The organism is Allobosea thiooxidans (assembly GCF_900168195.1).
GTDB lineage: Bacteria > Pseudomonadota > Alphaproteobacteria > Rhizobiales > Beijerinckiaceae > Allobosea > Allobosea thiooxidans.
The window spans coordinates 443,064-496,113 of the sequence record NZ_FUYX01000001.1 but is presented as its reverse complement, the minus strand read 5'-3'; the positions used below and the strand labels follow the sequence as shown (position 1 = coordinate 496,113).

Sequence of the window (53,050 nt, the reverse complement as noted above, 5' to 3'; positions counted from 1 at the left end):
GGCCAGGCGGCGCAGGCGGGCCGGCTCCGTGCAGTCCGGTACCAGCACGGCGAATTCGTCGCCGCCGATACGGCAGGCGAGGCAGCCGGCGAGCGCCGCGCCCAGCCGGCCGCCGATCTCGGCGATCAGCGCATCCCCGGCGGCATGGCCCAGCGTGTCGTTGACCGTCTTGAGATAATCGATGTCGATCAGCATCAGGCCGTAGCGGCGCGTGGCCGCGCTCATCGTGGCGATCGCGGCGTTGAACTGCGCCCGGTTCGGCAGCCCGGTCAGCGTGTCGAAATAGGCGAGGCGGTGATTGCGCGCGCGCACCTCGTCCTGCTCGATCGCGATGGCGCAGAGATGGACGCAGGTCGCGACGATCCGGCGTTCGAGTTCGCGCGGCGGCCGTGCCTTGCGGAAATAGAAGGCGAAGGCGCCGACGACGCGGCCGTCGCGCGCCTTGATCGGGACGGACCAGCAGGCTCGCAGTCCGAGCGGCAGCGCCAGTTCCGTGAAATCCTGCCAGAGCGGATCGGCCGCGATATCGGTCACCTCCACGGCCTCGGCCCTGTGGATCGCCGTGCCGCAGGAGCCGATGGACGGGCCGACGGGAGCGCCGGCTATCGCTTCGATGTAATGCTGCGGCAGGCTGGGACAGGCGAGGGGTCGCAGGCAGCCCTGATCGTCGACCGTCACGACGGAACAGATCGCGCCCGGCGAGATCGCCTCGGCGCGGTGGCAGAGCCGTTCCATGCAGGCGGCGAGCGGCTCCCCGCGTGCGATATCTTCGAGAATATCGTTCTGCAGGGCCTGCAGTCGGCCCGAGGGTCTGATCACGCGGAGCCCCGACCGGAATGCCGAAGAGCGTGAATCCTAGCGTCGACGCCTTAAGGGCCGATTAGAACCCTGATTCAAACTTTATCCGCCTCAGGCCGCGACGAGGCCGAGCCGCTCGTCGCGGCGGCGCAGGAGGATCATCAGCGGCAGCGCGAACAGCACCATCCAGGCCTTGCCGATGATCTGGCCGGCGAGGAAGTCGAGATTGCCGAAGGCGAGGTGCAGGAAGACGACGCTGTCGACCACGAGCCCGACGACGCCCGAGGCGAAGACCGCCGTCAGGAAACGGCGGCGCTGCAAGGGCGTGTAGACGGCGAAATCCGCAAGCTCGGACAGCAGGAAGGCCGCGGCCGAGGCGGTCACGATGGCGGCCGGGGCAAGCAGGGCGGAAATCAGCGTACCGACCGCGATCGCGCCCAGGCCCGCCAGGGCGCCGAGGCGACGCTGGACGATGTCGCGCAGCACCAGCGCGAGGCCGACCATCAGGACGCCGCTTGGCGCGACGATGCCCGGCCAGACCGGGACGATGCAGGGCCCGTTCGGCACGCAGGCGGTGCCGACATTGCCGATCATCCAGTTGGCGACCGGAATGGTGAGGCCGAACAGTGCGAGCGCGATGGCGCCCTCGGTCAGGCGCTGCCGGTCAGGTGTCATAGGAAGGTCCGCTGTCGTCGGGTGTCGCCAGATAGGCCGCATAGCCTTTTGCGCGCAAATCGCAGGCCGGGCAACGGCCGCAGCCGAACCCCCAGCCATGCCGCGTCGTCCTGTCGCCGAGATAGCAGCTATGGCTCTCTTCGAGGACGAGGTCGAGCAGGGCCTGCCCGCCGAGCCGGCGCGCCAGCGCGAAGGTCTGGGCCTTGTCGCGCCACATCAGCGGCGTGTGGAGGACGAGGCGGCGGTCGAGGCCGAGACCGAGCGCCACCTGCATCGCCTTGATCGTGTCGTCGCGGCAGTCGGGGTAGCCGGAGTAATCGGTCTCGCAGACGCCGAGCACGATGTGTCGGAGGTCGCGGCGATAGGCCAGGGCGGCGGCGAAGGTCAGGAAGATCAGGTTCCGGCCGGGGACGAAGCTGGTCGGCAGACCGGTCTCGGCGAAGACGATCTCCGTCTCGCGCGTCAGCGCCGTCTCCGAGATCGCGCCCAGGGCCGCCAGGTCGACGACATGGTCGGGGCCGAGCCGCTCCGCATAGCGCGCGGAGAGGGCGGGCAGCTTGTCGCGGATGGCGAGGCGGCAATCCATCTCGACGCGGTGGCGCTGGCCATAGTCGAAGCCGACCGTCTCGACCGCGTCGAAGCGGTCGAGCGCCCAGGCGAGCGCGGTGGTCGAGTCCTGCCCGCCGGAAAAGAGGACGAGGGCGCGGGAGGCGCTCATGGCCGCCCCCGACGTCTCAGCCCTCATCCTGAGGAGCGGGCGTGAGCCCGCGTCTCGAAGGATGTTCCAGAGAGCGCTGGAGCATCCTTCGAGACGCCGCTTCGCGGCTCCTCAGGATGAGGGCTGGGAGGGACAAGGCTGGCTTCTCAGTCGAACAGGCTGGAGACGCTGGTCTCGCTCGCGGTGCGCTCGATCGCCTCGCCCATCAGCCCGGCGATGGAGATGACGCGGATGTTGCGCGCGACCTTCACCGCCTCGGTCGGCATGATCGAGTCGGTGATGACGAGTTCCTTGAGCTTCGAGGAGGCGATGCGCGCCACGGCGCCGCCCGAAAGCACGCCATGGGTGATGTAGGCATAGACCTCCTTGGCGCCCTGCTCGAGCAGCGCCTCGGCCGCGTTGCAGAGGGTGCCGCCGGAATCGACGATGTCGTCGAGCAGGATGCAGGAGCGGCCCTCGACCGAGCCGATGATGTTCATCACCTCGGATTCGCCCGGCCGGTCCCGGCGCTTGTCGACGATGGCGAGCGGGGCGTCGATGCGCTTGGCCAGCGCCCGCGCCCGGACCACGCCGCCGACGTCCGGCGAGACGACCATGGCGTTCTTCCAGTCGAGCCGGTCCTTGATGTCGCGCGCCATCAGCGGGGCGCCGAACAGGTTGTCGGTCGGGATGTCGAAGAAGCCCTGGATCTGGCCGGCATGCAGGTCGAGCGTCAGCACGCGGTCGACGCCGGCATTGGTGATCAGATTGGCGACCAGTTTGGCCGAGATCGGCGTGCGGCCGGAGGCGCGCCGGTCCTGCCTGGCGTAGCCGAAATAGGGGATCACCGCCGTGATGCGGCGCGCCGAGGAGCGGCGCAGCGCGTCGACGATGATGAGCAGCTCCATCAGGTGGTCGTTGGTCGGGAAGGAGGTGGACTGGATGATGAAGACATCCTGTCCGCGCACATTCTCCTGGATCTCGACGAAGACTTCCATGTCGGCGAAGCGCCGGACCGAAGCCTTGGCGAGAGGAATGCTCAGATGATTGCAGATCGCTTCGGCGAGCGGCCGGTTGGAATTGCCGGCGACGACTTTGAAATGAGAGGCCATGCCGTGGCGTACCGTTGCAGAAGGCGGGGCAGGAGCCGGCGGGGCCGGCTCAATTCGAACGGCTCTTAACAGCGTGATGACATGGAGTCGACCGCTGCGCTGCAATATAACTGGTCAGAACGGTGTCGGATGCCCGGCGTGGCACGGAATCCACTGACGCAGCGTCGCTTGCGCTGCGTCCGGAGCCCAAATCAGCTCTTCTTTTCGGCGGTGGCGGCCACCTTGGTGCGCGTCTTCGTGGGCTTGCCGGCCTTGCCGCCCTTGTCGTCCCCGCCCGGCGTCTCGACGGCGGGGGTGGTGACGAGGAAGCTCGCGATCGCGTCCATCGAGTCGGACGCCGCCTTGGCGACGATGGTCTGGTCGATGCCGACCCAGGGATCCGAGCCGCCGCTGCGCTTGCCGATGCTCTCGCCCTGGACACGCTGCGCCCGCTGCTTGGTCGAATCATAGACGTCCCAGACGAAGGCGAGCGCGGTCTGGCCGTCCTCGGTCGGCTGGGCGGTGAGATAGCCTTTGACGCGGAAGCGCGCCGGCTTGTTGCCGGGCACGATCTCCATCTTGCGCTCGGCCGCGGCCTCGCCGAGCAGGCCGGCGAAGCTGGCGGTGACGTCCTCGGGGGCGCCGGAGATGCTCTGGACCGAGACCGGCACACCGGGGGCATCGACGCGCGGCCGCGCGGTCTGGGCGGTTTCCTGGCAGCCGGCGAGCGCCAGCGCGAAAAACGGCCCCAGTGCGAGGCCGCTCAAACGGTTGATCATGACGCCTCCCGCCCTTTGGGCTGTGGACTGCTTCGAGATTCCCTGTGCCCCTTTTCTAGGCTCAACGAATGGCGAGGTCCAGATCGGGCAGGTTGAGCGCCTCGGCGCCGCCGGTTCCGACGAGGTAGGTCCGGCCCAGGCACATCGCGGTTTCGCTGTCCGAATCCATCAGGATCATATGGGCGAACATCACCATGCCGGGCACGATCTCCCAGTCATTGGCCTCATAGAACATCGGCCAGTCCATCCAGGACGGGGTGAACTTGGCACCGAGCGAGTAGCCGCAGGCATTGAGCCGGTGCTGCGAGAGCCCGTGCTCGTCGAGGATGCGGGCATGGGCCGCGAAGACATCGCCGGCGGTGCGGCCGGGCCGCAGTTCCGCCTCGCAGGCGAGCAGCGCGTCGCGGGCGGCGGCGTGGTAGGGGCGGTGCAGCGGGCGCGGCTCCCCGACTATGACGGTGCGCATCGCGGCGACATGATAGTGCCGGTCGACCCCGGCGAATTCGAGCGTGATCTGGTCGTTCGGATCGAGCTTTCGGCGGCCTGCCTTGTAGCGGCAGAGCAGGGCGTCGCGGCCCGAGCCGATGATGAATTCGTTGGCCGGATAGTCGCCGCCGCCGGAAAAGATCGCATCGTGCTGGGCGGCGAGGATCTCGCCCTCGTCGGCGCCGGCCCGGATCGCGTCGAGCGCCGCGCGGTCGGCAGCGTCGGCCAGCACGGCGGCGCGGCGCACATAGGCGATCTCCTCCGTCGATTTCACGGCGCGCAGGCGCGTGACGATCGTGGAGGCGTCGACGAGATCGGCCTCATCGGCGAAGGCGGCCTCCAGCCGGCGATAGTTGGAGGCGACGAGGCCATAGGATTCGAACTCGACGCCGATGCGCCGCCGCGACAGGCCGAGCTCCCGCGCCAGCCCGCGCAGATCGGCGGCCGGATTCGCGTCCCGGCCGTCCTTCCAGATGCGGATATCCGCCAGATTCGAGGTGTGCTGTGCCTGCCGCAGGTCGGCGGAGCGGGTCAGCAGCGCCATGGTGCCGTCGGCCCGGAGGACGAGGCACTGGAAGAAGCAGAAGCCGAAGCTGTCGTAGCCGGTCAGCCAGAACATCGATTCCTGCTGGAACAGGAAGAGCGCGTCGAGCCTGTCGGCCTGCATCGCCGCGAGGAGCGCATCGCGGCGGCGGGCAAACTCGGCGGATGTGAAATGCAGGGCCATGGCATGTCTCCTCCGGGCAGATGGCCATGTGATCGCGCCGCCGGCCTGCGGGCAAGCCGGACCTCCGGACGCAATTGCGGCGGCCGTCCGCGCTGCCTATAGGCTGTCGGCAGAGTGTTTCGCCCCGATGGGAGAGAGCCATGGTGAACCCCGGCAACCGCATCCTCGACGACATCGCCCGCCTCGCCACCGATGCGGCCGGAGCCGCGCAGGGGGTGCGCCGCGAGGTCGAGACCGTCGTGAAGACGCAGATCGAACGCCTGCTGCGCGATCTCGACGTGGTCACCCGCGAGGAGTTCGAGGCGGTGCGCGAGATGGCGCTGATCGCCCGCGAGGAGAACGACAAGCTCGCGGCGCGCCTGGCCGCGCTCGAGCAGAAGCTGGGCAAGTCCTGACCGCCCTGACCTGACGCGATGGCGCCCATGCCGCCGCGTCATGTCCACAGCCATGTGCTGTGGACAGCCCCCGGGAGGGATTGAGCCCACCGGGCGAATCCGCGGAGCTTCGCGCTGTGTTGGGAGCGTCACAGCGCCTGCGCTATCGTCGGTGGAAAGAATTGATTCGTCGGGGATTCCGTGCCCCCGGCGGACGGGAACGAGCCTCTCCCGAGGTCGTTCCGGAGGTGGGTTGCGTTCCTTCGGCTTTCCAGTCGCCGTGTTCCTCTTCTCGAACGCGCCGGGGCGCCCGCCCCGGAAGGTGGACCCTTGGGCATGATGGACCTCGATTTGGATGCCGAGCTGGATCGGCCTTCCAACCCCCTAGACCTGTTCGAGCGCCTCGCCGCCCTCAATGACTGGACCTTCGACCGCGACAGCGAAGACGAGCTGTCGGTCTCCGTGACGGGCGGCTGGTCGGAATATCACATCGCGATCACCTGGCTCACCGAGGTCGAGGCGCTGCACATCGCCTGCGCCTTCGATCTCAAGGTGCCCGAGCGGCGGCGCAGCGAGGTGCTGCAGCTCGTCGGTCTGGTCAACGAGCAGCTCTGGCTCGGCCATTTCGATCTGTGGAGCAGCGAAGGCGTGGTGATGTACCGACACGCGCTCCTGCTCTCGGGCGGGGCGGAGCCGACGGAGGAGCAGGCGGCGGCGCTGGTGAAGAGCGCCGTCGAGGCCTGCGAGCGCTACTATCAGGCCTTCCAGTTCGTCGTCTGGGCCGGCAAGACGGCGAAAGAGGGAATGGAGGGCGCGATCCTGGAGACCGCAGGGGAGGCCTGAGGCGTCACACCGCCGCCACGGCCGGGCTTGACCCGGCCGTCCCTTGCAGGCTCTGGTCCTGAGATGCCTGGCGCAAACCGGGCATGACGCTCCGTTCCCAAGCGATGAGAACCGCCATGTCCGACTCCCTTCCTCAATCGCTCGTCCTGATCGGCGCCGGCAAGATGGGCGGGGCGATGCTGGAGGGCTGGCTGCGCATTGGCATCGACCCGAAGGGCGTCAGCCTGATCGACCCCAAGCTGTCGGACGAGATGGTCGAGCTCGCCAACCAAAAGGGCATGCGGCTCAACCCTTCCGCCAAGGAGATTCCCGCCGCCGACGTCGTCGTGCTGGCGACAAAGCCGCAGATGCTGGACACGGCCGCGCCGGCGGTGCAGGCCTTCATCCACCCCCGCACGCTGCTGATCTCGATTCTCGCCGGCAAGACGCTGGGCGATCTCGCCGCGCGCCTGCCCAATGCCGGCGCGATCATCCGGGCGATGCCGAATCTGCCGGCCTCGGTGCAGCGCGGCGTGACCGCCGCGGCGCCGGGCAAGGGCGTGAGCGCGGCGCAGCGCGCCACGGCCGACGCGCTGCTCGGCAGCATCGGCAGGGTCGAGTGGCTTGACGATGAGGGGCTGATCGATGCCGTCACGGCGGTCTCCGGCTCGGGGCCGGCCTATGTCTTCCATCTGGTCGAGTGCCTTGCCGCCGCCGGTGCCGCGGCGGGCCTGCCCGCCGATGTCGCGGAGCGGCTGGCACGGGCGACGGTGGAGGGGGCCGGCGAACTGCTGTTCCAGTCGCCGCTGCCGCCCGGAACGCTGCGCCAGAACGTGACCTCGCCCGGCGGCACCACGGCGGCGGCGCTCGAAGTCCTGATGGCGGAAGACGGCCTGAAGCCGCTGATGGTCAAGGCCGTCGCTGCTGCGAAACGTCGCGCCGGCGAGCTTTCCGGCTGAACGGCCTTCCACCCGCCATCATGGCGGCCTAACCTGCTCTCGTCGCGAAGCGAGAGGAGCTGCCCCATGGCCCGCAAACCCGTTTCCACCCCGCAGGCGGGCGCAGAGCCCGCCGCCAAGCCGGCCGATCTGCGCAAGCGCGCCGTCGATGCGCTGATGAAGCTCGCCGCGGAGCGGCCCTGGGACCAGATCGAGCTGCCGGACATCGCGACGGAAGCGGGGCTGACCCTGACGCAGCTGCGCGGCCTCTTTCCCTCCAAGCTCGCCATGCTGGGCGGGCTGACGCGGATCGTCGACGACGCGGTGCTGGCCGGCGGCGCCGACGATCTGATGGGCGAGCCCGTCAAGGAGCGCATGTTCGACCTCGTCATGCGGCGGCTCGACACGATGGCGCCCTACAAGAGCGCCCTGCGCAAGATCGCGCCGGTGATCCGGCGCGACCCGCTGGCGCTGACGGCGCTCAATCGCGGCGCCGTCAATTCCTGGCGCTACATGCTGGCCTCCGTCGGCATCCCGACCGAGGATTCGCTCGGCCATTTGCGGGTCCAGGGCGCGGTGCTGCTGATGGCGCGGGTGTCCGAAACCTGGCTGCACGACGACGAGCCGGAGCTGTCGAAGACGATGGCGCGGCTCGACCGGGAGCTGAAGACTGCCGGCTGCGTGATGGCCCGGATCGAGGATTTCCACCGGCTGACATCGCCGTTGCGCGGGCTCGCGCGGGCGATCTGCTCCGGCCGGCCGCTGAGAGCGCGCCGTCGCGAACGCGCCTCCGACCGGGGCGAAGATAACGAGGACTACGCGCCGGCGATCTGAGTGCCGGCGGCGATTTTTCCGCCGGTTCGGCACAATGTGGCCGAAATGCGTCAATGTTAAGCGCGCTTTAGTCAATTTGCGCGAGTGAGGGCGATCCTCACTCGCGCAGGACACGCGTATGTCGTTGACCAAGAAGCTTGCGACCCTGTCGATCAGCCGCTCCTTCGCCCTGATCGCGGCTCTTGCCGTTCTGATCGCCGTCGGCGCGGTCGGCTATTCCCTGAATGCCGCCCGCAACGAGATGCTCGGGCTCAAGCGCGACGAAATGAAGAACCTGGTCGAGGCCGCTGCGACGACGGTCAAGAGCTATGTCGCGCGGGTCGAATCCGGCGAGCTCAAGGAGGAGGACGCGAAGAAGATGGCGATGGATGCCATCGGCGCGGCCCGCTTCGACGACGGCAACTACTACTTCCTCGTCAATTTCGACGGCATCAGCGTCCTGCACGCCAACAAGCAGATCCAGTCGACGGACATGAAGCCGCTCAAGGATGCGGACGGCAAGTTCTTCGTCCAGGAGATGATCGCGCTGGTCAAGCAGAAGGGCGAGGGCTTCCTCGACTATGGCTGGCTCAAGGCCGGCGACCAGCAGCCCTCCCTCAAGATCGCCTATGTCGTCGGCATTCCGAAGTGGCAGTGGCTGGTCGGCTCCGGCCTGCACGTCAACGATGTCGACGCCGCCTTCTCGGGCATGCTGTCCGGCGTCGCCAAGGTGCTGGTGCCGCTCGGCCTCCTGATGCTCGGCCTCGTTATCATCCTCGGCCGCCGCGCTTCGCGCATGCTGCACGAGCTGCAGGATTCGATGGACGGCCTTGCCTCGGGGCATCTCGATACCGCCATCCCGCATCAGGAGCGCTCCGACGAGGTCGGCTCGATGGCGCGCGCCCTCGTCGTCTTCCGCGATGCCGCCCTCGCCAAGGAAGCGATGGAGGCCGACAAGCTGCGCGTCGAGGAAGAGGCGGTCGGGCACCGCAACGCGGCGGATGGCGAGCGCCGCCGCAACGAGGCGGAGCGCGCCGAGCATGCGCGCGTCCAGGCTGGCGTGGTCCAGGCCCTCGCCACCGGTCTGGAGCGGCTTTCCGACGGTGATCTGACCTACCGGATCGAGGCCGCCTTCACCGCCGAATACGTCAAGCTTCGCGACGATTTCAACGGCGCCATCGCCAAGCTGCAGGATGCGATGCGCCAGATCGCGACCAATACCGAAAGCATGAAGGCCGGCTCCACCGAGATCAGCCAGGCGGCCGACGATCTCGCCAGCCGCACCGAGCAGCAGGCCTCCTCGGTCGAGGAGACCGCGACCGCGCTCGACCAGCTCACCGCCACCGTGCGCCAGACCGCCGAGAGCGCGCGCCTCGCCAACCAGGCGACGGAGCAGGTCAAGGGCGAGGCGGAGCAGTCCACCAGCATCGTGCGCGATGCGGTCTCGGCGATGGGGGGCATCGAGAAGTCGGCGCAGGAGATCTCGCAGATCGTCGGCGTGATCGACGAGATCGCCTTCCAGACCAACCTGCTCGCGCTCAACGCCTCGGTCGAGGCGGCCCGCGCCGGCGATGCCGGCAAGGGCTTCGCGGTCGTTGCCTCCGAGGTGCGGGCGCTGGCGCAGCGCTCGGCCTCCGCCGCCAAGGAGATCAAGACGCTGATCGACGCCTCGACCATCGAGGTCGAGAAGGGCGTGACCCTCGTCGGCCAGACGGGTGGGGCGCTGCAGCGCATGGCGACAGAAATCACCCGCGTCACCGGCCTCGTCGCCGAGATCGCCGGAGCGGCGCAGGAGCAGGCTTCGGGCCTGCAGGAGGTCAATTCCGCCGTCGGCGAGATGGACCAGGCGACGCAGCAGAACGCCGCCATGGCCGAGCAGTCGACCGCGGCCGCCCATTCGCTGTCGCAGGAGGCCGATCGCCTCTCTGCGCTGGTCGCGCGCTTCCAGCTCGGCAGCGATGTCGCCGGGCTCAAGGCGATGGCGCGGACGATGCAGGCGGCGATCGCGCCGGCGCCGGTTGCGCCACCCCGTGCAGCCGCGCCCCGCGCCAGCAAGGCCAATGGCAGCGCCGTGACGGCATCCAGGCAGGATGCCGAGGTTCGCGACAAGGGATGGGAAGAATTTTGAGCGCCTCGGCTGAACCCTCCGCACCGATCGGCTTCGACGATTTCCTCAAGGTCGACATCCGCGTCGGCACGATCGTCGAGGCCGAGCCCTATCCCGAGGCCCGCAAGCCGTCGATCAAGCTCGTCATCGACTTCGGCGGCACGATCGGTCGCAAGAAGTCCTCGGCGCAGATCACCAGGCACTACCGGCCCGAGGATCTTCCGGGCCGGCAGGTGCTCGCGGTGGTCAATTTCCCACCGCGCCAGATCGGCAAGTTCATGTCCGAGGTGCTGACGCTCGGCATTCCCGATGCCGAGGGCGAGGTCGTGCTGATCGGGCCGGGCCACACCGTGCCGGATGGCGGCAGGCTCTATTAGGCGGCGCCGCTTTCTGCACGGCATTGCGCGTCATTCCGGGGCAGGCCGCGGCCCCGAGCCCGGAAGCCCTGAACGCGAGCATTATCCAGCCAGCGTCATGCTCGCCCCTGTGGCGAGCATCCACGTCTTGAATACCGCATGCGATCGATGAGGTGAAGACGTGGATGGTCGGCGCCGTGACCATGGGACCCGCTCGCTGCCGGCGCGAAACCCGGGATGATCAGGCTGCCGCCATCCACAGGCCGGTCTGCAAGGTCGTCGGCGCGAATTCGGGCGCCGTCCAGCGCAGCGGCAGGGCGTGGGCGCGCCGCCAGCCGCGGGTGACGTGGAAACGCCAGAGGCGCTGCGACCCGGCGAGCCCGGCAAGCTCAGGCCCGTCCCAGACGATCTCGGCCCGCCCCTGCAACTGCAGCTGCGTACCCGTGTCGAAATCGACGAATAGTAGTGCCGCGCGCGGTTCCAGCACCAGATTCCCCAGCGTGTTGAAATAGTTGTTGCCGACGAAATCCGGGATGGTCAGCGTGTCGCGGTCGATATGGACGAAACCTGGCCGGCCGCCGCGATGCGAGATATCGCTGCCTCCGGCGGCCGTTCCAGGCTGCGCGCTGCTGGCGATGAACAGGGTGTCGGCGCCGGCGATGAGCGTACGCGCCGCCTGGTCGAGGCCGGCAAGCTCCGTCGGGGCCTCCGGTCGCTCGCGGCCGTCCGCGCGCCGTCCGCGCGCCTGGATGTATTTGGCGCAATTGCCGAAGCTCTGGGCCACGGCAACGCTGAAGCCGTCATGCCGCACCGCTTCGATCCGCCCATTGGCGCGGTTGCGGCGCCGCGTCTCGAATTCGAGCCCGAGCAGCCCGACCTCGGCGCCCGGCTGAAACCCTTCGAAGGCCGGGTCGTCGGCTCTCGGCAGGGCCGCGATCGAGAGGCTGGCCGGATCCGGGCTCGTCACGAAGCCGGGCGGGCCGGCGAGCGTCGTCGCCAGAGGCCAGCCGTCGCGATCGAGCACGCCGGCGAAGAGCCAGGGCAACTGGCCGAAGAAGATGCGGTGCTGGTCCGGCATGAAGTCGCGGATGCCGGCGCCGCGCGCGGAGACGCCCGCCCGCGCCTGGGCGGCGCGCTCGCCAGCATGGAAGGGACCGTCAGGCAGCATCGTCGTCGCGCTCGTCGGGCAGGGGTGAAGGCGGCATCGGCTTGAAGAAGGGCAGGGCCTCGATACGGGCGAGCCAGTCGCGCACGGCCGGGTAGGGCAGCAGCGAGATGCCGCCCTCGGGGGCATGGGCGACGTAGGAATAGCAGGCGAGATCGGCAACGGTCGGGTGGCTGGCGGCGAGATAGTCGTGCGCCGCCAGATGCTGCTCCATGAAGGCGAGAAGCTGGGCGGCGATGCGCTTGGCGCGGGCCTTGTCGTCGTTGAGGCCGAACTGCGTGACCAGCCGCGCGGTGCAGGGGCCGTGCATCACCTCGCCCGCGGCGATGGAGAGCCAGCGCTGGACCTGCGCGGCATCGACGGGGTCGCCCGGCAGCCAGGCGCTGTCCGGGGCATAGCGCCTGACCAGATAGACCATGATCGCGTTGCTGTCGGAGAGCACGAGGTCGCCGTCCTGCAGCACGGGAATCTGGCCGAGAGGGTTGAGTTTGCGGAAGGCCGCGCTCTGCCGGATCTCCTTCGGAGCCGGCTCGCAGCGATAAGGCAGGCCGAGCGCGAGCAGCAGCAGCTCGACCCGGTGGGCGTGGCCGGAGAGGACGGTGCCGTGGAGGACGATCTCTGACGATGGCATGGCGATGCTCCTGCTGGTCGGCAGGATCATGATCGTTTCGGCGGATGGCAAAATCTGCTATCGGTTGAACTCAGAATTCCAATTCGCGGAACGATGGGATGGATCGGATCGAGGAGCTTGCGATCTTCGTCGCGATCGTCGACGACGGCAGCCTCGCCGGTGCGGCACGGCGGCTGCGCAAGTCGCGCCCGGCGGTGACGCGTGCGCTCGCGGCGCTGGAGGAGCGCGTCGGGGCGCAGCTGATCGCGCGGACGACGCGGCGGCTGACGCCGAACGAACCGGGCCGGGAGCTTGCCGCCACGGCCCGGCGCCTGCTCGCCGAATACGAGGCGGCGCTCGGCGTCGCGGCGGCCGAGCCGGTCAGCGGCTTGCTGCGGATCACGGCGCCGCTCGCCTTCGGGCGGCGGCACGTCACGCCGCTGGTGAACGAATTCCTCGATCGCTATCCGCAGGTCCGGGTCGAGCTCGTGCTGGCGGATCGGAACCTCGACCTGATCGAGGAGGATCTGCAGCTCGCCGTGCGGATCGGGCCGCTGCCGCATTCGGGCCTGCTGATGCGGAAGGTCGGGGAGGTCAGGCGCATCCTCGTCGCGGCGCCGTCCTATCTGGCGCGCTGCCCGTCGCTGCAGCGCCCGGCCGACATCGCGGCGCATGAGACGATCGCCAGCGTCGCGGCCAACCAGACATTGCATTGGCGCTTCGGCGGCCCGCGCCGCGGCAGCGGCGTCGTGCTCACGCCGCGGCTGATCGTCAACGAGGTCGAATCGGTGCTGATCGCGGCGCGTGCCGGGCGCGGGCTGGCGCGGGTGCTGTCCTATCAGGCGGCCGACGATCTGGCGGCGGGGACGCTGCTGCGCCTGCTTCCCGAATTCGAGCCGCCGCCGCTGCCGGTTCAGCTCGTGCTGCCGGGCGGGCGCCAGCCGGCTCCGCGCGTGCGCGCCTTCATCGACCATGCCGTGGCTCGCCTGCCGCAGCTCGCGCCGATCGGGCCGGGCTGAGGCTCGAGGCTCAGACCGGCAGGCGCACCGTCGCCCGCAGGCCGCCGAGCGGCGAGTCGCCCAGGATGATGTCGCCGCCATGGGCGCGGGCGATGTCGCGGGCGATGGCGAGGCCGAGGCCCGTGCCGCCGCCATCGACGTTGCGTGCCTCGTCGAGGCGGAAGAAGGGCCGGAAGACCTCCTCGCGCTGGTCCGGCGGGATGCCCGGCCCATCATCGTCGATCATCACGATGAGGTAGCGCGCGTCATGCGTGGCGCGGATCGCGATGCGGTCGCCATAGCGGGCGGCGTTGGAGACGAGATTGGTCAGGAGGCGCCGGAACGCGTCGGGCCGGATGACCACGAGCGGGTCGCCGACGACCTCCAGCCCGGTCTGGTGGCCCTGGCGCTCGGCGTCCGATTTCAGCTCCTCGAGCAAGGCCCGGATGTCGGTCTCGACGGCGACCTCGCCGGCATCGCCGCGGGCGAAGGCGAGATAGTCCTCGAGCATGCGGCTCATCTCGTCGACGTCCTTCTCGAGCGCCTCGATCTCGGAGGTGCGCTCCATCAGGGCGAGCGACAGCTTGAACCGGGTGAGAATGGTGCGCAGGTCGTGGCTGACACCGTTCAGCATCGTCGTGCGCTCGCCGATCGAGCGCTCGACGCGCCGCTTCATCTCGATGAAGGCGTTGCCGGCACGGCGGACCTCGCGTGCGCCGCGCGGCCGGAAATCGGCGTCGCGGCCCTTGCCGAAGGCCTCGGCCGCATCGGCGAGCTTGAGGATCGGGCGGATCTGGTTGCGCAGGAACAGCACCGCGATGGTGAGCAGGATCAGCGAGGTGCCGATCATCCAGAGCAGGAAGATGTGGCTGTTGGAGGCATAGGCCGCGTTGCGCCGCGTCAGGATGCGCATCACGTCCTTGCCGAGCTTGATCCGGATCTCGATCAGGCTGGAGCGGCCGACGGTGTCGAGCCAGAAGGGGCGGGCCACCTGCTGGCTGAGCTCGGTCGAGAGCGCGTTGTCGAGCAGTGAGAAGAAGGGGCGCGGCCCCGGTGCCGGCAGGTCGGAATCGGGGATGATATCGAGGTCCATCCCGAGCCGCTCGGCGGCGATGCGCGAGAGCGTCGTGGTGTCGGCATCCTGCGGATAGCTCTCATAGACGTCGATTAGCATGGCGATGTCGGCCGAGACCGCCGAGGAGAGCCTCTGCGTCACCGTCTGCCAGTGGCGTTCCATGAAGACATAGGCGATGACCGATTGCAGCAGCACCACGGGCGCGATGACTATGACGAGCGCGCGCGGATAGAGCCCCTTGGGCATGTAGCGCGCGACGATCTGCAGCGGCCGGCCGATGCGCTTCAGCGCCGGCCTGACGGTACTGTGCAACTGGCGCGCGAGGCGCTGGACGGGCGCGCGGGCGCGCCTGAACCACATCGCCGCCGCGTGCAGCGCGCTCCTGCCCTTCCTGCCGTGCTGGAGCGGGGTCACGTCCTGTCCGTCACCAGCCTGTAGCCGACACCGCGCACCGTCTGGAGATAGAGCGGGTCGGCCGGGTCGCGTTCGATCTTGCGGCGCAGGCGGTTCATCTGCACGTCGACCGTGCGGTCATTGGCGGCCGAGCCCTGCGCCGCCAGTTCCTCGCGACGCACGACCTCGCCGGCGCGCTCGGCGAGCGCGGTGAGGATCTCGCGCTCGCGCTCGGTGAGGCGAATGGCTTCGTCGCCCTTGTGCAGCTCGCCGCGATTGAGCCCGTAGAGAAAGGGGCCGAAGCGGACGAAGTCCGGCCGCGGCCCGGACTGCGCGGCCTCGACGACGAGCGTGCGCTTCAGGATGTTGCCGAGGCGCAGCAGCAATTCGCGCGGCTCGAAGGGCTTGGCGAGATAATCGTCGACGCCGATCTCGAGCCCGTTGATCCGGTCCTTGCCGTCGGCGCGGGCGGTCAGCATCAGAATCGGTACGGCGGAGCCGCTGCGGAAGCGGCGGGCGAATTCGAAGCCGTTCTCGCCGGGCATCATCACATCGAGCACGATCGCGTCGAAGACGAGGTGGCCGAGCCTTGTATCGGCCTCCGCCGCACTGGCCGCCGTGGTCACGCGATAGCCGTTGTCGCCGAGGAAACGCCCGAGCAGGTCGCGCAGGCGCCGGTCATCGTCGACGACGAGGACATGCGGCGCCTCGTCGGGCAGGGGCTTGCGCGCCGGCTTCGCCGCGGTCTCGGTGACGATCATCCCTCCGCCTTTCTCCTGCTCCCGCCGGGAGCGATCGCGATGCTCGGCTCCCCTTAGCACAATGCGCGGAGCGGGTCGCCGTCAGGGCTTGCCGAGGAGGCGGTTGACCTTCGGCTGCTCGGACGGGTCGATTAGCGCCGACAGATACTGCGCCGCCGTTGCGGCCGCTTCGGGGCCGACGCTGGCGAGGGCGCGGTTGATCCGCTTGGCCTGGAGGCGGACGAGCCGAAGGGCGAGATCCTGGCCGGTGGCGGTGGTATGGAGATGGCGCTGGCGCTTGTCCTGCCGGCCGGTGCGCTGTTCGATATAGCCCTTCTCGACCAGCTCCTTGAGCACGCGGTTCAGGCTCTGCTTGGTGATCTGGAGAATGTCCAGCAGCTCGGCGATGGTCAGCCCTGGCCGTCGCTGGACGAAATGCAGCACCCGGTGATGGGCGCGGCCGAAGCCGTAATCGGCGAGGATGCGGTCGGGGTCGCCGACGAAATCGCGATAGGCGAAGAAGAGCAGCTCGATCAGGTCATGCGGGACGGCCTCGGACGAAGACCGAAGGGGCGCAGCGTCGGGGTCGGGGCGGGGCAGGGTCAAAATGCGCTCCCGAAAATTTGGGTCAGCCTTATTGACATATCTCAGACGGAAGATTACCGGTCAAGGGCGCTGAGCGAACGATTATTTCAAAGCGGATCGGCGAGGCGCAGCTTTAGACCCATGCTTGCGTTCCTGAATCGGCTGTGTCCGAGTTCGTGGCGTCAAGCACCCAGGAGAAGGTCCCATGTCAGTCATTCCTTTCGACCAGCGCGACGGTGTCATCTGGTTCGACGGCAAGCTCGTGCCGTGGAAGGACGCCAAGATTCACGTACTGACCCATGGGCTGCACTATGGCTCCTGCGTGTTCGAGGGCGAGCGCTCCTATGACGGCGTCATCTACAAATGCACCGAGCACAGCAAGCGCTTCCACAAGTCGGCCGAGATCATGGATTTCACGGTCCCCTATTCGGTCGCCGAGCTGGATGAGGCCAAGTATCTCTGCCTGAAGGAGAACGGGCTCAAGGACGCCTATATCCGCCCGGTCGCCTGGCGCGGCTCGGAGATGATGGCGGTCTCGGGCATGAACAACACGATCCATACCGCGATCGCGGTTTGGGAGTGGCCGAGCATGTTCGACATGGCCCAGAAGCTGAAGGGTGTGCGCCTCGACCTCGCGACCTATCGCCGGCCCGACCCGGCCTGCGCGCCGGTCCATGCCAAGGCGGCGGGCCTGTACATGATCTGCTCGCTGTCGAAGCACAAGGCCGAGCGCGCCGGCTATGCCGATGCGATGATGCTCGACTGGGAAGGCAATGTCGCCGAATGCACCGGCGCCAACATCTTCTTCATCAAGGACGGCGTGGTGCATACTCCGCTGGCCGACCGCTTCCTCAACGGCATCACCCGCCAGTCGGTGATGGAGCTGTGCAAGCAGCGCGGCTTCGAGGTGGTGGAGCGGCGTATCCGTCCGGAGGAGCTCGAAGGCTTCAGCGAGTGCTTCATCACCGGCTCGGCTGCCGAGGTGACGCTCGTCTCCGAGATCGGCCCCTACAGCTTCGTCACCGGCAATATGGGCAAGGTGATCATGGAGGATTATTCGGCCGCGGTGCGCCCGCAGCCGAAGGCGGCCTGAGCCAGCGCCGTCATGCCCGGGGCCTGACCAGGGCATCTCCCGCCGAATGGTCCGGGCCGGCGTTCGCGACGGCCCGGAAAGCTTCAACGGTTCGCGCTGCGATAGAGCGTGATCCAGTCCTCGGGCGAGATGCCGCGACACTCGCCCATCAGGCTGAATTCGGACTGGACGAAGCCGCTGCCGGTCCAGGCATAGCCGCCGGTTGCGCCGCAATCGCCCATGCCGCGGCCCTTGTCGGAAAAGGCGATATGCCCGGTGCGCGGATCGAAGCTCGCATTGGTCAGTTCGTTGCGGCCATCGGCGAAGCTCAGCGGCACCGCCTTGGCGGGCTCGTTCTCCGGCATGATGTAGAACGAGGACGACAGGTTGTAAGCGCCGCGCGAGCAGGAAAGCGCGACCAGCACGCGCTTGTTTCCGAGCGCCCAGGCCTCATCGTGTCCTGCGAGAGCGGTATCGTCCTCGCAGGAATCGGGGTCCTTCTTCTTCAATTCGGCACGCAGGCTGGCGGCCTGCCGCTTGCCCGTCTTCATATCGAGCATGGGCGGGGCCGGGACCGCTGCGACCACCGGCAGGGCCGGAGCCGGTGGCACGGCCGTATTCGTGCCCTTGCGGATGAGCGCCGTGGTCGTGCCGAGGCGCCCTTGTTGTTCGTCGATCCAGAGCATCGCCGCGATCGAACCGGCGAGCGAGACGCTGCCGGTCAGGCCGGATGTCGTCACGGTCAGTTTCGCCGCCTTGCGTGCGGCCTCGATCAGCGCGGCCGTATCCTCGGCCGAGAAGGTCAGCGTCGCCAGATCGGCTTCCGTGGTGACGGCGAGTGGCTTGCCGCCGGCGGGGAAGGCGGCGCCGTCGAGCTTGAGCTGGGCCGTCCGCGGCGGCGTCTTCCAGTCGCCGCGCAGCTTGAGCCGGAGGCTGGCCGCTCCGTCCGATCCGGCGGGGCGTTCGAGGCGCAGATAGGCGATCGGATCGGCTGCTTCGGCCGGCAGTGAGACGGCTGTACAGGTCTTGACGTTGTCGCAGCCGGCCATCCAGTCGCGAAAGACCTTCGGCTCCGGCACGGCGGCTGAGGCGAGTGTCGGGAGCATGGCGAAGCCGGCAGCGAATATCGCGCCCTTCAGGCTGTCAGGGTGCCGGTTCCCAGCGTTTCGCTGCATCGTCGTCATCCGTCTTGGCTTCGACCCAGCCACCGAGCGTGCCGTCGGAGCGATGCTCGCGTTTCCAGAACGGGGCGCGGGTCTTGAGGTAGTCCATCATGAAGTCGGCCGCCTCGAAGGCGGCGCGACGATGGGCGGAAGCCGCCAGCACGAGCACGATCTGCTCGCCCGGCCGGATCGGCCCGTAACGGTGGACGGCGACGAGGCCCATCAGCGGCCAGCGCGCGGCGGCTTCCGCGGCGACGCGGCCGATCTCGGCCTCGGCCATGCCGGGGTAATGCTCCAGCTCGAGCGCGCTCAGCCTGCCCTGCTCGTCCCGGCAAAGCCCGATGAAGGACACCACCGCGCCGATATCGGCGCGCCCGGCACTGAGCGCGGCGATCTCGGCCGAGAGATCGAAATCCTCGCGCTGGATGCGGATGACGGGGATCATGACGGCCTCAGCCGCCGGTCATCGGCGGGAAGAAGGCGATCTCGCGGGCGTTGCCGAGCGGGCTCTGCGGCTTGGCATGGTGCTGGTCGAGCGCGACTCGCACCAGCGTCTCCCGGGCGAAGGCCGCCTCGTAATTCTCGCCGCGCGCCTTCAGCCAGCGCACGAGGTCGACCACCGTGGCGAGATCCGCGGGGATGTCGAGTGTTTCCTCGGGCAGCCCGACGCGCTCCCGCACCCAGGCGAAATAGACCAGCCTGACGGTGCGGGTGGCGGAGGTTGCCATGGGCGAAACGGCGTTCATGGCATGCGCTCGTCTTCTTCAACCAGATGACGGATGCCGGCGTTGAAATAATCCCAGCCGGTATAGATCGTCAGCCCGGCCGCGGCCCAGAGCAGGATGATGCCGAGCTGGGTGTTGCCGGGCAGGACCTTGTCCCCGGCCGGGCCGGCGATGAGGAAGCCGAGCGCGAAGAGCTGCGCCGTCGTCTTCCATTTCGCGACCTTGCTGACGGGGACGCTGACCTTGAGCTCGGCCAGGAATTCGCGCAGGCCCGAGACCAGGATCTCGCGGCAGAGGATGACGATCGCGGCCCAGAGCGTCCAGCCATAGATCGTGCCGTCCGCCACCAGCATCAGCAGCAGCGCGGCGACGAGCAGCTTGTCGGCGATCGGGTCGAGCATGCGGCCGATCGCCGATTGCTGGCTCCATGCCCGGGCGATCCAGCCGTCGAGATAGTCGGTGATGGCGGCGAGCGTATAGATCGCCAGCGCCATCCAGCGCATCCAGTCGTCGCGCGGCCAGAACAGGATAGCCACCAGGGCTGGGATCGCCAGGATCCGCCCGTAGGTGAGGAGGTTGGGCAGCGACCACGGGCCGCGCCGCCTGATGGCGTCAGGAAGAATCGTCACGTCGAGCACCAAAGCAATCCGGCCGTCGCAGCGTCAACACGCAAGACCGTGAATGTGGCAGAACTATCAGGCATCGTGAAAGAAATCATGGACGGCCTTGGCGGTCGCCGCATTTACGCCGGGCGTGCGCATCAGATCGTCGAGCTTGGCGCGCTGGATCGCCTTTACTGTGCCGAAATGCAACAGCAGCGCCCGCTTGCGCGAGGGCCCGATGCCGGGGATCTCGTCGAGCGGGTTCTTCATCGTCTCGCGCTTGCGCTTGGCGCGGTGGGTGCCGATGGCGAAACGGTGCGCCTCGTCGCGCAGGCGTTGGATGAAATAGAGCGCCGGGTCGCGCGGCTGCAGCTTGAAGGGCTCGCGGCCGGCCATGTGGAAGGTCTCGCGCATGGCGTTGCGATCCTCCCCCTTGGCGATGGCGACGAGCGGGATGTCGGCTGCACCAAGCTCCTTCATAATCTTGAGCGCGGCGGTGAACTGGCCCTTGCCGCCGTCGACGATGACGAGGTCGGGGCGGGAGGGGAAGCCGTCCTCGTCCCGGCGCGGCTTCGGCGCCTTGCGGGGCTTCTTCTGCGCGCCCTCATCCTGGGGAACACCGTCAGGCGCGCCTTGAAGGATGATCGTCGAGGCTCCGTCGCTCTCTGGAGCATCCTTCGAGACGGCCGCATCCGCGGCCTCCTCAGGATGAGAGCCGAGGGCAATGCCGCTCTCCTTCGCCAACCGCGCGAACCTGCGCGTCAGCACCTCTCGCATCATGCCGAAATCGTCGCCGGCGATGGTGTCGGTCGAGATGTTGAAGGTGCGGTACTGGTTCTTCACGAAGCCGTCCGGCCCGGCGACGATCATGCCGCCGACGGCGTTCGTGCCCATGATGTGGGAGTTGTCATAGACCTCGACGCGGCGCGGCGCGGTCTCCATGCCGAAGGCGGCGCCGAGCGCGGCGAGCAGAGCGCTCTGCCCGGCATTGTCGGCGAGCTTGCGGGAGAGCGCCTCGCGGGCGTTCTTGACCGCATGGGCCATCAGGTCGGCGCGCTCGCCGCGCTTGGGATGGGCGACCTCGACCTTGCGGCCGGCTCGCGCCGACAGCGCCTGGCCGATCAGCTCGATCTCCTCGACCGGGTGCGAGAGCAGCACGAGCCGCGGCGGGGGCTTGTCGTCGTAGAACTGGGCGACGACGGAGGCCAGCACTTCGGCCGGGGTCAGCGAGCGGTCGGCGCGCGGGAAGAGGGCGCGGTTGCCCCAGTTCTGGTGATTGCGGAAGAAGAAGATCTCGACGCAGAACTGCCCGGCCTGTTCGTCGATGGCGAAGACGTCGGCCTCCTCCACCCCTTGCGTGTTGATGTCCTGCCCGGCCTGCACCGCGGAGAGTGCGGCGAGGCGGTCGCGGTAGCGGGCGGCCTTCTCGAATTCGAGCTCTTCGGCGGCGGCCTGCATGCGCGCCGAAAGCAGCTGCTTCACCGCAGAGGAGCGGCCGGAGAGGAAGTCCCGCGCCTGGCCGGCCAGCGCCTGGTAGTCCGGGATGGAGATCTCGCCGGTGCAGGGGCCGGCGCAGCGCTTGATCTGGAAGAGCAGGCAGGGGCGCGTGCGGTTCTCGTAGAAGGAATCCGAGCAGGTGCGGATCAGGAAGGCCTTCTGCAGCGCGTCGATGGTGCGCTTCACCGCCCAGACCGAGGCGAAGGGGCCGAAATAGTCGCCCTTGCGATGGCGCGAGCCGCGATGCTTGAGGATCGCTGGGGCGTCATGGTCGCCGGTCAGCAGGATATAGGGGAACGACTTGTCGTCGCGCAGCAGCACGTTGTAGCGCGGCCGGAGCTGCTTGATCAGGTTCGACTCGAGCAGCAGCGCCTCGGTCTCGGTGCCGGTGGTGACGAACTCCATATTCGCCGTCTCGGCGATCATGCGGGCGACGGCGTTGGTGTGCGCCATGCCGCGGGCATAGGCGGTGACGCGGTTCTTCAGGCTCTTGGCCTTGCCGACATAGAGCACCTCGCCGGCACGGTCGAACATCCGGTAGACGCCGGGCTTGTTCGGCAGGTGCCTGGCGAATTGCTGGATGACCTCGATGCCGGCCTTGAGCGCGCCGGGCGCAGCCTCGCCGAGGTCGAGCGCCGGCTCGGCGGGGAGGGTGTCCTCCTCGTCCTCGAACTCGTCCTGAGGCAGATCGTCCTGACGTTCGCGATTCATGGGCTTCATGTAGGATGCCGGAACGGCTTCGTCATGTCAGGAGCGCGCAGCCATTGCGCAGCGCCCGACGGCGCCTTTCGATGACGCCGATGCCGGGCAAAATTGACGATCGTTCTTCAGCGTTGTTTCTCGTATTTGGCGCAGCGCGTTCTCGTTTTCCTGCCGCCGTCTCTCTGATGTCGATTTGACATCGCGGCGATCATCCCCTATTTATTAACTTCGATTTAGGCCTGATGACTTGGCCATTCGCGCCATGAGAGCGCGACATGCTGACGATTTCTCCCTTTGATCGAAGTCGCTGTCGCGTGTTTTCATGCGGCCTGAATATGCATGTCTGCGGGAGGAGTCGATGGCTTCTGGTTCTGTCAAATGGTTCAACGCCACCAAGGGGTTTGGCTTCATTCAGCCTGACGATGGCGGGCAGGACGTGTTCGTCCACATCAGCGCAGTCGAGCGCGCCGGCCTGCGCGATCTGCGCGAAGGCCAGAAGATTTCGTACGAGATCGTGCAGGACAAGCGGTCCGGCAAGAGCTCGGCCGACAATCTGCGGGCGGAATAACCGCTGTAGGAGCGGACAACCGCGATTTGCGGCGACCACGGATGTACTGGCGCTGCGGCGCAGGGTTCGCACCAGCGGTGAGAAGGGTCGGGACCAGAAAGCCCGACCCTTTATGTTTTCTGGAAAGGATAACCATGCAAGTTCTCGTTCGGGACAATAATGTCGAGCAGGCGCTCCGCGTTCTGAAGAAGAAGCTGCAGCGCGAAGGCGTGTTTCGCGAGATGAAGCAGCGACGCGCCTACGAGAAGCCGTCCGAACGACGTGCGCGGGAGAAGGGCGAGGCCGTCCGCCGCGCCAGGAAAGCCGCGCGCAAGCAGGCGCAGCGCGAGGGCTTGCTGCCGGCGCCGAAGCGCAAGGTTCCTGCCGGCAAGGCCCGGAGCGCCGCGCCCCGCCCGGCTTCTGTCTGAGGCCGCGGCGACCCGCTTTACCCGTCGAGGAGGAGTTTCAAAGGAGTTTTGCCATGTCGAGCCGCAACATGAAGCTGGACGAGATCGAGGCGCGGGTACAGGCGGCTTTCGAGACCACCGAGCAACGCAAGAGGGATGCTCTCCTCGCGTGGCAGGCGCTCGACGACCAAGCCAACCAGACGCGCCTCAAGACCGAGCGGCTGAGAGCCTTGCGGCTCGCGAGGGAAGCCGAGGAAGCTGCCGCCAAGGCGAGCGCTGCCCGCAGCGCCGCAGCGGCAAAGCGCCCGCGCCGGGTCGCAGCCAAGGCGCCCTGATCCTTCTCACTTGACGCATTCAGCGACGGGCGGCCATCGACGATGGCCGCCCGTCGTCATTTCCTTCCGGCATCGTCATGCCGCGCTCAGGCCGCGACGCCGTCCTCGACCCAGTCCTGTACAATCGCGCCATTGGCGTGGATGCAGATCAGTTCCAGCCGCCCGGGACCGATATTGACGAATTTGTGCGGGATTCCCGCCGGGCCGACCACGATCGCGCCGGCGCCCGCCCGCAGCTTCTCGCCGCCCACCGTGAACTCCGCTTCGCCGGAACGGACGACCCAGGTCTCCGAATAGGGATGGACGTGCAGGCCCGGCCCCTGTCCCGGCTCGTTGTCGACCAGGAAGAACGAGACCTGCGAGCCATAACCGCCGCCCTCGAACCTAGCCGTCCGGCTCGCGCCGCTGCGCAGGATGCTGCTGTCGATCATCGCCGGCATCGTCATTTTCGGCCCCTTGGATTTATCTTCTCGTCGAGATAGTTTCGCCAAGAGATATCTTTGTGTCAAGATATCTCTTGGCGGCGAGCCGCGGCCGGGGCAGAGACGGGCGCGGAAGGCTTCGAGACCCGATGAGCAGAACGGACCATGTCGAGCGCCTGCGGGCGCAATGGGCGCGCGAGCTGCCCGATCTCGATACGACGCCGATGGCGATCCTCGGCCGTGCCTATCGCCTGTCAAATCTGGTCAGGCCGAGCATCGAGGCGAATTTCGCCAGCTTCGGGTTGGATCGCGGCGAGTTCGACGTGATCAGCACCCTGCGCCGTAGCGGCCCGCCCTATCGCCTGACGCCGACGGATCTCTATCGCTCGCTGATGATCAGCTCCGGCGGCCTGACCCATCGGCTGGTTCGGCTGGAGAAGGCCGGGCTGGTGCGGCGGGAAAAGTCGGCCGAGGACGGCCGCAGCCTCCTCGTCGTGCTGACAGAGGAAGGCGTGCGGCGCACCGAAGCGGCCTTCCGGGCCGACATGGCGAGCGAGAGCCGCTTCCTTGCCGCGCTCGATCCCAGGAAGAGCGCGGCGCTCGCCGGGCTGCTGAGGGAGCTGCTGTCCGAGCTCGAAAGCGAAGCCTCCATCGCGGCCGAGGGCGGGCAGCAGCCATGACGTCCGTCACGGCGGGCCGGATCATCCTGCTGAACGGCGCGTCGAGCAGCGGAAAGTCCTCGCTGGCGCGTGCCCTGCAGGGCCGGATCGAGACGCCCTTCTGGCACATCTCGATCGACCATCTCAGGGATTCCGGGGTGCTGCCGACGGCGCGGATCCGCAGCGGCGAGTTCGACTGGCGCAGCATGCGGGAGGCGTTCTTCCTCGGCTTCGAGCGTTCGCTGCTCGCCTATGTCGAGGCTGGTAACGACCTGATCGTCGAGCACATCATGGAGAGCGAGGACTGGCTGCTTCGGCTCGCCGACACGCTCTCGGGACAGGACGTGTTCTTCGTCGGCGTGCATTGCGCGCTCGACGAGCTGGAGCGCCGCGAGCTGGCGCGGGGCGACCGGCCGGTCGGCGATGCGAGGCGCGACTTCCATCGCATCCACGCCTACTGCCTCTACGATCTCGATGTGGACGGAATGCTCGACGCGCAGGCCAATGCCGATTTGGTGATCGGCGCCTGGCGGAGTCGTTCGTGGCCCCTGGCCTTCGAGCGCTTGCGTGCGCGCCGGGATCTCGGCTGACCAACACTCGAACGCAGGCGTTCCGCTATGCCGGAGCTGCCTTCCGCCTCCCTACCGGAACGCAGATCGAAGCGGCTACACAACAGGCAGGGGCGAGCCAATATGGGAAAGACACGCCCATACCGCACCATTCACCGAGGATCGAAACCCATGTCCCAGTCCGACAGCGTTCGCATCGTTCTCGCCTCCCGTCCGGAAGGGCGACCCAGCCCGCAGAATTTCCGGCAGGAACGCGCCGCCCTCCCGGCGATCGCCGAAGGGCAGGTGCTGCTCAAGATCCTCTATCTTTCGCTCGATCCCTATATGCGCGGGCGGATGAGCGCGGCGAAATCCTATGCCGCCCCGACCGAGATCGGCCAGGTGATGGAGGGCGGCACGGTCGCCGAGGTGCTCGAAAGCCGCGATCCCGCCTTCAAGCCGGGCGACCTGGTGCTGTCCTATTCCGGCTGGCAGTCGCATGCGGTGGCGGAGGGCGCGCAGCTGCGCAAGCTCGATCCGAAGAGCGCGCCGGTGACGACGGCGCTCGGCGTGCTCGGCATGCCCGGCTTCACCGCCTATGCCGGACTGCTCACCATCGGCCAGCCGAAGCCGGGCGAGACGGTGGTGGTCGCGGCGGCGAGCGGGCCGGTCGGCTCGGCGGTCGGGCAGATCGCGCGGATCAAGGGTGCGCGGGCGGTCGGCATTGCCGGCGGGCCCGAGAAATGCGCCTTCGTACGTGACACCTTCGGCTTCGATGCGGTGATCGACCATCGCGACCCCGACATGGCCGGAAAGCTCGCCGCCGCCTGCCCGAGCGGCATCGACGTCTATTTCGAGAATGTCGGCGGCCATGTCTGGGACGCCGTCTTCCCGCTGCTCAACACCTTCGCGCGTATCCCGGTCTGCGGCCTCGTCGCCCAATACAACGCGACCGGGGATTTCCCGGGGCCGGACCGGCTGCCGGTGCTGATGCGCCAGGTCCTGTCCAAGAGCCTGACCATCCGCGGCTTCATCCAGCGCGAATTCGTCGCAGCCCAGGGACCGTCCTTCCGCGAGGAGATGGCGCGCTGGATCGCGGACGGCGCCGTCAAATACAAGGAAGACGTCGTCGCGGGGCTGGAGAACGCGCCGGAGGCCTTCATCGGCCTGCTCGAAGGCAAGAATTTCGGCAAGCTGATCGTCAAGCTCTGAGCGCCCGATCCAAACCTGAGCCCTCATCCTGAGGAGGCATTCCTTCGGGAATGGCGTCTCGAAGGATATTTCAGGAGGCTCAGCAGCGATCTGGAGCATCCTTCGAGACGCCGCTGCGCGGCGCCTCAGGATGAGGGCTTGGAGTTTGCTCTCTGAGACAGGCTGCCACGGGCCAGCCTTTTTCCTTGACCATGCAGCGGGCGCACGGCCATCACCATGCGCCCGCCGCCGGATATCACTCATGCCCGTCTTCGCCATTCCCTTCCCGATGATCGACCCCGTCGCGGTCCAGATCGGGCCGCTCGCGATCAAATGGTACGGGCTGGCCTATGTCGTCGGCCTCCTCGGCGGCTGGTGGTATGCGCGGCGCCTCGTCGCTTCCGACGGACTCTGGGGCGGGCGGGCGCGGCCGCAGCCGGTCGAGCTCGACGACATGCTGCTCTTCGTGGCGTTCGGCGTGGTGCTCGGCGGGCGGATCGGCTTCGTGCTGTTCTACGACCTGCCGCGCTATCTCGAGCGGCCGCAGGACATCTTCGCGATCTGGCAGGGCGGCATGTCCTTCCATGGCGGGCTGATCGGTGCGACGCTGGGCTTGTGGCTCTTCGCCAGGCGGCGCGGCTATCCGGCGCTGTCGGTGTTCGATCTGGCGGCGGCGGTCGTGCCGATCGGCCTCCTCCTCGGCCGCATCGCGAATTTCATCAATGGCGAGCTCTGGGGCCGCCCGGCGCCGGACTTTCCCTATGCGATGGTCTTCCCGAATGGCGGGCCGGTGCCGCGCCATCCGAGCCAGCTCTACGAAGCGCTGAGCGAAGGCCTGCTGCTCTTCATCGTGGTGAACCTCGTCGTGCGCTTGGGCGGCTTCCGGCGACCCGGCCTCGTCGCCGGCATCTTCGGCATGGGCTATGCGATCGCCCGCATCGTCAGCGAGTTCTTCCGCGAGCCCGATCCGCAGCTCGGCTTCCTGTTCGGCACCTCCGTGGATGCGCTTTCGGGTGGCATCACCATGGGCATGCTGCTGTCGCTGCCCGTGTTCTTCGCCGGGCTCTGGCTCGTGCTGCGCAGCAGGAAGGCGGAGCCGGGCGAGGTGCGTGCGTGAGCAGCCTCAAGGCCGAGATCGTCGAGCTGATCCGGCAGGAGGGGCCGATCGGCATCGGCCGGTACATGGCGCTGGCGCTCGGCCATCCGCGCCAGGGCTACTACATGAAGCGTGACCCCTTCGGGCGCGACGGCGATTTCACCACGGCGCCCGAGATCAGCCAGATGTTCGGCGAGCTGATCGGGCTGTGGGCCGCGCATCTCTGGCAGGCGATGGGTGCGCCGGCGCGGCTGCGCCTCGTCGAGCTCGGGCCGGGCCGCGGCACGCTGATGGCGGACATGCTGCGGGCGGCGCGGATCGTGCCCGGCTTCCGCGAAGCGGTCTCGGTCCATCTCGTCGAAACCAGTCCGACCCTGCGCGAGCGCCAGGCCGCGACGCTGGCCGGGAACGCCCCCGCTTGGCATGACAGCGTCGGACAGGCGCTGTCCGGGCCGGTGATCCTGGTCGCCAACGAATTTCTCGATGCGCTGCCGCTAGACCAGTTCGTGATGACTCCGGATGGCTGGCGCGAGAGGCTGGTAGGGCTGGATGCGGCGAGCGAGCTCGCCTTCGGGCTCGCTGCCGGGACGGAGGCGTCCCTCGACGTCGCCGCGCCGGCCGGGGCCACCTTCGAGCAGCCGACCATCGCGCTCGACATCGTCGGGCAGGTCGCCGGGCATGTCGCGGCCGCGGGCGGTGCGGCGCTCTTCATAGATTACGGCTCGACGCGCTCCGGCTTCGGCGACACCCTGCAGGCGATGAAGCGACACGCCTTCGTCGATCCGCTGGCCGAGCCGGGCGAGGCCGACCTCACCGTGCATGTCGATTTCGAGCGGATGGGGCAGGGGGCGCTCGAGGCTGGCGCGGCACTGCATGGCCCCGCGAGCCAACGCGATTTCCTGCTGGCCCTGGGCCTGGCGCAGCGTGCGCAGGCGCTGTCGCTCAAGGCCGATGCGGCCCAGCGCGGAGCCATCTCCGCGGCCTTCGACCGGCTGACGCAGACGGGTGAAACGGGCATGGGCGATTTGTTCAAGGTTTTGGCGCTATCCCATCCCGGCCTGCCGCCCTTGCCCGGATTTGCCCTTCATCGGCTGCCAGAATAGGGCTGATTTCAGCGAGCCGCCGCGGCTTGCGCAAACCGGACCGCGCCCATGTTCATCACCGCCCGCGAACTCGCCGGAGAGCCCGGCATCCGCCACGCCTTCTTCACGCGCGAGGGCGGCGCCTCGCGCGGCATCTACGCCTCGCTGAACGGGGGGCTGGGCTCGTCCGACGATCCGGCCGCGATCGTCGAGAACCGGGCGCGGATGGCGCGGCATCTCGAAGTCGAGCCGGCCAAGCTGGTCAGCCTCTACCAGGTGCATTCGGCCGATGTCGAAGTCGTCACCGGCCCGTGGACCGGCGAGCGGCCGAAGGCCGACGCCATGGTGACGACGGCGCCGCATGTGGCGCTCGGCATCTCCACCGCCGATTGCGGCCCCATCCTCTTCGCCGACAGCGAGGCGCGCGTGATCGGCGGTGCTCATGCCGGCTGGAAGGGCGCCTTCACCGGCATCGTCGGCGCGACCGTGACCGCGATGGAGAAGCTCGGCGCCCGGCGCGAGCGGATCACCGCCGTGCTCGGGCCCACCATCAGCGCCAGGGCCTACGAGGTCGGGCCGGAGTTCATCGAGCGCTTCAAGGCGGAGAACCGGACCTATTCGCGCTTCTTCACACCATCCGAGCGGGCGGCGCATGCGATGTTCGACCTGCCGGCCTTCATCGGGCTCAAGGCGCAGGAGGCGGGGATCGGCCGATTCGTCGATCTGGGGCTGTGCACCTATGGCGACGAGCAGCGCTTCTTCAGCTATCGGCGCGCGACGCATCGCAGCGAGCCCGATTATGGGCGTTTGATCTCGGCGATCGCGCTCGTTTGAGCCGATTGCGGTTGATAGAGCCAAATCCCCGCTTGCCGCCCCGGTAGAGCCGCAGCATCGTCGCTGTGCGGCTTGGGGACGCATCGCCCTCGAGCCACGCATGTTCTTCGGGCGATGCATCCAGATGCGGGGGCCGAGATGGAACAGATCCTGATGAATCTGATCGCGGGTGCGATCGGTGGCAACGCGGCCGGCAAGGCCAGTCCCAGCTTCGATCTCGGGACATTAGGCAACACGATTTCCGGTTTGGTCGGTGGTGGCGTTCTCGGCCAGCTCATCCCGCTTCTGCTGCCGGCGATCAGCGCGGCGGCGCAGGGCGGCAATCTCAGCATCGGCGGCATCCTGACCAACCTGATCGCAGGCGGCGCGGGCGGCGCCGTCCTGACCGCGATCATCGGCGCGCTGAAGAACAAGGCTGCCTGAGCGGCGGCGACATCTTGCGGTAGCCCGGCCAAGGCGGCCGGGCTACGTTCGATCTTCGGCCGGCGCCTCGTGCAGATGGTTCGCGCGGCGGCGATGTCGTGCGGTCGAAGAAGTTTGAGAGGCCGCCTTGTCCCGTTCGATCACCTATTATTTCTCGTTGCATTCGCCGTGGACCTATCTCGGCAACGCCGTCTTCCATGATATCGCGCGCCGGCATGGCTGCGCGATCGACTACCGGCCGATGCCTTTGCGCTCGGTGTTCGACGAGACAGGCGGATTGCCTTTGCCCAAACGGCATCCGGTGCGGCAGCGCTACAGGCTCGTCGATCTGCAGCGCTGGCGCGAGCGGCGCGGCCTGCCGCTCGTGCTCCAGCCGAAGCATTTTCCCTTCGACGCGTCCCAGGCCGACCGGATGGCGATCGCGATTCTGGAAGCCGGTCACGATCCTTCGGCTTTCATCGGCGACGTCATGGCCGGGGTCTGGGCGCGCAACGAAGACATGACCCGGCCCGAGGCGCTCCTGGCCTGCGCCGATCGCGCCGGGCTCGATGGGCCGATGCTGCTCGCCGCTACCGAAAGCCCGGTGGTGAGGCTGCGCTATGAGGATGCGCTGGGCCAGGCCGTCGAGGCCGGCGTCTTCGGCGCGCCGAGCTATGTGCTCGATGGCGAGGTGTTCTGGGGGCAGGACCGGCTCGAGTTGCTCGATTCGGCGCTGGCGAGCGGGCGTTCTCCCTATCGGCCGGAGGATGCCCTCTGAAAATCAGCCGATGATGTCCGGCGTGCGCCAGCCGAGGTGCTGGCCGGCATCGACGGCGATCATCTGGCCGGTGACCGAGCGCGCCTGTGCCAGGTAGAGCACCGCTTCGGCGATTTCCGCAGGGTCGATCCTGTGGCCGAGCAGGGTGCCGGCGGCTTCGCGCTCCACCCCGCCGATACCGTCATGGGGGTTGGGGAAAGTCGGGCCGGGGCCTACCGCGTTGACGCGGATCCGCGGCGCGAGCGCCTGCGCCAGCGTCCGGGTCGCGGTGAGAAGCGCGGCCTTGGTCAGGGTGTAGGAGTAATATTGCGGAGTCAGCTTCCAGACGCGCTGGTCGACGATGTTGACGACCGCGCCGGCGGCGCCGTCCGGCAGGCGCTCGGCAAAGGCTCCGATCAGCAACGAGGGCGCGCGCAGGTTGATCGCGAACTGGCGGTCCCAATTCGCGATGTCGAGCGAGCGCACGTCATCCGGGACGAAGCTCGCAGCGTTGTTGATCAGCAGCGTGACCGGGCCGAGGGCCTTCTCGGCGGCTGGAATCAGGGCGGTCGTCGCCTGTGCGTCGGCGAGATCGGCCTCGAGCGTACAGCAGGCGGTGCCCGCTTCGCGGAGCGTCGTGGCCAGCGCCTTCGCTTCGTCATGGCTGTCGCCATGATGGATGGCGACGGCATAGCCCGCCAGTGCCAGGCGCTCGACGATCGCGCGGCCGATTCGCCGGGCGCCGCCCGTGACGAGCGCGACCTCAGCCATCGGAGGCCCCGGGTCGTGCCGCCGTCGCGTCGTCCGGCTGGGCGGCCCGCCGCTGCAGGCGGCGCTCCCAATGCTTGGCGACCCGCAGATAGCGGTAGAAGGCGTAGTTCATCGCCGTCATGAAGCCGTAGGCGCCGCGCAGCGCATGACGGCGGCCGATATAGGCCTTGAAGAAATTGGCCGGGAACTCGGCGACGAGCCGGAAGGCGGAGAGCGTCTCGCCACGGGCGTCGAGATCGTCGGCCTGCGCATCGCTATAGGCGTTGAGCTTTTCCATCTGCTCGCCGAGCGAGCGGACGGAGAAGTGGTGGATCGTCCCCTTGAGTCGCCCGACCTTGGCGCCGGGCAGGAGCTCGACGCGATCATGCACCGGGGAGGGCGAGTAGCGCCCCCAGCTCTTGCGGTAGAGCCGCACGGGCGCGAGCGCATAGGCGAAGCGGTGTGGGGCGCGCTCGCCGGGGAAGATCTCGGCGATTCGGATCCGGTAGGCATCGGCAGAGGGCTGGCCGCCGGTGAAGAGCCCGGCGATCTCGTCGGCGAGATCGGGGGGCAGCACCTCGTCGGCATCGAGGTTGAGAAGCCAATCATGGCGGCATTGTTCTTCGGCGAAGCGCTTCTGCAGGCCGTAGCCGGGCCAGGGATGATGAATCACGCGGGCGCCGAGCGCCTCGGCCACGGCCTGCGTGCCGTCGGAGGAGCCGGAATCGACGACGACGATATCGTCGCTGAGTGCGCGGGCGGCCTCGATCGTCCGGCCGATGCGGTCTGCTTCATTCTGCGCGATGATGAAGATCGAGAGAGGCGGCACGGTTTCGTTCAATCCTTGTGAATTCAAGGCTTAAGCATGCCTGCACCGGAGCGGCAAGGCGGAGCGGGACGTAGCTGCGCGCCGGCGGAACCTTCGGAATTATGCTGCGTTTGTAGCCCGGGCCCGGCGCGAGAGTACAGCGCGAGGCTTGCCTCTATTAGTATTCGATTTACCATCATCATCGGACGCGATACGGTTAACTCGGTTTTACCTCTTTGCGTGCAGTTATCGCATTCGCGCCGCATTTCTGCCGCGGTCTGCAAGGCAGATGTGTTTCCGGTGCAACAGACAAAGTCATCGCCCCGTCTTATAAGGGGATATCGAAATCAACTGCCGGGTCGACCGGCGCCCGCGACGACTAAGGAGTTTGTCATGAAGAAGTATCTGCTTGCGAGCGTTGCCGCGCTCGGGATTGTCGCCGCTGGCGCTGCCTCGGCTGCCGACCTGCCGTCCCGCAAGGGCCCGATCGCCGCTCCGGTCTACATGCCGCCGGCGTTCACCTGGACCGGCTTCTACATCGGTGCCAACGCCGGCTACGGCTGGGGTAACGTCAATGCCAACGGCTGGGCCAATGTCGGCGATCTCGACGGCTTCGTCGGCGGTGGCCAGATCGGCTACAACTACCAGATCGGCCAGTTCGTCCTCGGTCTCGAGGCTGACCTCCAGGCTGCCGACCTGAGCAGCGGCGACAACCTCGGCCTCATCGGCGTCAAGACCGACTACTTCGGTACGGTCCGTGCTCGCCTCGGCTTCGCCGTTGACCGCTTCATGCCCTACATCACCGGTGGTTGGGCCTACGGCAACGTGAAGACCTCGATCCCGTCCGTCGCCTTCTCGTCGGATCGTTCGCACACCGGCGGCTACGCTGTCGGCGCGGGCCTCGAGTACGCCTTCACCAACAACATCATCGCTGGCGTCGAGTACCTCTACGTCGACCTCGGCGAGAAGAACATCCTCGGTGCGAACACCAAGGTCGGCACCGACTTCTCGGTCGTCCGCGCTCGCCTGAGCTACAAGTTCTGATCATCTCCTCACGGAGACAGAGCGACCCGGTGGCCTCGGCCACCGGGTTTTTTCATGCTGCCATGCCATTGCCGGCCGGTCGCTCCCTCGATCGCTGCGGAAGCCGGTGGCCGCGACGGGAGCCATGCTTGAATTCGGGCAGGAGCGTTACCGGGGACCCCGGTGCAAGCCCGGGTTTCAAAGCGGGCGCTGCGACGCGCCCTAGATCGCCGCGTCCCTTCGGATGCGATAACGCGACCTATGCATTTGTTATCGCATCGGATTCTTCCGAAAAGTGGATTCCACTGTTCGGTCCGACGCTATCGCCAAATCGGGCTGTCAAAAAAAACAGGGCGCCACAGGGGCGCCCTTCTTGAAATGAGTCGGCATTTGCCGGCTCCGGAGGCGAGGTTGTCGATTACCGGCGAAGCGGCTTCAGCCTTTGAAGCGCGTCGCCTCGAAGGCGGGGACGCGAGCCGCGAAATCATCGAGCCAGGCGACGAGCTTGGGATGCGTGGCGCGCCATGCGCCTCCGAAGCGCAAATCGAGATAGCCTAGCGTGCAGGCGAGCGCGATCTCGCCGATTCGTGGGTGGCTCGGGAAGAGGGGTGGGGCGGCTTCCAGCGCCGCGAGCCCGCGCGAGACCTTGCCGCCCTGATGTGTCAGCCAGTCGGCATTGCGCCCGTCCTCCGGGCGGAAACGCGCCTCGTAGACCTGCAGCAGCGCGGCATCGCAAACGCCGTCGGCCAGCGCCTGCAGGCGCAGCTGGGCGAAGCGGGGCTGTCCCGGCAGGAGCAGCTTTCCGCCGGCGAGATGGTCGAGATACTCGACGATGACGCGCGAATCGAACAGCGTCGTCCCGTCCTCGAGCACCAGGGTCGGGATCTTGCCGAGCGGGTTCTGCTGACGCAGCACCTCGGAGGGGTCGCTGGTGTCGGCCGCGACCACCTCGATGCGATCCATCAGGCCCAGCTCGATGGCCGCGATCTTGACCTTCCGGCCGAAGGGAGAAGCGGGAGAGGAACGCAGGACGAGCATCGGGCGAAATCCCTGTGAAGGAGAGGCGGTGCGCCGATCAGCCGTCGGCGCGGATCGACTCGCATAGATAGCGCGGTCTCGGGCCCTGCGCGAGCCGCTCGACCAGGGCCGGAAGTAGAGTCCGGGCCTCCTCCGCCAGGCGCCATGGCGGATTCACGACGAGCAGGCCGGTCGCACCCAGCCCGCCGGCGGCTTCGGGACGGTCGACATCGATCTCCAGCCGAAGCAGGCGGCCGATGCCGGCATCGTCGACGGCATTCATTAGCGATTCGACGCCCCGGCGTTCCTTAACCGGATACCAGAGCGCATAGATCCCGGTCGGCCATTTGCGATGGGCGGCGATGAACTGGGCGGCGAGCACCTCGAATTCGTCCTTCGCCTCGAAGGGTGGGTCGATCAGGACGAGCCCGCGGCGTTCCTTGGGCGGGACATTGGCCCGGAGTGCGGTCCAGCCGTCGATGGCGAGCGCCTTGCAGCGGCGATCGCGGCCGAGCGAATCGACGAGCTTCCGATAGGTCGGGGGGTGCAGCTCGGCGGCGATCAGCCGGTCGTCAGGCCGCATCACATGGCGGCACAGCCAGGGCGAGCCGGGATAGGCGTCGGGGCCGTAGAGGGCGCGCGCCCCGGCGAGCGCATGGCGATAGGGCGCGAGCAGCGCTTCGACCGCCGGCGCGAGCGGCGAACGGTCGATCCGGGCGACGCCGTCCTTCCATTCATGGGTCCGCAGCGCTTCCTCGGAGCCGAGATCGTAGCGTCCGCTGCCGGCATGGGTGTCGATGACGCGGAACGGCGTTTCCTTGGCCGTGAGGTGCAGCAGGATGCGCGTCAGGACGACATGCTTGAGCACATCGGCGAAATTTCCGGCGTGGAAGCCGTGGCGGTAGTTCATGCCCCGTCGATAGAGCAGGCGGCTGCGCTCCGGAAGCGGGAAAGCGCGGGATGCCGGCCTCAGCGCGGGGCGGGGAGGGTGAATTCGCGCGCGCGGCAGCCGGAGCGGTCGACCTGCTGGCAGCTCCGAAACGACCGCAGGTCCTTGGTGAAGCAGATACGGACCTCCTGCAGCACGCCGCGCCTGCAGGCGACCGACATCATGTCGCTGCGCAGGCCCGGATTGGCCGCGGCGAAAGCCCGTTCGAGATCGATCGCGGTCCAGCTCTGGTCGCGGTCGGCCTTGGCGAGCGCCGGCGGAATCGCCACCTTGTCGCGGGCCTGCCGGACATCGCGGAAATAGTCGGCGGGGCTCGAGCCGGTGCAGCTGCCGTGCTTGCGCCACTGATAGCGGGCGAGACTTTCTGTCGGAAAAACGCCTTCGGCCTGCTGCAGCGCGATGCGGGAAGGCGAGCGCCCGGCCGGGCCGCAATCGCTAGGGTAGCCGCGCTCGTTCTGCGGCCAGAGACCGTGCACGACGAAACGCAGATTCGCGCCCTCGCCGCATTGCTCGCGATTGCGCGCGCGGTCGCCGTCGAGCTCGCAGAAGCCCGGCGACCATGACAGAGCGAGGACATAGAAGTCGAAATCGCCCGGCACGCCGCCGCGCTGGCCGAAGCCCTGCGCGTGGGCCAGCCCGCCGAGGCAAAGCCAGGTCAGGGCCGCGAGGGCCAGCCGCTTCATCGCAGGTCTATCCGGCAGCGGTCAGGGGCGCGCCATCTGGCAGTCGGGAGCATAGGAGCGGAGCCGGTCGAGGCCGCTGACGCACCAGTTGACGTTCCAGGTCAGCCCGAACAGGCCCAGATTCTCGCGCACCGAATAGTCGACGCGGTGGTAGACGCCATTGTTCAGCAGTATGCGGCCGCTGCAGAAGCGGCGCGGGATGAAGTCGTCGCCCCAGGGGCGGAAGCCGGTCTCCGCGACGCGGTCATAGGAGAGCGCACGCAGCGGCCCCCAGAAGCGCGACTCGCGGGAGTTGAACCAGCTCGTCATCTCGCCGAGCACCGCCGGGTCGTCGCAGGCGGGGATGTTGCCGTACATCGGGTGGAAGCGCGCCTCGGCCCGGTCGGCGGGATGCACGCCACGGCGCCCCCCGGCCTCGGCCGCGAGGCCTGTCAGGCAGACAAGGGAGACAAGGGCGGTTCGCAGCAGGGCGCGGCGCATGGAATCAGGCCTCTTGCAGGAGGGCAAAGCAGGTTGGCACGATGCCGATGCTCGCGGCGGGGGTCAAGGCGCTAGAGCCGTTCCCGAGGTTCTGCGGTCGTACCGGAAACATGGTGCGGCGTCATGCGAGGAGAAGAGGCCGCTCTTCTGGTCGCGTGCTGGCGCGGGCTGCGGCGATCGGACAGACTGCGCGCCGCAATCTCGGGGAGACGCCATGACGACTTGTTTCGACGATCCGGACGCACGCATCCCCGATGGCGAGGCCTTGCGCGAGCATATCGGCCCCGTCCACCCGCTGGCGACCGGCAAGGTGCTCAACCGACTCGACCAGTTCTGCCGTGACTTCATCGCGCTGTCGCCCTTCCTCGTGCTGGCGAGCTGTGACAGCGAGGGCAATGCCGATGCGAGCCCGCGCGGCGACGCGCCGGGCTTCGTGCGCGTGCTCGACGACCGGACCCTGCTGATCCCGGACCGGCGCGGCAACAACCGCGTCGACAGCTTCGGCAACATCCTGTCGTCGCCCGGCGTCGGCCTCGTCTTCATGGTGCCGGGCATCCCGGAGACGCTCCGGGTCAACGGCCGGGGCCGGGCGACGCGCGACGCCGCGCTGCTGGCGCCCTCGACGATGCAGGAGCGCCCGCCGGTCACCGGCCTCATGGTCGATGTCGCGGAAGCCTATTTCCATTGCGGCAAGGCGCTGATCCGCTCGAAGCTGTGGGACCCGGCCTCGCAGGTGCCGCGCCACAGCTTCCCGACGCTCGGCCGGATCATCGCCGACCAGACCAAGGCGGTCGACGCCGCCGAAGCCGACCGCAACCTCGAGGAAGGCTATCGCACGCGCCTCTATTGAGGCTGACGCGCGATCAGAAGGAGGCCTCGAGCATGGCGGCATAGTCGGCCGCCGTGGCCGGGCGCGGGTTGGTGGCGCTCGAGTGATCGAGCGTCGCGGCCTCCGCGACATGCGGGATGACTTCGCGCGGCAGGCCCATGGCCGAGAGGCGCCCGGGCATGCCGAGCCGCGCGACCAGTGCGGCGATCCATTCGGCCAGGTCGGTCTCGGGCGCTAGGCCGAGCGTGCGCCGGATCTCGGCATATTTCGCTGCCGCCACCGGGGCGTTGAAGCGCAGCACGGCCGGCAGCAGCACCGCATTGAGCGTGCCGTGATGCAGCGAGACCTCCTTCAGGCCGCCGAGCGGGTGGGAGAGCGCATGCACCGCGCCCAGCCCCTTCTGGAAGGTCATGCCGCCCTGCAGAGCGGCCATCATCATCTCCTTGCGCGCCTCGCGGTCGGCGCCGTCCCGCACGGCCCGCTCGATATGGCCGACGGCGCGCTTCAGCCCGTCGAGGGCGATCGCCTCGGCGGGCGGGTTCTCGCGCGGGCTGAGATAGGTCTCGATGCAATGGGTGACGGCGTCCATGCCGGTCGCGGCGGTCAGCCAGGCCGGCATGCCCAGCGTCAGCTCGGGGTCGCAGATCGCGAGGCGCGGGATCAGATGCGGGGCGATGAAGCCGAGCTTGCGGCCGTCCCGGAGCGTGATCAGCGCGGCGCGGCCGACCTCGCTGCCGGTGCCCGAAGTGGTCGGCACGGCGATGACGGGCGCAACCGCGGCAGTAATCTTCGGGATACCGCCGAGGATCGCCGCATAGGTCGCGAGCGGCCCTTCATGGGAGGCGAGCAGGGCGACGCCCTTGGCGAGGTCGATCGGCGAGCCGCCGCCGATGGCGACGAGGCCGTCGCAGCCATGCTGGCGGTAGAGCGCGAGCGCGGCTTCGACCGCATCCTCGGTCGGGTTGGTCGGCGTGTCCGCGAAGACCGGCGCGCCGCGCAGGCCGGCGGCATGCTGCTGCACCGCCTGTACCAGCCCGGCCGCGACGACGCCCCTGTCGGCCACGATCATCGGCTTGCGGATGCCGAGGCCGGCGAGATCGGCCTCTATGCCGGCGATCTCGCCGAAGCCGAACTTGATCGTGGTGAGATAGGTGATCAGTGCCACGGCGTGCCCCTCGTCCGTCCTGCGTCAGTGCGCCGTCATCATGGGGCGCTGGCCTTGCTCGCTTCAAGCACCACCGGCGCCGGGGCGGCCCGGCGTTCGAGGACGAGCAAGGCGAGGCCGGCAGCGACGATCAGCGCCGCGCCGCAGAGCATGGCCGGGGTCGGCCAGTCGCCGAAGATGAACCAGCCGAAGACCAGCGCCCAGACGATCAGCGTGTACTGATAGGGCACCACGACGGAGGCTTCGGCGAGCTTGAGCGAGCGTGTGACGCACAGATGCGCCGCCATCGCGATGATGCCGAGCAGGCCGAGCAGGGCTGCATCCTGCAGGCTGGGCGTCACCCAGCCGAGGGGCAGCAGCAGGAGGCCCATCAGCAGGGCACCCAGCGTCTGCCAGGCGACGAGGGTGACGTCCGGCGTGCCGCGCAATTGCCGCCCGGCGATCATCATCGCCGCGAAGAAGAAGCTGCCGACGACCGCGATCAGCGCCGGCATCGACAGGCTCGCGCCGCTCGGGTTGAGCGCCACCGCGACGCCGGCGAAGCCCAGCGCCACAGCGAGCCAGCGCTTGCCGTCGACGCGCTCGCCGAGCAACAGGGAGGCGAGCACGACCACCCAGACCGGTGCGGCAAGCCAGATCGTCATGGCGTCGGCCAGCGGCAGGTAGCTCACCGTGAGGTAGAAGAGCGCGACTTCGCCCGAGCCGAAGAGAACGCGCAGCACCTGCAGGCGGGGGCGCTCGGGGCGCAATGTCCGGCGCAAACCCTGCCGGAAGACGAAGGGCAGGATGACCACGAGCGCCGCGACGCTGCGCAGCACGAGGACCTGCCCGACCGTATAGGTGGCCATCAGCCATTTCCCCATCACGTCGTTCAGGGAAAACAGCAGCATGCCGATCAGCATCATGGCGATGCCGGCGAGCGAGGCGTTGCGGAAGTTCATGGTACGGCAGGCTTTTTCTCTAAGGCGCGCCACCTCTGGCGCAGTCGGTCGCGGGTGGCAATCCCGCCGCGCGGCATGGCAGGGTTGCCTTTTAAATTAAGTATTGACTTAATTAAGTGACGAGAGAATTATTTCCCCATGGACCGCTTTGCCGCTCTCGCCGACCCGACCCGCCGCAGCATCGTCGAGATGCTCGGGGCGCGTGCGCTTTCGGCGGGAGAGATCGGGGCCAGCTTCAGCGCGAGCGCACCCGCGATCTCGCAGCATCTCAAGGTGCTGCGCGAGGCCGGGCTGGTGACGGTCGAGGTGCGCGGGCAGCAGCGGATCTACCGGCTCGACCCGGCGGGGCTCGATGCCTTCGATGCCTGGCTCCGGCGGGTGCGGCGCTTCTGGAGCGGCCATCTCGACCTGCTGGAACAGGAACTCGCAAAGCCCGATCCGGGCGAGGGAGATACAAGATGAGCGATTTTGGCGTTGTGCTGGAAAGCGGCACCGTGCGCTTCGAGCGCCTGCTGCCCGGGCCGGTCGAGCGTGTCTGGTCCTATCTCACCGATTCCGAGAAACGCGGCCAATGGCTGGCGTCGGGGCCGTTCGAGCTCAGGGTCGGCGGGCGGACCGAGATGCTGTTCAAGCACTCGCAGATCACGGACGAGGCGCCGCCGGATGCCTATCGCGACATGCATCAGAATGGCTGGCGTTCGACCGGCACGATCACGCGCTACGAACCGCAGCGGCTGATCGCCTTCACCTGGGGTGGCGGCGACGAGGCGGAATCGGAGGTGGCGTTCGAGCTTGCGCCGAAGGATGGCAAGGTCCTCTTGGTGGTGACGCATCGCAAGCTCGGCAGCAAGGCCGAGATGACCAGTGTTTCCGGCGGCTGGCACGTGCATCTCGGCCTGCTGGAGGACCTGCTCACCGGCAGCCCCCGTCGCGGGTTCTGGTCGCGGCTTCAGGGGCTGGAGGCCGAGTACGCGGCGCGCTACGCCGACCTGCCGGAGCCCGGCGCCCGCGCCTGACTTCGGCATCGGACCGAAGAGCGGAGGCCGCTTTTCGGGCAAACCGATGCGATAACAAAAGCATGGCGCGCTGCGCGTCCGATCTGACGCGCGGCGCGCTACAGGCTCGCCGCGGCCCGGGCCGCCTGGTCGTACTGGCCGGAGAGGGAGCGCATCGCGGCGGCGATCTCGGAGAGCCGGGCCGGATCGGTGCCGGTGGCGCGGACGGAGCGGACCAGGAGCTGCTCGCGGATCTGGGCATAGCGCCGGCAGGCCTCCTCGCCGGCCGGCGTGACCTCGACGGTCTTCTCCTTGCCCTTGCGGCCGCCCTTGAGCAGCTTCAGCCGCTCCAGCTTCTTCAGCGCATAGTTCACCAGATGGGTGTCCTCGATGTTGAGGACGAGGCAGATATCGGCGAGCCGCTTCGGCTTGCCGCGGTGATTGACGTTGTGCAGCACCAGCACGTCGAGCGGCGAAAGATCGGGGACCCCCGCCGCCGCCATGCAGCGGATCATCCAGCGCTGGAAGGCGTGCACCGTCATGTTCATCGCGAACTCGAACTCCGACAGGGCCGGCAGGGCCCCGGAGGCGAGATGGCCGGATGAAACGATCGGGCCGAGCGTGTCGGGAGGCGGGGAGGTCATCGCACTCGATCATCCAAAAAAAAGCGTTGCATCATCCCGGACAAGCCGCGTTGGCGGCGCTGATCCGGGACCCATGCCTGAACCGTTCCGGCATGGGTCCCGGGGGCTTCATTTCGTTACGCCCGGGATGACCGCCATCTTGATTTGACGTGTGGCGAGGTCGCCCGCCTTACATCTTCTTGTAGGCGTCGATGATCGCCTGGCCTTCCGCGCCCGCCTTCTTCAGCCAGTCGGCGGTCAGGGTCTCGCCGGCCTTCTTGAAGCCGGCGGCAAGCTCGGGCGAGGGGGCCTGCACCTTCATGCCCTTGGCCTTGAGCTGGTCGAGATACCAGCCGGCCTTCTCCTGCCACATCTTCCAGCCGCGTTCCTCGGCGGTGGCGGCAGCCTTCAGGATCGCGTCCTGCGTCGCCTTGTCGAGGCCGTTGAAGGCGGCCTTGTTGACGAAGGTCGCGTCCTTCGGAATCCAGGCCTGGGTGTCGTAGAAGTGCGTCAGGGATTCCCAGGCCTTGGAATCGTAGCCGGTGCCGCCCGACGACATGAAGGAGTTGACCACGCCGGTGGCCAGCGCCTGCGGCAGCTCGGCCGCCTGGATGGTGACGGACTGCATGCCGAGCAGCTCGCCGAGGCGCGCCGTGCCGACATTGTAGGAGCGCCATTTCAGCCCCTTCATGTCCTCGACCGTATTGATGTCCTTCTTGGCGTAGACGCCCTGCGGCGCCCAGGGAACCATGAAGAGGAGCTTGATGCCCTGGCTGTCGAGCTTCTTCTCGATCGCGGCCTTGGAGGCCGTATAGAGTTTGCGCGAATCCGCGAAGGAGGTGGCCAGGAAGGGCACGACGTCGATGCCGTAGACCGGATCCTCGTTCTCGTGCAGCGACATCAGCACTTCGCCCATCTGGGCCTGGCCCGAGGCGACCGCGCGCTTGATCTCCGGCGCCTTGAACAGCGAGGCGTTCGGATGGACCGTGATCTGCAGCTTGCCGGCGGTGGCCGCCTCGACGTCCTTGGCGAAGAGCACGAGGTTTTCGCTGTGCGGGTTGTCGGATGGGTAGGCCGCCGGCAGGTTCCACTTGGTCTGCGCCGAAGCCGGCATGGCGAAGGCGAGTGCGCTGACGCCGAAGGCGAAGGAGGCGGCGGCGAGATGTCTGCGGTTGATCATGTCATTCCCTCTCTTTTGCTTGTGGTGATTGGGCCGAGGATCAGTCCGGAAAGGCGAGCTTCGGCAGGTAGAGCACGATCTGCGGGAAGGTCGTGATGATGATGACGGCGACGTTCAGCAGAATGAAGAACGGAAACGCGGCCTTCGCAATCGTCCAGGTATCCTTGCCGCTCATGTTCTGCAGCACGAACAGGTTGAAGCCGACCGGGGGTGTGATCTGCGCCATCTCGACGTGGATGACGAGATAGACGCCGAACCAGACCAGATCGAAGCCGGCTTCCTTGACCATCGGCAGAACGATGACGGCGGTCAGGACGATCATCGAAATGCCGTCGATCAGGCAGCCGAGGATGATGTACATGACGGTCAGTGCCAGCACGAGCATGTGCGGCGAGAGCGACTGGCCCTTGACCCATTCGGCGAGCGCGGCCGGGATGCCGGTATAACCCATCGCCGCGGTGCAGAAGGCCGCCCCCGCCAGGATCAGCATGATCATGCAGGTCAGGCGCGTTGCGCTCATCACGCTGTCGAAGAAGGTCTGCCAGGTGAGGGTGCCGCTCCACCAGGCCAGGAACAGTGCGCCGGTGACGCCCCATGCCGCACATTCGGTGGCCGTGGCAAAGCCGAGGATCAGCGCGAGGAAGACCGCCGCGATCAGCAGCAGGCAAGGAGCGAGCTTCGCCGACTGCCTGACCTTCTCCATGAAAGCCATGCTCGGGTCGCGCGGCGGCGTCTTGTTCGGGTTGAGCAGCGACCAGACGATGACGTAGCCCATATAGAGGGCCATCACGAGCAGGCCGGGCAGGAAGCCGCCGAGAAACACCTGCAGCACCGAGACGTTGGCCGTGACCGCGTAGACCACCATCGGGATCGAGGGCGGGATCAGCAGCCCGAGCGTGCCGGAGCCGGCAAGGGTGCCGAGGCTCAGGCGCTCGTCATAGCCGCGCTTCCTGAGCTCCGGCAACGAGATCTTGCCGATGGTCGCGACCGTCGCGGCGGAAGATCCGGAAACGGCGGCGAAGATGCCGCAGCCGACGATGTTGGTGTGGATCAGCCGGCCGGGCAGCCATTGCAGCCAGGGCGAAAGGCCCTGAAACATCTGCGCCGAGAGCCGGGTCCGGAACAGGATCTCACCCATCCAGATGAAGAGCGGCAGGGCGGCCAGCGTCCAGGATGCCGACGCGCTCCATACCGTCGTCGCCAGCACCTGGCCGATGGGGACGTCGGTGACGAGCAGCATCGCGAGCAGGCCGACGAGGCCGAGGCCAACGGCGATCCAGACGCCGCTGGCGAGAACGATGACGAGAAAGCCGAGCAGGACGATCGACAGAAGGGGAAGGCTCATCGCTCAGACGCCCCCGCCCTGCGCCACGCGCTCGATCAGCTCTTCGGTGGTCTGTGGCGGTACGGATTCGTAGGTCGGCTTGCCGCCGCGCGCGACGATCAGCCATTCCTCGGCGATCGCCAGGAGCAGGACCGCAAGGCCGATGACCATGCCGAGCTGCGGAATCCAGAGCGGGACCGAGATGACGCCCGTGGACATGTCGAAGAAGCGCCAGGAATCATAGGCGAGGCGCCCGGCCTGCCAGGTGAAATAGGCGATGAACGCGGCTGCGATGGTCAGCGCGACCAGCTCGGCGATGCGGCGGGAAGGGCCGTGCAACCGCTCGAGCAGCAAGCCGACCCGGATCATCTCGCCCCTCTTGAAGGTATGGGCGAGGCCGAGAAAGGCCATCGCGACGAGAGACCAGCCGGCGAAATCGTCGCCGGACGGCACGTTCAGGTTGATCTGGCGGCCGATGGACAGCAGCATCATCAGGGCGAAGATCGCGATGAGAAACAATCCGGCGAGATAGCCCGCCAGCAGATAGAGCGCGTCGAGCGTCCGGCGGATCATGGGATGCGCCGCTCGATCGGGAAGGCGGCGCGCACGCCCCCGGTTGCCAGGACAGCTTGCATCATCGCATCCTCCACTTGCCGGCCCGGCCTCTCAGCCATGTTCCAGCCACATTTGCGATCGTAGCCGGCGAAATCGGCTTGTCAATAACTCATCGACGATTTATCGATGAAACGTCATTGTTGGTCGCTCCTTCCGGGGAGCGGAGGGAGGGCTTCATGGCGCCGTCGCATTGGGACTTCTGGATCGATCGCGGCGGCACCTTCACCGACGTGATCGGGCGCGATCCGTCTGGCAATCTCCATGCCAGGAAGCTGCTCTCGGAGAATCCCGGCGCCTATCGCGACGCGGCCGTGCAGGGCATCCGCGACCTGCTCGGGCTGAAGGCCGGCGAGCCGATCCCCGCCGGCGCGGTCGGCGAGGTGCGCATGGGCACGACGGTCGCGACCAATGCGCTGCTCGAGCGCAAGGGCGACCGCACCCTGCTCGTCACCACCAGGGGTTTTCGCGATGCGCTGCGCATCGGTTACCAGGCCCGGCCCGACATCTTCGCCAAGCAGATCGTCAAGCCCGAACAGCTCTATGAGGACGTGCTGGAAGTCGAAGAGCGCGTGCTTGCCGATGGCACGGTCGAAGGTGCGCTCGATGAGGCGGCGCTGCGTGCGGTCCTGCAGGCGCAATACGATGCCGGTTTCCGCGCCGTCGCGATCGTCTTCATGCACGGCTATCGCTACACCGCCCATGAGCAGGCGGCCGCCCGGATCGCCCGTGCGATCGGGTTCCCGCAGGTTTCCGTCAGCCACGAGGTCTCGCCGCTGGTGAAGCTGGTCGGACGTGGCGACACCGCCGTGGTCGACGCCTATCTCTCGCCCATTCTCGGCCGCTATGTGCAGCAGGTTTCGGAGGAGCTCGACGTCGCCCGCACCGGCGCGCGGCTGATGTTCATGATGTCGTCCGGCGGCCTCACCGCCGCCGAGCTGTTCCAGGGCAAGGACGCGATCCTCTCCGGCCCGGCCGGCGGCGTGGTCGGCCTCGCCGAGACCGGCCGCTCGGCCGGCTTCGACAAGGTGATCGGCTTCGACATGGGCGGCACCTCCACCGACGTCGCCCATTTCGACGGCGAATACGAGCGTGCCTTCGAGACGGAAGTCGCAGGCGTGCGCATGCGCGCGCCGATGATGCTGATCCATACCGTCGCGGCCGGCGGCGGTTCGATCCTCCACTACGATGGCGCGCGCTTCCGCGTCGGCCCGGATTCGGCTGGCGCCAATCCCGGCCCGGCCGCCTATCGCCGCGGCGGCCCGCTCGCCGTGACCGACGCCAACGTCATGGTCGGCAAGCTGATCCCGTCCTATTTCCCGGCGATCTTCGGGCCGCAACAGGACCAGCCGCTCGATGTCGGGACGGTCAGGGCTAAGTTCGCCGCGCTGGCGGCCGAGGTCGGCGACGGACGCTCGCCGGAGGAGGTCGCTGACGGCTTCATCCAGATCGCCGTCGCCAACATGGCCGAGGCGATCAAGAAGATCTCGGTGCAGCGCGGCTACGACATCACCCGCTATGCGCTGAATTCCTTCGGCGGCGCCGGCGGCCAGCATGCGTGCCTCGTGGCGGACGCGCTCGGCATCAAGACGGTGCTGTTGCACCCGTTCTCCGGCCTGCTCTCGGCCTATGGCATGGGGCTCGCCGAGATCCGCTCGACGCGGACGGCGGCGCTCGACGTCGCGCTCGACGGCGAGGCCAAGGGGGCGATCGAGGCCGTGGCGGCCAAGCTTGCGGCCGATACGAAGGCGGAGGTCGCCGGCCAGGGCGTGGCGGAAGGCGACATCGCCATCCATGTCCGCGCCCATATCCGCTACGCCGGCACCGACACCGCCATCGCGGTGCCCGCCGGAACCCGCGCTGCGATGCAGGAGGCCTTCCAGGCCGCGCACAAGGCGCGCTTCGGCTTCATGGACGAGACCAAGGCGCTGGTCGTCGAGGCGGTCGAGGTCGAGGCCGTCGGCGGTGGCGCGAAGTTCGAGGAAGCTGCTGCGGCCGAGCAGGCCGGCGAGCCGGTTGCCGCCGAGCGCACGCGCTTCTTCGCCAAGGGGCAGTGGCACGATGCCGCGATCGTCCGCCGCGAGGCGTTGCAGCCCGGCCAGAGTGTCGTGGGACCTGCGATCATCATCGAGCCGAACCAGACCGTCGTGGTCGAGGAAGGCTGGAGCGCGAAGCTGACGGCCAAGGACCATCTCGTCCTCGTCCGCGTGAAGACGCTCGTCCAGCAGGCGGCGATCGGCACCAAGGCCGATCCGGTGATGCTCGAGATCTTCAACAACCTGTTCATGTCGATCGCCGAGCAGATGGGCGTGACGCTGCAGAACACCGCCTATTCGGTGAACATCAAGGAGCGGCTCGACTTCTCCTGCGCCGTCTTCGATCAGACCGGCGCGCTCGTTGCCAACGCGCCGCACATGCCGGTGCATCTCGGCTCGATGGACCGCTCGGTCGAGACGGTGATCTCGAACAACCCGGTGATCCGGCCGGGCGACGTCTACTGCCTCAACGCGCCCTATAACGGCGGCACGCATCTGCCGGACATCACGGTCTGCACCCCGGTCTTCGATGCTGAGGACAGGAACATCCTGTTCTGGGTGGCGAGCCGCGGCCACCACGCCGATGTCGGCGGCACGGCGCCGGGCTCGATGTCGCCGCTGGCGACGAATATCGAGGAAGAGGGCGTCTATATCGACAATTTCAAGATCGTCGATCAGGGCCGCTTCTGCGAGGAGGAGCTGGTCAAGCTGCTGACCGGCGCGCGCTACCCGGTGCGCAACGTCGTGCAGAACGTCAACGATCTGAAGGCGCAGATCGCCGCCAACGAGAAGGGCGTGGCGGAGCTGCGCAAGATGATCCGCTCCTTCGGGCTCGACGTGGTCCAGGCCTATATGGGCCATGTCCAGGACAACGCGGCCGAGAGCGTGGCGCGGCTCCTCACCAAGCTGCACGACGCCGAGTTCACCTATCCGATGGACCAGGGCTGCGCGATCAAGGTGAAGATCACCATCGACCGCGAGAAGCGCGAGGCGACGGTCGACTTCACCGGCACCTCCGAGCAGCGGCCGGACAATTTCAACGCGCCGGCGCCGGTGACGCGGGCCGCCGTGCTCTATGTCTTCCGGGTCATGGTCGACGATGCGATCCCGATGAATGCCGGCTGCCTCAGGCCGATCCGGATCGTCGTGCCGGAAGGCTCGATGCTGGCGCCGCGCTATCCGGCTGCGGTGGTGGCGGGCAATGTCGAGGTATCGCAGGCGGTGACGAACACGTTGTTCGGTGCGCTGCAGGCGATGTCCTGCTCGCAGGGCACGATGAACAACCTGACCTTCGGCAACGACCAGTACCAGTATTACGAGACGATCTGCTCCGGCTCGCCGGCAGGGCCGGGCTTCAACGGGACCTCGGGCGTGCATGTCCATATGACCAATTCGCGCCTGACCGATCCGGAAATCCTGGAGACGCGCTTCCCCGTCGTGCTGGAGGATTTCCACATCCGCCTCGGTTCCGGCGGCAAGGGCGAATGGACGGCGGGCGACGGCACCAGCCGCACCATCCGCTTCCTCAAGACGATGGACTGCGCGATCCTCGCCTCCCACCGCAAGGTGCGGCCCTTCGGCGTGAAGGGCGGCGAGGCCGGGCAGCTCGGCCGGACGACGGTGCGCCGCCTCTCCGGCGTCGTCGAGGAGCTGAAGCCGTCGGACCAGACGCTGCTCCAGGCCGGCGAGGCCGTGACGGTGATCACGCCGACGGCGGGAGGATACGGGAAGGCGAAGGACTGACTCGCGACAGGCTGAGACGCGGAGCGTCTCAGCTTCGCAGCGCCACCCGGCCCTTCACGGCGTTGGCTCGCGCGACATAGGACGCGCTGCCATCGCCGGCGATGGTGATACGCGCACGCACCTTGTCCTTGAGCGCGGTCACCGTTTCGAGGGGTAGGGCGGTGATGGCGGGGGCGATGGTCGCGCCGAGCGTGCTTGCATGCCAGAACGCATCGAAATCTGCGAAATGGCGGCGCACGCTGATCTCGCGCGTCTCGACATCGCGCAATCCGGCCTGCGTCCAGAGCTCAGCCAGGCTCTCGATCCGTGAAATGTCGGCGCTTGGCGGGCGAGGCGGCGTGGTCCCGAGTGCCCGGAGTTCGGCCAGCAGGGGTTCGAGGGGGAAGCCGCCGCCCGGCATGTCCCAGGCATAGGCGCCGATGAGGCCGCCGGGCCGCGTGATGCGCACCATCTCCGCCACGCCCCTGGCCGGATCGGGTACGAAGAAGATCACGAGCGCCATGACTGCGGCGTCGAAGCTCCGGTCCGGGAAGGGCAGGTCCATCGCGTCGCCCAGCGTGAACGTCGCGAGGCTGGCGACGGGGCGCTTGCGGGCATAGTCGAGCTGCCCTTGCGACGGGTCGATGCCGCTCAAGGCGGCCGGCGCGCAGCGATCGAAGATCAATTGCGTCGAGGCGCCGTTGCCGCATCCGATATCCGCCCAGCTCAGGCATTCGGGCGCTGCGAGCCAGTCAAGGAAGACGTCTCCGGCGAGACGGCTCCACTTGCCCATCATCTCCTCATAGGCGGCGCCGTCGTTGAAGCGGATCTGTTGTTCGGCCATGTCGCAGCCTTTGCCAACGGTACGGGGGCGGGACTATCGGTCTGGAAATGGGGGCGGGCAAGCCTTACCTCCGGTCCCCGCTACGGAGAAAGCTGATGCCTCAGACCTGGATGATCACCGGCGCCAATCGCGGCATCGGCCTCGCGCTCACCATCGAATTGCTGCGCCGTGGCGACCATGTCGTCGCCGCGGCCCGCAACCCTTGGGGCGGGGCGCTTGGCGAGCTCGCAGCCGCGCATCCCGGCGCGCTGACGCCGATCGAACTCGACGTCACCTCCGATGCCAGTGTCGCCGCCGCCAAAGAGGCGTTGGCCGGCCGCGCGATCGACGTCCTGCTCAACAATGCCGGCCTCTACGGCCCGCGCGACCGTCAGAGCGGGCTCGATGTCGATTTCGAGGCCTGGCGCGAGGTCTTCGAGGTCAATGTCTATGCGCCGGTGCGGGTGGCGCAGGCCTTCCTGCCGAACATCGAGGCGGGGCAGGGGCGCAAGATCGCGACGATCTCGAGCCGCATGGGCTCGATCGGCGCCAATCCCGGCAATGCGTTGATCTATCGCTCGTCCAAGGCGGCGGTGAACATGGCGATGGTCGTGTTCGGCAATGCGGTGCGCGCGCGCAATGTCAGCGTGCTGCTGTTCCACCCGGGCTGGGTCCAGACCGATATGGGCGGTGGTGGCGCCGATATCACACCGGCCGAGAGCGCCGGTGGGCTGATCCGCACCATCGACGGCTCCGGCATGGCGGAGAGCAACAGCTTCCGCGATTACACCGGCGAACCGATCGCCTGGTGAGGCTCCCGGCGGCTCAGCTCGTCCGCGCCGAGGCGAGCCAGAGGCCGCCGCCGACCAGGAGCCCGCCGCTGAACCTCGACAGCAGCCGGACGCGCCGCTGCGAGAGCAGATGGCCGGCGCGGCCGGAGAGCAGGGCATAGGCGCCGTCGCTGAGCGCGGCGAAGGCCAGTGCCGTCGCGCCCATGATGGCGATCTGCGTGGCGTGGTCGCGCGACGGATCGAGGAACTGCGGGAAGAAGGCGCCGAAGAACAGCAGCGTCTTCGGGTTGCTGAGGGCGACGAGCGCGCCCTGCAGCAAGAAGCCGCCGCGCGGCGGCCTCGCCGGCGCGTGCCCATCGAGGTCGGCGCCGGCCGAACGGAACATCTTCCAGCCCAGCCAGATCAGATAGGCGGCGCCGGCCAGCCGCAGCCACTCGAACCAATGGCCGAGCGCGGCGATTACCGAGCTCAGCCCGATGCCGGCGACGAGGACCATGACGCCGAGACCGAGCTGGGTTCCTGCCACATTGAGGAGACCGGCGCGGGTACCGTGCTTCAGGCTGTTGGCTACGATCAGCGTGACGGTCGGGCCCGGAACGATGATGATGACCATGCAGGCGATGAGATAGGCGGCGTAGACGTCGAGCGACATGGCGCGGTCTCCGGCTGTGGCGCGTCAGTGATCTGCCGATCCCGGCTGCGTGTCCAGCCTTCTCGCGTGGCGGCCGAAGGGGAGGTTGCGATGGACCGGACGGATTTCTCCGTGGTGCCGCTCACGCCGGAGCGCTGGGGCGACCTGGAGGATCTCTTCGGCCCGCAGGGACCCTGCTATGGCTGCTGGTGCAATCATTTCCGGATGCCGCCGCAGCTGCGCAAGCCGCTGCTCGGCGAGGGCGCGCGGCAACTGTTCGAGGAGCGGGTGAGGAAGGGGCCGCCGCCGGGCGTGCTCGCCTATGCCGAGGGCAAGGCCGTCGGCTGGTTGCAGGTCGGCCCGCGGGCGCATGTGCCCGAGTGGAACAATCCGCGCCGCGCCTCGACGCCGCTGCCGGACGCGCCGGCCGAGGACATCAGCAACTGGGCTGCGTCCTGCTTCTTCGTGCGCAAGGGCTTTCGCGGGAAGGGCGTCACCGGCGCATTGCTGGACGGCGCCGTCGGCTTCGCCCGCGAGAGCGGTGCGCGGCTGATCGAGGCGGCGGCGATGGACAATCGCGACAAGCGCAGCGCCGACGGGCTCTATGTCGGGCCGGAGAGCGTGTTCCTGCGCGCCGGCTTCACCGAAGTGGCCCGGCAGAAGCCGGGGCGGCCGCTGCTGCGGCTGGTGCTGTGAGCGCGCTCATCGGAGCGGACTCCTGAAGGTCAGGGCGCCGAGCGCCGCGGTGCCACGGCCTGGATGAAGGCCGCCAGCCGGTCGAGCGCCTGCTTCCCCTCCGGCCGGTCGAGGTCGAACTGGTATTCGTGCGGCAGCTTCGGCTCGGTCTCGGGCGGGAAGAACAGCGTGTCGACCTTGACGCCGCGGTCTCGCAGCGCCTGGGCCATCATCACCGATTGCGGCGCCAACGGGTCGCCATTGCCGGCGGAAATGAAGCTCGGCGGGAAGGCTTCCGTCACATAGCGCGGTACCGCAGCCTCGGTGATCTGCTCGCTTTCCAGCGGGCTCGACGTGTCGAAATAGGCGAAGAGGACCGCGCGGAGAAAGTTCCCGAACGGGCCGGAGAAGTCGAACGCCGTCGGGTCGAAGGCGCCGGAGAACAGGGCGACCGCCCGCAAGGTCGCCGGGTCCACGGCCGGTTTCAGGCCGAGCAGCTCGGCATAGTCCTTTCCGGTCAGCCCGGCGGCGAGCTGTGCTGCGATATGCGCGCCGGCCGAATCGCCCGCGAGCACGATCCGGCGCGGATCGAGGCCGAGGCGCCGGCCTTCGCGGGCGAGGAAGCCGAGGGCCTCGTTCGCCTGCAGCACCGGGCCCGGATAACGGGCGGTCGGTGCGAGGGTGTAGCCCAGGGCGACGGCGGGGTAGCCTCGCCCGGCCAGGATCTTCAGATAGGGCGCTACATCCTTGCGGTCGCCGCCGACGAAGCCGCCGCCATGGACCCAGACGACAATCGGCCGCCCCTGCGTGTCCCCCGGCGGCAGATAGATGTCGAGAAGCGCTTCCGCCGCCGTGCCGTAGCGAATGTCGCGCTGCTCGCGGATGTCGGCCGGGACATGCCGGGCGAGGGCTTCGCCGGTCTTGGAGGCGCCGTAGCCGAAGGCGAGCCGGATCAGCAGGGCGGATGGCCAGGGCGACAGGGCGAAGGCGGCGTAGCCGACGAAGGCCAGGCTCAGGCAGAGCAGGAGAATCCGGGTGGCGCGAGGTCTCATTCCGCGAAGCTAGGCTGCCTCGCGATTCCGGGCAACGCGGCCGGGGCTGGCAAAGCCGCGCTCCGGGACTTAATTCTCATGGCGGATTCCAACCGGGAGATCTCCATGATCCGCATCACGCTTGCCGGCTGCACCGGCTGGGTCGGAAAGGCGCTCGTCGCCGCCATCGCCGCGGCGCCCGATCTCGCGCTCGTCGCCGGCGTATCGCGCAAGGCGGCAGGCCGGGATCTCGGCGAGGCGGCCGGACTGCCGGCCAACGGGCTTCCGGTCTTCGCCTCGGTCGAGGAGGCGCTTGCGATCCCCTCCGACGTGCTGATCGACTACACCAAGCCCGACAGCGTGAAGGGCAATGTGCTCGCGGCGGTCGCGGCCGGCCGCCATGTCGTGGTCGGCGCCTCCGGCATGACCGGCGAGGACTATGCCGAGATCGACGCGGCGGCGAAGGCCGCGGGAGTGGGCGTTCTCGCCGCCGGCAATTTCTCGGTGACCGCGACGCTGCTGCGCCGCTTCGCCCGCGAGGCGGCGAAATACGTCCCGGATGTCGAGATCATCGACTACGCTTCGGCCGCCAAGCCGGACACGCCCTCCGGCACCGGCCGGGAACTGGCCGAGACGCTGGGGGCCGAGCGCATGGCCGGAACCGCCAAGCCGGTCGCGGAACTCGGCGGCGTGCGCGAGACGCGCGGCGGAGCGATCGGCGCGCCGAACCCGGTCCAGGTGCATTCGGTGCGCATGCCGGGCTTCGTGCTCTCCTGCGAGGCGCTGTTCGGCCTGCCCGACGAACGGCTGGTGATCCGCCATGATGCCGGTAGTTCGGCCGCTCCCTATGTCGGCGGCACGCTGCTCGCCGCCCGGCGGGTCGCCGAGCAGGCGGGGCTGCGGCGCGGCCTCGACAGCCTGATGGGATGAGCGCTCCGGCATTTGCGTAACCGGCTAAGCTGTTGAATTCCTTGCGACATATTGCCGTTCGTTAACCTCGTGTTCGTTCGCATCTGCGAAAGGACGGCCGAAGACGAGGCGATGGCGGCGATGCGGCGACTGGGATTGACGGCGAAGATCATGATCTTCTTCGCGCTTCTGAGTCTTGCAGGGGCGCTCGGCCTCGCCGGCGCGTTGCGGGGCTTCGACGAGGCGCGCCGCGTCGATGCGGCCGCCTTCTCCGATATCCGCCTGGCGAGCAGCGCCTCGCTCCTGTCCAGCCGCGTCGCCTCGGCGGCGCTGCTCAGCCGGGTCAAGGCAGATGCGCCCGTGCGCGAGGTCGAGACGATGCTGGAACGGCTGGATGGCGCGATCGACGGCGTCGATGCCGCCCGCGCCCATCTGATATCCGCGTTGCCTGCGAGCCTGATCGAGGCCCATCCGACGCTCGACGCCCGGATCCGCACCTTCATCGCCTTCCAGCGCGGCATCGTCGAGATCGGCCAACGCGTTTCGGCGAGGGCGGCGCTGCTCGAGGCCGGGGCCGAGGAGGCGCGGCTCAATGTCGAGGAGATCGTCGCGACCACCTCGGGGCTTCGGGACGAGCTGGCGCGGCGGGCCGGCGAGACCGCGGCACGGGCCGGGGAGCGTGCCGAAGCCGTCCGGCTGCGGACGGTCCTGTTCGCGCTGCTGCTGCCGTTCGGCGGCGGCTTGGTGGCGTTGCTGCTCCTGCGCAGCCAGCTGACGCGGCCG

General features: G+C 68.0%; 60 protein-coding genes (2 of these 60 only partly in view). 28 read left to right on the top strand and 32 right to left on the bottom strand.

Going from position 1 to position 53,050, the window contains the following annotated elements; all coding sequences use genetic code 11:
- The 6 genes from B5Y19_RS02485 to B5Y19_RS02460 all read right to left on the bottom strand — a co-directional run.
- On the bottom strand, positions 1-819 hold the 5' end (the start) of the coding sequence (locus tag B5Y19_RS02485) for a putative bifunctional diguanylate cyclase/phosphodiesterase (RefSeq protein ID WP_055729471.1). It extends 1,035 nt beyond the left edge of the window; the window shows 819 of its 1,854 coding nt (coding positions 1-819); its start codon is at positions 817-819; its stop codon lies beyond the left edge, outside the window.
- A gap of 90 nt (positions 820-909) precedes the next feature.
- The gene (locus tag B5Y19_RS02480; protein WP_055729472.1) at positions 910-1,473 is read right to left on the bottom strand and encodes a VUT family protein; all 564 of its coding nucleotides are present in this window, start codon (positions 1,471-1,473) and stop codon (positions 910-912) included.
- Positions 1,463-2,191: a 7-cyano-7-deazaguanine synthase QueC gene (queC, locus tag B5Y19_RS02475; RefSeq protein WP_055729473.1), complete on the bottom strand. Its 729-nt coding sequence runs from the start codon at positions 2,189-2,191 to the stop codon at positions 1,463-1,465. Before queC ends, B5Y19_RS02480 begins: the two co-directional genes overlap by 11 nt.
- Positions 2,192-2,337: 146 nt before the next feature.
- Positions 2,338-3,282: a ribose-phosphate pyrophosphokinase gene (locus B5Y19_RS02470; RefSeq protein WP_055729474.1), complete on the bottom strand. Its 945-nt coding sequence runs from the start codon at positions 3,280-3,282 to the stop codon at positions 2,338-2,340.
- Positions 3,283-3,473: 191 nt separating this feature from the next.
- On the bottom strand, positions 3,474-4,040 hold the full coding sequence (locus tag B5Y19_RS02465) for a hypothetical protein (RefSeq protein WP_055729475.1): 567 nt from the start codon (positions 4,038-4,040) through the stop codon (positions 3,474-3,476).
- 61 nt (positions 4,041-4,101) lie between these two features.
- Positions 4,102-5,253 carry a M24 family metallopeptidase gene (locus B5Y19_RS02460; RefSeq protein ID WP_055729476.1) on the bottom strand — a complete coding sequence of 384 codons (1,152 nt, stop codon included), beginning with the start codon at positions 5,251-5,253 and terminating at the stop codon, positions 4,102-4,104.
- Between the two features lie 140 nt (positions 5,254-5,393).
- On the opposite strand from B5Y19_RS02460, the gene B5Y19_RS02455 reads away from it, so the two are divergent.
- From B5Y19_RS02455 to B5Y19_RS02430, 6 genes are all read left to right on the top strand, one after another.
- Positions 5,394-5,648: an accessory factor UbiK family protein gene (locus tag B5Y19_RS02455; RefSeq protein ID WP_055729477.1), complete on the top strand. Its 255-nt coding sequence runs from the start codon at positions 5,394-5,396 to the stop codon at positions 5,646-5,648.
- Between the two features lie 315 nt (positions 5,649-5,963).
- Complete coding sequence (locus B5Y19_RS02450) at positions 5,964-6,470, top strand: type III secretion system chaperone family protein (RefSeq protein ID WP_055729478.1); 507 nt, start codon at positions 5,964-5,966, stop codon at positions 6,468-6,470.
- A gap of 116 nt (positions 6,471-6,586) precedes the next feature.
- Positions 6,587-7,408, top strand: coding sequence for a pyrroline-5-carboxylate reductase (gene proC / locus B5Y19_RS02445; RefSeq protein ID WP_176168541.1), 822 nt, complete (start codon positions 6,587-6,589; stop codon positions 7,406-7,408).
- Between the two features lie 66 nt (positions 7,409-7,474).
- Entirely contained in the window at positions 7,475-8,221 is a 747-nt protein-coding gene (locus B5Y19_RS02440; RefSeq protein WP_055729479.1) for a hypothetical protein, read from the top strand.
- A gap of 118 nt (positions 8,222-8,339) precedes the next feature.
- On the top strand, positions 8,340-10,328 hold the full coding sequence (locus B5Y19_RS02435; protein ID WP_055729480.1) for a methyl-accepting chemotaxis protein: 1,989 nt from the start codon (positions 8,340-8,342) through the stop codon (positions 10,326-10,328).
- On the top strand, positions 10,313-10,684 hold the full coding sequence (locus B5Y19_RS02430) for a tRNA-binding protein (protein WP_055729481.1): 372 nt from the start codon (positions 10,313-10,315) through the stop codon (positions 10,682-10,684). Before B5Y19_RS02435 ends, B5Y19_RS02430 begins: the two co-directional genes overlap by 16 nt.
- A gap of 220 nt (positions 10,685-10,904) precedes the next feature.
- On the opposite strand, the gene B5Y19_RS02425 is transcribed toward B5Y19_RS02430, so the two are convergent.
- On the bottom strand, positions 10,905-11,831 hold the full coding sequence (locus tag B5Y19_RS02425; protein WP_055729482.1) for a pyridoxamine 5'-phosphate oxidase family protein: 927 nt from the start codon (positions 11,829-11,831) through the stop codon (positions 10,905-10,907).
- Positions 11,821-12,459, bottom strand: a complete 639-nt coding sequence (locus B5Y19_RS02420) for a glutathione S-transferase (RefSeq protein WP_055729502.1) — start codon at positions 12,457-12,459, stop codon at positions 11,821-11,823. Before B5Y19_RS02420 ends, B5Y19_RS02425 begins: the two co-directional genes overlap by 11 nt.
- A gap of 98 nt (positions 12,460-12,557) precedes the next feature.
- Here B5Y19_RS02420 and B5Y19_RS02415 point away from each other — a divergent pair, with 98 nt between their 5' ends.
- A complete protein-coding gene (locus B5Y19_RS02415) occupies positions 12,558-13,457 on the top strand; it encodes a LysR family transcriptional regulator (protein ID WP_079591042.1) in 900 nt (299 codons plus the stop codon).
- 10 nt (positions 13,458-13,467) lie between these two features.
- Here B5Y19_RS02415 and B5Y19_RS02410 read toward each other — a convergent pair whose 3' ends face one another.
- The 3 genes from B5Y19_RS02410 to B5Y19_RS02400 form a co-directional block, all read right to left on the bottom strand.
- Positions 13,468-14,871: an ATP-binding protein gene (locus B5Y19_RS02410; RefSeq protein ID WP_055727406.1), complete on the bottom strand. Its 1,404-nt coding sequence runs from the start codon at positions 14,869-14,871 to the stop codon at positions 13,468-13,470.
- Positions 14,872-14,921: 50 nt separating this feature from the next.
- Positions 14,922-15,665, bottom strand: a complete 744-nt coding sequence (locus B5Y19_RS02405) for a response regulator (protein WP_055727405.1) — start codon at positions 15,663-15,665, stop codon at positions 14,922-14,924.
- Positions 15,666-15,746: 81 nt separating this feature from the next.
- A complete protein-coding gene (locus B5Y19_RS02400) occupies positions 15,747-16,250 on the bottom strand; it encodes a MarR family winged helix-turn-helix transcriptional regulator (protein ID WP_055727404.1) in 504 nt (167 codons plus the stop codon).
- A gap of 184 nt (positions 16,251-16,434) precedes the next feature.
- On the opposite strand from B5Y19_RS02400, the gene B5Y19_RS02395 reads away from it, so the two are divergent.
- Positions 16,435-17,322: a branched-chain amino acid aminotransferase gene (locus B5Y19_RS02395; RefSeq protein ID WP_055727403.1), complete on the top strand. Its 888-nt coding sequence runs from the start codon at positions 16,435-16,437 to the stop codon at positions 17,320-17,322.
- 83 nt (positions 17,323-17,405) lie between these two features.
- On the opposite strand, the gene B5Y19_RS02390 is transcribed toward B5Y19_RS02395, so the two are convergent.
- Genes B5Y19_RS02390 through uvrC form a run of 5 tightly spaced genes read right to left on the bottom strand, consistent with a single transcriptional unit; the run spans position 17,406 to position 21,999 of the window.
- A complete protein-coding gene (locus B5Y19_RS02390) occupies positions 17,406-18,476 on the bottom strand; it encodes a DUF1176 domain-containing protein (RefSeq protein WP_176168540.1) in 1,071 nt (356 codons plus the stop codon).
- The gene (locus B5Y19_RS02385) at positions 18,445-18,909 is read right to left on the bottom strand and encodes a molybdenum cofactor biosynthesis protein MoaE (RefSeq protein WP_079591039.1); all 465 of its coding nucleotides are present in this window, start codon (positions 18,907-18,909) and stop codon (positions 18,445-18,447) included. The genes B5Y19_RS02390 and B5Y19_RS02385 overlap by 32 nt, the downstream gene beginning before the upstream one ends.
- A gap of 7 nt (positions 18,910-18,916) precedes the next feature.
- Positions 18,917-19,210: a molybdopterin converting factor subunit 1 gene (moaD, locus tag B5Y19_RS02380; RefSeq protein WP_244555449.1), complete on the bottom strand. Its 294-nt coding sequence runs from the start codon at positions 19,208-19,210 to the stop codon at positions 18,917-18,919.
- Positions 19,207-19,827, bottom strand: coding sequence for a CDP-diacylglycerol--glycerol-3-phosphate 3-phosphatidyltransferase (gene pgsA, locus B5Y19_RS02375; protein WP_079591085.1), 621 nt, complete (start codon positions 19,825-19,827; stop codon positions 19,207-19,209). The genes moaD and pgsA overlap by 4 nt, the downstream gene beginning before the upstream one ends.
- A gap of 57 nt (positions 19,828-19,884) precedes the next feature.
- On the bottom strand, positions 19,885-21,999 hold the full coding sequence (gene uvrC / locus B5Y19_RS02370) for an excinuclease ABC subunit UvrC (protein ID WP_079591084.1): 2,115 nt from the start codon (positions 21,997-21,999) through the stop codon (positions 19,885-19,887).
- A 349-nt stretch (positions 22,000-22,348) separates the two neighbouring features.
- Between uvrC and B5Y19_RS02365 the strand changes: the two genes are divergently transcribed.
- The 3 genes from B5Y19_RS02365 (at position 22,349) to B5Y19_RS02355 (ending at position 23,279) form a co-directional block, all read left to right on the top strand.
- Positions 22,349-22,558 carry a cold-shock protein gene (locus tag B5Y19_RS02365; protein ID WP_055727399.1) on the top strand — a complete coding sequence of 70 codons (210 nt, stop codon included), beginning with the start codon at positions 22,349-22,351 and terminating at the stop codon, positions 22,556-22,558.
- A 134-nt stretch (positions 22,559-22,692) separates the two neighbouring features.
- A complete protein-coding gene (gene rpsU, locus B5Y19_RS02360) occupies positions 22,693-22,965 on the top strand; it encodes a 30S ribosomal protein S21 (protein ID WP_055727398.1) in 273 nt (90 codons plus the stop codon).
- Between the two features lie 53 nt (positions 22,966-23,018).
- The gene (locus tag B5Y19_RS02355; RefSeq protein WP_055727397.1) at positions 23,019-23,279 is read left to right on the top strand and encodes a hypothetical protein; all 261 of its coding nucleotides are present in this window, start codon (positions 23,019-23,021) and stop codon (positions 23,277-23,279) included.
- 86 nt (positions 23,280-23,365) lie between these two features.
- On the opposite strand, the gene B5Y19_RS02350 is transcribed toward B5Y19_RS02355, so the two are convergent.
- Positions 23,366-23,710 carry a cupin domain-containing protein gene (locus B5Y19_RS02350; RefSeq protein ID WP_244555448.1) on the bottom strand — a complete coding sequence of 115 codons (345 nt, stop codon included), beginning with the start codon at positions 23,708-23,710 and terminating at the stop codon, positions 23,366-23,368.
- Positions 23,711-23,850: 140 nt separating this feature from the next.
- Here B5Y19_RS02350 and B5Y19_RS02345 point away from each other — a divergent pair, with 140 nt between their 5' ends.
- The 8 genes from B5Y19_RS02345 to B5Y19_RS02310 all read left to right on the top strand — a co-directional run bounded on the left by B5Y19_RS02345 (position 23,851) and on the right by B5Y19_RS02310 (position 30,291).
- Positions 23,851-24,381, top strand: coding sequence for a MarR family winged helix-turn-helix transcriptional regulator (locus tag B5Y19_RS02345; protein ID WP_055727396.1), 531 nt, complete (start codon positions 23,851-23,853; stop codon positions 24,379-24,381).
- The gene (locus B5Y19_RS02340; protein WP_079591038.1) at positions 24,378-24,950 is read left to right on the top strand and encodes a chloramphenicol phosphotransferase CPT family protein; all 573 of its coding nucleotides are present in this window, start codon (positions 24,378-24,380) and stop codon (positions 24,948-24,950) included. Before B5Y19_RS02345 ends, B5Y19_RS02340 begins: the two co-directional genes overlap by 4 nt.
- Positions 24,951-25,100: 150 nt before the next feature.
- Positions 25,101-26,120: an NADPH-dependent curcumin/dihydrocurcumin reductase gene (locus B5Y19_RS02335; RefSeq protein WP_055727394.1), complete on the top strand. Its 1,020-nt coding sequence runs from the start codon at positions 25,101-25,103 to the stop codon at positions 26,118-26,120.
- A 241-nt stretch (positions 26,121-26,361) separates the two neighbouring features.
- Complete coding sequence (gene lgt / locus B5Y19_RS02330; RefSeq protein WP_055727393.1) at positions 26,362-27,216, top strand: prolipoprotein diacylglyceryl transferase; 855 nt, start codon at positions 26,362-26,364, stop codon at positions 27,214-27,216.
- The gene (locus B5Y19_RS02325; RefSeq protein ID WP_055727392.1) at positions 27,213-28,298 is read left to right on the top strand and encodes a class I SAM-dependent methyltransferase; all 1,086 of its coding nucleotides are present in this window, start codon (positions 27,213-27,215) and stop codon (positions 28,296-28,298) included. The genes lgt and B5Y19_RS02325 overlap by 4 nt, the downstream gene beginning before the upstream one ends.
- Before the next feature lie 48 nt (positions 28,299-28,346).
- A complete protein-coding gene (gene pgeF / locus B5Y19_RS02320) occupies positions 28,347-29,111 on the top strand; it encodes a peptidoglycan editing factor PgeF (protein ID WP_055727391.1) in 765 nt (254 codons plus the stop codon).
- A gap of 138 nt (positions 29,112-29,249) precedes the next feature.
- The gene (locus B5Y19_RS02315) at positions 29,250-29,534 is read left to right on the top strand and encodes a hypothetical protein (protein ID WP_055727410.1); all 285 of its coding nucleotides are present in this window, start codon (positions 29,250-29,252) and stop codon (positions 29,532-29,534) included.
- 127 nt (positions 29,535-29,661) lie between these two features.
- The gene (locus B5Y19_RS02310) at positions 29,662-30,291 is read left to right on the top strand and encodes a 2-hydroxychromene-2-carboxylate isomerase (RefSeq protein WP_055727390.1); all 630 of its coding nucleotides are present in this window, start codon (positions 29,662-29,664) and stop codon (positions 30,289-30,291) included.
- A gap of 3 nt (positions 30,292-30,294) precedes the next feature.
- Here B5Y19_RS02310 and B5Y19_RS02305 read toward each other — a convergent pair whose 3' ends face one another.
- A complete protein-coding gene (locus tag B5Y19_RS02305; RefSeq protein ID WP_055727389.1) occupies positions 30,295-31,041 on the bottom strand; it encodes an SDR family oxidoreductase in 747 nt (248 codons plus the stop codon).
- Complete coding sequence (locus B5Y19_RS02300; RefSeq protein WP_055727409.1) at positions 31,034-31,849, bottom strand: glycosyltransferase family 2 protein; 816 nt, start codon at positions 31,847-31,849, stop codon at positions 31,034-31,036. Before B5Y19_RS02300 ends, B5Y19_RS02305 begins: the two co-directional genes overlap by 8 nt.
- A 372-nt stretch (positions 31,850-32,221) precedes the next feature.
- On the opposite strand from B5Y19_RS02300, the gene B5Y19_RS02295 reads away from it, so the two are divergent.
- Entirely contained in the window at positions 32,222-32,872 is a 651-nt protein-coding gene (locus B5Y19_RS02295) for an outer membrane protein (protein ID WP_055727388.1), read from the top strand.
- A 414-nt stretch (positions 32,873-33,286) separates the two neighbouring features.
- Here the strand turns inward: B5Y19_RS02295 and B5Y19_RS02290 are convergent, their stop codons facing one another.
- The 4 genes from B5Y19_RS02290 to B5Y19_RS02275 are packed head-to-tail and all read right to left on the bottom strand — an operon-like array spanning position 33,287 to position 35,980.
- A complete protein-coding gene (locus B5Y19_RS02290) occupies positions 33,287-33,889 on the bottom strand; it encodes a glutathione S-transferase (protein ID WP_055727387.1) in 603 nt (200 codons plus the stop codon).
- Between the two features lie 37 nt (positions 33,890-33,926).
- The gene (locus tag B5Y19_RS02285; RefSeq protein ID WP_055727386.1) at positions 33,927-34,778 is read right to left on the bottom strand and encodes a 23S rRNA (adenine(2030)-N(6))-methyltransferase RlmJ; all 852 of its coding nucleotides are present in this window, start codon (positions 34,776-34,778) and stop codon (positions 33,927-33,929) included.
- A gap of 59 nt (positions 34,779-34,837) precedes the next feature.
- A complete protein-coding gene (locus tag B5Y19_RS02280) occupies positions 34,838-35,500 on the bottom strand; it encodes a ribonuclease T2 family protein (protein WP_055727385.1) in 663 nt (220 codons plus the stop codon).
- A 21-nt stretch (positions 35,501-35,521) separates the two neighbouring features.
- Entirely contained in the window at positions 35,522-35,980 is a 459-nt protein-coding gene (locus tag B5Y19_RS02275) for a hypothetical protein (RefSeq protein WP_055727384.1), read from the bottom strand.
- A gap of 214 nt (positions 35,981-36,194) precedes the next feature.
- Between B5Y19_RS02275 and B5Y19_RS02270 the strand changes: the two genes are divergently transcribed.
- Positions 36,195-36,830: a pyridoxamine 5'-phosphate oxidase family protein gene (locus B5Y19_RS02270; RefSeq protein ID WP_055727383.1), complete on the top strand. Its 636-nt coding sequence runs from the start codon at positions 36,195-36,197 to the stop codon at positions 36,828-36,830.
- 13 nt (positions 36,831-36,843) lie between these two features.
- On the opposite strand, the gene B5Y19_RS02265 is transcribed toward B5Y19_RS02270, so the two are convergent.
- On the bottom strand, positions 36,844-37,974 hold the full coding sequence (locus B5Y19_RS02265) for a 4-hydroxybutyrate dehydrogenase (protein ID WP_055727382.1): 1,131 nt from the start codon (positions 37,972-37,974) through the stop codon (positions 36,844-36,846).
- A gap of 38 nt (positions 37,975-38,012) precedes the next feature.
- Complete coding sequence (locus tag B5Y19_RS02260; protein ID WP_055727381.1) at positions 38,013-38,915, bottom strand: DMT family transporter; 903 nt, start codon at positions 38,913-38,915, stop codon at positions 38,013-38,015.
- A 138-nt stretch (positions 38,916-39,053) separates the two neighbouring features.
- On the opposite strand from B5Y19_RS02260, the gene B5Y19_RS02255 reads away from it, so the two are divergent.
- Entirely contained in the window at positions 39,054-39,377 is a 324-nt protein-coding gene (locus tag B5Y19_RS02255) for an ArsR/SmtB family transcription factor (protein ID WP_055727380.1), read from the top strand.
- Positions 39,374-39,931: an SRPBCC family protein gene (locus tag B5Y19_RS02250; RefSeq protein ID WP_055727379.1), complete on the top strand. Its 558-nt coding sequence runs from the start codon at positions 39,374-39,376 to the stop codon at positions 39,929-39,931. The genes B5Y19_RS02255 and B5Y19_RS02250 overlap by 4 nt, the downstream gene beginning before the upstream one ends.
- Before the next feature lie 98 nt (positions 39,932-40,029).
- Here the strand turns inward: B5Y19_RS02250 and B5Y19_RS02245 are convergent, their stop codons facing one another.
- The 4 genes from B5Y19_RS02245 to B5Y19_RS02230 form a co-directional block, all read right to left on the bottom strand.
- Positions 40,030-40,554 (bottom strand): winged helix DNA-binding protein, encoded by a 525-nt coding sequence (locus B5Y19_RS02245; protein ID WP_055727378.1) that lies wholly within the window; start codon positions 40,552-40,554, stop codon positions 40,030-40,032.
- A gap of 169 nt (positions 40,555-40,723) precedes the next feature.
- Entirely contained in the window at positions 40,724-41,713 is a 990-nt protein-coding gene (locus tag B5Y19_RS02240) for a TRAP transporter substrate-binding protein (protein ID WP_055727377.1), read from the bottom strand.
- A gap of 40 nt (positions 41,714-41,753) precedes the next feature.
- A complete protein-coding gene (locus B5Y19_RS02235; RefSeq protein ID WP_055727376.1) occupies positions 41,754-43,058 on the bottom strand; it encodes a TRAP transporter large permease in 1,305 nt (434 codons plus the stop codon).
- 3 nt (positions 43,059-43,061) lie between these two features.
- Complete coding sequence (locus B5Y19_RS02230) at positions 43,062-43,610, bottom strand: TRAP transporter small permease (RefSeq protein ID WP_055727375.1); 549 nt, start codon at positions 43,608-43,610, stop codon at positions 43,062-43,064.
- 218 nt (positions 43,611-43,828) lie between these two features.
- Here B5Y19_RS02230 and B5Y19_RS02225 point away from each other — a divergent pair, with 218 nt between their 5' ends.
- A complete protein-coding gene (locus B5Y19_RS02225; RefSeq protein ID WP_079591037.1) occupies positions 43,829-47,428 on the top strand; it encodes a hydantoinase B/oxoprolinase family protein in 3,600 nt (1,199 codons plus the stop codon).
- Positions 47,429-47,456: 28 nt separating this feature from the next.
- Here B5Y19_RS02225 and B5Y19_RS02220 read toward each other — a convergent pair whose 3' ends face one another.
- A complete protein-coding gene (locus B5Y19_RS02220) occupies positions 47,457-48,251 on the bottom strand; it encodes a class I SAM-dependent methyltransferase (RefSeq protein ID WP_079591036.1) in 795 nt (264 codons plus the stop codon).
- Positions 48,252-48,346: 95 nt separating this feature from the next.
- Between B5Y19_RS02220 and B5Y19_RS02215 the strand changes: the two genes are divergently transcribed.
- Complete coding sequence (locus B5Y19_RS02215; RefSeq protein WP_055727372.1) at positions 48,347-49,042, top strand: SDR family oxidoreductase; 696 nt, start codon at positions 48,347-48,349, stop codon at positions 49,040-49,042.
- A gap of 13 nt (positions 49,043-49,055) precedes the next feature.
- On the opposite strand, the gene B5Y19_RS02210 is transcribed toward B5Y19_RS02215, so the two are convergent.
- Complete coding sequence (locus B5Y19_RS02210; RefSeq protein WP_055727371.1) at positions 49,056-49,673, bottom strand: LysE family translocator; 618 nt, start codon at positions 49,671-49,673, stop codon at positions 49,056-49,058.
- 90 nt (positions 49,674-49,763) lie between these two features.
- On the opposite strand from B5Y19_RS02210, the gene B5Y19_RS02205 reads away from it, so the two are divergent.
- Entirely contained in the window at positions 49,764-50,348 is a 585-nt protein-coding gene (locus B5Y19_RS02205; RefSeq protein WP_055727370.1) for a GNAT family N-acetyltransferase, read from the top strand.
- A 29-nt stretch (positions 50,349-50,377) separates the two neighbouring features.
- Here the strand turns inward: B5Y19_RS02205 and B5Y19_RS02200 are convergent, their stop codons facing one another.
- Positions 50,378-51,379 carry an alpha/beta hydrolase gene (locus B5Y19_RS02200; RefSeq protein WP_055727369.1) on the bottom strand — a complete coding sequence of 334 codons (1,002 nt, stop codon included), beginning with the start codon at positions 51,377-51,379 and terminating at the stop codon, positions 50,378-50,380.
- 105 nt (positions 51,380-51,484) lie between these two features.
- On the opposite strand from B5Y19_RS02200, the gene dapB reads away from it, so the two are divergent.
- Complete coding sequence (dapB, locus tag B5Y19_RS02195; RefSeq protein WP_055727408.1) at positions 51,485-52,288, top strand: 4-hydroxy-tetrahydrodipicolinate reductase; 804 nt, start codon at positions 51,485-51,487, stop codon at positions 52,286-52,288.
- Positions 52,289-52,423: 135 nt separating this feature from the next.
- Positions 52,424-53,050, top strand: the 5' end (the start) of a protein-coding gene (locus B5Y19_RS02190) for a methyl-accepting chemotaxis protein (protein WP_176168539.1). Its footprint extends 1,035 nt past the window's final position; 627 of the gene's 1,662 nt are visible here — the first part of the coding sequence; the start codon lies at positions 52,424-52,426; the stop codon falls past the right edge of the window.

Excerpts from the sequence above, each read along its gene's own strand:
- B5Y19_RS02350 (WP_244555448.1), bottom strand. The coding sequence starts at position 23,710 with ATGATCGACAGCAGCATCCTGCGCAGCGGCGCGAGCCGGACGGCTAGG.
- B5Y19_RS02365 (WP_055727399.1), top strand. The coding sequence starts at position 22,349 with ATGGCTTCTGGTTCTGTCAAATGGTTCAACGCCACCAAGGGGTTTGGC.
- B5Y19_RS02275 (WP_055727384.1), bottom strand. The coding sequence starts at position 35,980 with ATGCGCCGCGCCCTGCTGCGAACCGCCCTTGTCTCCCTTGTCTGCCTG.
- B5Y19_RS02200 (WP_055727369.1), bottom strand. The coding sequence starts at position 51,379 with ATGAGACCTCGCGCCACCCGGATTCTCCTGCTCTGCCTGAGCCTGGCC.
- dapB (WP_055727408.1), top strand. The coding sequence starts at position 51,485 with ATGATCCGCATCACGCTTGCCGGCTGCACCGGCTGGGTCGGAAAGGCG.
- B5Y19_RS02285 (WP_055727386.1), bottom strand. The coding sequence starts at position 34,778 with ATGAACTACCGCCACGGCTTCCACGCCGGAAATTTCGCCGATGTGCTC.
- pgeF (WP_055727391.1), top strand. The coding sequence starts at position 28,347 with ATGTTCATCACCGCCCGCGAACTCGCCGGAGAGCCCGGCATCCGCCAC.
- B5Y19_RS02260 (WP_055727381.1), bottom strand. The coding sequence starts at position 38,915 with ATGAACTTCCGCAACGCCTCGCTCGCCGGCATCGCCATGATGCTGATC.
- B5Y19_RS02480 (WP_055729472.1), bottom strand. The coding sequence starts at position 1,473 with ATGACACCTGACCGGCAGCGCCTGACCGAGGGCGCCATCGCGCTCGCA.
- B5Y19_RS02405 (WP_055727405.1), bottom strand. The coding sequence starts at position 15,665 with ATGATCGTCACCGAGACCGCGGCGAAGCCGGCGCGCAAGCCCCTGCCC.
- B5Y19_RS02470 (WP_055729474.1), bottom strand. The coding sequence starts at position 3,282 with ATGGCCTCTCATTTCAAAGTCGTCGCCGGCAATTCCAACCGGCCGCTC.
- B5Y19_RS02280 (WP_055727385.1), bottom strand. The coding sequence starts at position 35,500 with ATGAAGCGGCTGGCCCTCGCGGCCCTGACCTGGCTTTGCCTCGGCGGG.
- B5Y19_RS02455 (WP_055729477.1), top strand. The coding sequence starts at position 5,394 with ATGGTGAACCCCGGCAACCGCATCCTCGACGACATCGCCCGCCTCGCC.
- B5Y19_RS02235 (WP_055727376.1), bottom strand. The coding sequence starts at position 43,058 with ATGAGCCTTCCCCTTCTGTCGATCGTCCTGCTCGGCTTTCTCGTCATC.
- B5Y19_RS02410 (WP_055727406.1), bottom strand. The coding sequence starts at position 14,871 with ATGTGGTTCAGGCGCGCCCGCGCGCCCGTCCAGCGCCTCGCGCGCCAG.
- B5Y19_RS02315 (WP_055727410.1), top strand. The coding sequence starts at position 29,250 with ATGGAACAGATCCTGATGAATCTGATCGCGGGTGCGATCGGTGGCAAC.
- lgt (WP_055727393.1), top strand. The coding sequence starts at position 26,362 with ATGCCCGTCTTCGCCATTCCCTTCCCGATGATCGACCCCGTCGCGGTC.
- B5Y19_RS02440 (WP_055729479.1), top strand. The coding sequence starts at position 7,475 with ATGGCCCGCAAACCCGTTTCCACCCCGCAGGCGGGCGCAGAGCCCGCC.
- B5Y19_RS02390 (WP_176168540.1), bottom strand. The coding sequence starts at position 18,476 with ATGCAGCGAAACGCTGGGAACCGGCACCCTGACAGCCTGAAGGGCGCG.
- B5Y19_RS02290 (WP_055727387.1), bottom strand. The coding sequence starts at position 33,889 with ATGCTCGTCCTGCGTTCCTCTCCCGCTTCTCCCTTCGGCCGGAAGGTC.
- B5Y19_RS02255 (WP_055727380.1), top strand. The coding sequence starts at position 39,054 with ATGGACCGCTTTGCCGCTCTCGCCGACCCGACCCGCCGCAGCATCGTC.
- B5Y19_RS02450 (WP_055729478.1), top strand. The coding sequence starts at position 5,964 with ATGATGGACCTCGATTTGGATGCCGAGCTGGATCGGCCTTCCAACCCC.
- queC (WP_055729473.1), bottom strand. The coding sequence starts at position 2,191 with ATGAGCGCCTCCCGCGCCCTCGTCCTCTTTTCCGGCGGGCAGGACTCG.
- B5Y19_RS02205 (WP_055727370.1), top strand. The coding sequence starts at position 49,764 with ATGGACCGGACGGATTTCTCCGTGGTGCCGCTCACGCCGGAGCGCTGG.
- B5Y19_RS02295 (WP_055727388.1), top strand. The coding sequence starts at position 32,222 with ATGAAGAAGTATCTGCTTGCGAGCGTTGCCGCGCTCGGGATTGTCGCC.
- B5Y19_RS02305 (WP_055727389.1), bottom strand. The coding sequence starts at position 31,041 with ATGGCTGAGGTCGCGCTCGTCACGGGCGGCGCCCGGCGAATCGGCCGC.
- B5Y19_RS02465 (WP_055729475.1), bottom strand. The coding sequence starts at position 4,040 with ATGATCAACCGTTTGAGCGGCCTCGCACTGGGGCCGTTTTTCGCGCTG.
- B5Y19_RS02250 (WP_055727379.1), top strand. The coding sequence starts at position 39,374 with ATGAGCGATTTTGGCGTTGTGCTGGAAAGCGGCACCGTGCGCTTCGAG.
- B5Y19_RS02355 (WP_055727397.1), top strand. The coding sequence starts at position 23,019 with ATGTCGAGCCGCAACATGAAGCTGGACGAGATCGAGGCGCGGGTACAG.
- moaD (WP_244555449.1), bottom strand. The coding sequence starts at position 19,210 with ATGAACGCCGTTTCGCCCATGGCAACCTCCGCCACCCGCACCGTCAGG.
- B5Y19_RS02215 (WP_055727372.1), top strand. The coding sequence starts at position 48,347 with ATGCCTCAGACCTGGATGATCACCGGCGCCAATCGCGGCATCGGCCTC.
- B5Y19_RS02340 (WP_079591038.1), top strand. The coding sequence starts at position 24,378 with ATGACGTCCGTCACGGCGGGCCGGATCATCCTGCTGAACGGCGCGTCG.
- B5Y19_RS02245 (WP_055727378.1), bottom strand. The coding sequence starts at position 40,554 with ATGACCTCCCCGCCTCCCGACACGCTCGGCCCGATCGTTTCATCCGGC.
- B5Y19_RS02430 (WP_055729481.1), top strand. The coding sequence starts at position 10,313 with ATGGGAAGAATTTTGAGCGCCTCGGCTGAACCCTCCGCACCGATCGGC.
- B5Y19_RS02425 (WP_055729482.1), bottom strand. The coding sequence starts at position 11,831 with ATGCTGCCTGACGGTCCCTTCCATGCTGGCGAGCGCGCCGCCCAGGCG.
- B5Y19_RS02230 (WP_055727375.1), bottom strand. The coding sequence starts at position 43,610 with ATGATCCGCCGGACGCTCGACGCGCTCTATCTGCTGGCGGGCTATCTC.
- B5Y19_RS02415 (WP_079591042.1), top strand. The coding sequence starts at position 12,558 with ATGGATCGGATCGAGGAGCTTGCGATCTTCGTCGCGATCGTCGACGAC.
- proC (WP_176168541.1), top strand. The coding sequence starts at position 6,587 with ATGTCCGACTCCCTTCCTCAATCGCTCGTCCTGATCGGCGCCGGCAAG.
- B5Y19_RS02240 (WP_055727377.1), bottom strand. The coding sequence starts at position 41,713 with ATGATCAACCGCAGACATCTCGCCGCCGCCTCCTTCGCCTTCGGCGTC.
- B5Y19_RS02420 (WP_055729502.1), bottom strand. The coding sequence starts at position 12,459 with ATGCCATCGTCAGAGATCGTCCTCCACGGCACCGTCCTCTCCGGCCAC.
- B5Y19_RS02225 (WP_079591037.1), top strand. The coding sequence starts at position 43,829 with ATGGCGCCGTCGCATTGGGACTTCTGGATCGATCGCGGCGGCACCTTC.
- B5Y19_RS02435 (WP_055729480.1), top strand. The coding sequence starts at position 8,340 with ATGTCGTTGACCAAGAAGCTTGCGACCCTGTCGATCAGCCGCTCCTTC.
- B5Y19_RS02460 (WP_055729476.1), bottom strand. The coding sequence starts at position 5,253 with ATGGCCCTGCATTTCACATCCGCCGAGTTTGCCCGCCGCCGCGATGCG.
- rpsU (WP_055727398.1), top strand. The coding sequence starts at position 22,693 with ATGCAAGTTCTCGTTCGGGACAATAATGTCGAGCAGGCGCTCCGCGTT.
- B5Y19_RS02220 (WP_079591036.1), bottom strand. The coding sequence starts at position 48,251 with ATGGCCGAACAACAGATCCGCTTCAACGACGGCGCCGCCTATGAGGAG.
- uvrC (WP_079591084.1), bottom strand. The coding sequence starts at position 21,999 with ATGAATCGCGAACGTCAGGACGATCTGCCTCAGGACGAGTTCGAGGAC.
- B5Y19_RS02270 (WP_055727383.1), top strand. The coding sequence starts at position 36,195 with ATGACGACTTGTTTCGACGATCCGGACGCACGCATCCCCGATGGCGAG.
- B5Y19_RS02385 (WP_079591039.1), bottom strand. The coding sequence starts at position 18,909 with ATGATCCCCGTCATCCGCATCCAGCGCGAGGATTTCGATCTCTCGGCC.
- B5Y19_RS02335 (WP_055727394.1), top strand. The coding sequence starts at position 25,101 with ATGTCCCAGTCCGACAGCGTTCGCATCGTTCTCGCCTCCCGTCCGGAA.
- B5Y19_RS02395 (WP_055727403.1), top strand. The coding sequence starts at position 16,435 with ATGTCAGTCATTCCTTTCGACCAGCGCGACGGTGTCATCTGGTTCGAC.
- B5Y19_RS02210 (WP_055727371.1), bottom strand. The coding sequence starts at position 49,673 with ATGTCGCTCGACGTCTACGCCGCCTATCTCATCGCCTGCATGGTCATC.
- B5Y19_RS02345 (WP_055727396.1), top strand. The coding sequence starts at position 23,851 with ATGAGCAGAACGGACCATGTCGAGCGCCTGCGGGCGCAATGGGCGCGC.